Source organism: Streptomyces sp. NPDC005202 (genome assembly GCF_040608235.1).
Classification (GTDB): Bacteria; Actinomycetota; Actinomycetes; order Streptomycetales; family Streptomycetaceae; genus Streptomyces.
In genome coordinates, this window is sequence record NZ_JBEXHW010000014.1 from 4,705 (window position 1) to 62,375 (window position 57,671).

At 71.4% G+C, this 57,671-nt stretch carries 45 protein-coding genes, 1 tRNA gene and 2 pseudogenes (1 of these 48 running past the window's edge); 32 read left to right on the forward strand and 16 right to left on the reverse strand.

The features are described from left to right. The coding region (locus ABZV31_RS21000; protein WP_355895884.1) for a hypothetical protein at window positions 1–287 on the forward strand (287 nt) is incomplete at its 5' end. A gap of 18 nt (window positions 288–305) precedes the next feature. Here the strand turns inward: ABZV31_RS21000 and ABZV31_RS21005 are convergent. Continuing rightward, complete coding sequence (locus tag ABZV31_RS21005) at window positions 306–2,618, reverse strand: transglycosylase domain-containing protein (RefSeq protein ID WP_355895887.1); 2,313 nt, start codon at window positions 2,616–2,618, stop codon at window positions 306–308. 440 nt (window positions 2,619–3,058) lie between these two features. Between ABZV31_RS21005 and wblA the strand changes: the two genes are divergently transcribed. Then, window positions 3,059–3,397 (forward strand): transcriptional regulator WblA, encoded by a 339-nt coding sequence (gene wblA / locus ABZV31_RS21010; protein ID WP_030177205.1) that lies wholly within the window; start codon window positions 3,059–3,061, stop codon window positions 3,395–3,397. Window positions 3,398–3,578: 181 nt separating this feature from the next. Here wblA and ABZV31_RS21015 read toward each other — a convergent pair whose 3' ends face one another. Further along, window positions 3,579–5,012: an ArsA family ATPase gene (locus ABZV31_RS21015; RefSeq protein ID WP_355895891.1), complete on the reverse strand. Its 1,434-nt coding sequence runs from the start codon at window positions 5,010–5,012 to the stop codon at window positions 3,579–3,581. Further along, window positions 5,009–5,986: an ArsA-related P-loop ATPase gene (locus ABZV31_RS21020; protein ID WP_355895894.1), complete on the reverse strand. Its 978-nt coding sequence runs from the start codon at window positions 5,984–5,986 to the stop codon at window positions 5,009–5,011. The genes ABZV31_RS21015 and ABZV31_RS21020 overlap by 4 nt, the downstream gene beginning before the upstream one ends. A gap of 72 nt (window positions 5,987–6,058) precedes the next feature. Between ABZV31_RS21020 and ABZV31_RS21025 the strand changes: the two genes are divergently transcribed. The 4 genes from ABZV31_RS21025 to ABZV31_RS21040 all read left to right on the forward strand — a co-directional run bounded on the left by ABZV31_RS21025 (window position 6,059) and on the right by ABZV31_RS21040 (window position 8,547). Beyond that, window positions 6,059–6,217 (forward strand): DUF4177 domain-containing protein, encoded by a 159-nt coding sequence (locus tag ABZV31_RS21025; protein ID WP_003991873.1) that lies wholly within the window; start codon window positions 6,059–6,061, stop codon window positions 6,215–6,217. Next, window positions 6,217–6,681: a RidA family protein gene (locus ABZV31_RS21030; protein ID WP_355895897.1), complete on the forward strand. Its 465-nt coding sequence runs from the start codon at window positions 6,217–6,219 to the stop codon at window positions 6,679–6,681. The genes ABZV31_RS21025 and ABZV31_RS21030 overlap by 1 nt, the downstream gene beginning before the upstream one ends. 59 nt (window positions 6,682–6,740) lie before the next feature. Further along, a complete protein-coding gene (locus tag ABZV31_RS21035; RefSeq protein ID WP_355895900.1) occupies window positions 6,741–7,610 on the forward strand; it encodes an NUDIX hydrolase in 870 nt (289 codons plus the stop codon). 106 nt (window positions 7,611–7,716) lie between these two features. Then, the gene (locus tag ABZV31_RS21040) at window positions 7,717–8,547 is read left to right on the forward strand and encodes an MBL fold metallo-hydrolase (RefSeq protein ID WP_355895902.1); all 831 of its coding nucleotides are present in this window, start codon (window positions 7,717–7,719) and stop codon (window positions 8,545–8,547) included. Here the strand turns inward: ABZV31_RS21040 and ABZV31_RS21045 are convergent. Continuing rightward, a complete protein-coding gene (locus ABZV31_RS21045; protein WP_355895903.1) occupies window positions 8,540–9,367 on the reverse strand; it encodes a nucleotidyltransferase domain-containing protein in 828 nt (275 codons plus the stop codon). The two genes, ABZV31_RS21040 and ABZV31_RS21045, sit on opposite strands and share 8 nt — an antisense overlap. Before the next feature lie 103 nt (window positions 9,368–9,470). Next, window positions 9,471–10,145, reverse strand: a complete 675-nt coding sequence (locus ABZV31_RS21050; protein ID WP_355895905.1) for a Crp/Fnr family transcriptional regulator — start codon at window positions 10,143–10,145, stop codon at window positions 9,471–9,473. A gap of 335 nt (window positions 10,146–10,480) precedes the next feature. Between ABZV31_RS21050 and nth the strand changes: the two genes are divergently transcribed. The 3 genes from nth to ABZV31_RS21065 all read left to right on the forward strand — a co-directional run bounded on the left by nth (window position 10,481) and on the right by ABZV31_RS21065 (window position 14,003). Continuing rightward, window positions 10,481–11,533 (forward strand): endonuclease III, encoded by a 1,053-nt coding sequence (gene nth, locus ABZV31_RS21055; protein ID WP_355895908.1) that lies wholly within the window; start codon window positions 10,481–10,483, stop codon window positions 11,531–11,533. Window positions 11,534–11,987: 454 nt separating this feature from the next. Further along, on the forward strand, window positions 11,988–12,683 hold the full coding sequence (locus ABZV31_RS21060; protein WP_355895909.1) for a CoA pyrophosphatase: 696 nt from the start codon (window positions 11,988–11,990) through the stop codon (window positions 12,681–12,683). A 120-nt stretch (window positions 12,684–12,803) separates the two neighbouring features. Continuing rightward, window positions 12,804–14,003: a MarP family serine protease gene (locus ABZV31_RS21065; protein ID WP_355895912.1), complete on the forward strand. Its 1,200-nt coding sequence runs from the start codon at window positions 12,804–12,806 to the stop codon at window positions 14,001–14,003. Between the two features lie 24 nt (window positions 14,004–14,027). On the opposite strand, the gene ABZV31_RS21070 is transcribed toward ABZV31_RS21065, so the two are convergent. The 6 genes from ABZV31_RS21070 to ABZV31_RS21095 all read right to left on the reverse strand — a co-directional run bounded on the left by ABZV31_RS21070 (window position 14,028) and on the right by ABZV31_RS21095 (window position 22,554). Continuing rightward, entirely contained in the window at window positions 14,028–14,207 is a 180-nt protein-coding gene (locus ABZV31_RS21070; protein WP_355895915.1) for a hypothetical protein, read from the reverse strand. A 127-nt stretch (window positions 14,208–14,334) separates the two neighbouring features. Continuing rightward, complete coding sequence (locus ABZV31_RS21075) at window positions 14,335–15,273, reverse strand: alpha/beta hydrolase (protein ID WP_355895918.1); 939 nt, start codon at window positions 15,271–15,273, stop codon at window positions 14,335–14,337. Continuing rightward, window positions 15,270–15,764: a phage holin family protein gene (locus ABZV31_RS21080; protein WP_355895921.1), complete on the reverse strand. Its 495-nt coding sequence runs from the start codon at window positions 15,762–15,764 to the stop codon at window positions 15,270–15,272. Before ABZV31_RS21080 ends, ABZV31_RS21075 begins: the two co-directional genes overlap by 4 nt. Window positions 15,765–15,868: 104 nt before the next feature. Next, complete coding sequence (gene nhaA / locus ABZV31_RS21085; RefSeq protein ID WP_355895923.1) at window positions 15,869–17,314, reverse strand: Na+/H+ antiporter NhaA; 1,446 nt, start codon at window positions 17,312–17,314, stop codon at window positions 15,869–15,871. Window positions 17,315–17,667: 353 nt separating this feature from the next. Further along, window positions 17,668–19,623 carry an acetate--CoA ligase gene (gene acs / locus ABZV31_RS21090; RefSeq protein ID WP_355895926.1) on the reverse strand — a complete coding sequence of 652 codons (1,956 nt, stop codon included), beginning with the start codon at window positions 19,621–19,623 and terminating at the stop codon, window positions 17,668–17,670. 573 nt (window positions 19,624–20,196) lie between these two features. Further along, window positions 20,197–22,554, reverse strand: coding sequence for a SulP family inorganic anion transporter (locus ABZV31_RS21095; protein WP_355895929.1), 2,358 nt, complete (start codon window positions 22,552–22,554; stop codon window positions 20,197–20,199). Between the two features lie 342 nt (window positions 22,555–22,896). Here ABZV31_RS21095 and ABZV31_RS21100 point away from each other — a divergent pair, with 342 nt between their 5' ends. Beyond that, the gene (locus tag ABZV31_RS21100) at window positions 22,897–24,156 is read left to right on the forward strand and encodes a hypothetical protein (RefSeq protein WP_355895932.1); all 1,260 of its coding nucleotides are present in this window, start codon (window positions 22,897–22,899) and stop codon (window positions 24,154–24,156) included. Window positions 24,157–24,187: 31 nt separating this feature from the next. Here ABZV31_RS21100 and ABZV31_RS21105 read toward each other — a convergent pair whose 3' ends face one another. Beyond that, the gene (locus ABZV31_RS21105; protein ID WP_355895935.1) at window positions 24,188–25,168 is read right to left on the reverse strand and encodes an ATP-binding protein; all 981 of its coding nucleotides are present in this window, start codon (window positions 25,166–25,168) and stop codon (window positions 24,188–24,190) included. Window positions 25,169–25,267: 99 nt separating this feature from the next. On the opposite strand from ABZV31_RS21105, the gene ABZV31_RS21110 reads away from it, so the two are divergent. Beyond that, entirely contained in the window at window positions 25,268–26,092 is an 825-nt protein-coding gene (locus ABZV31_RS21110; RefSeq protein WP_355895938.1) for an oxidoreductase, read from the forward strand. 411 nt (window positions 26,093–26,503) lie between these two features. On the opposite strand, the gene ABZV31_RS21115 is transcribed toward ABZV31_RS21110, so the two are convergent. After that, window positions 26,504–27,337, reverse strand: coding sequence for an HAD-IB family hydrolase (locus ABZV31_RS21115; protein ID WP_355895941.1), 834 nt, complete (start codon window positions 27,335–27,337; stop codon window positions 26,504–26,506). Window positions 27,338–27,921: 584 nt separating this feature from the next. Here ABZV31_RS21115 and ssd point away from each other — a divergent pair. The 7 genes and pseudogenes from ssd to ABZV31_RS21150 all read left to right on the forward strand — a co-directional run. Then, a complete protein-coding gene (ssd, locus tag ABZV31_RS21120; RefSeq protein ID WP_355895943.1) occupies window positions 27,922–29,025 on the forward strand; it encodes a septum site-determining protein Ssd in 1,104 nt (367 codons plus the stop codon). Between the two features lie 89 nt (window positions 29,026–29,114). Further along, entirely contained in the window at window positions 29,115–30,293 is a 1,179-nt protein-coding gene (locus ABZV31_RS21125) for a TadA family conjugal transfer-associated ATPase (RefSeq protein ID WP_355895946.1), read from the forward strand. Further along, window positions 30,286–31,161: a type II secretion system F family protein gene (locus tag ABZV31_RS21130; protein ID WP_355895948.1), complete on the forward strand. Its 876-nt coding sequence runs from the start codon at window positions 30,286–30,288 to the stop codon at window positions 31,159–31,161. Before ABZV31_RS21125 ends, ABZV31_RS21130 begins: the two co-directional genes overlap by 8 nt. After that, window positions 31,158–31,952 carry a type II secretion system F family protein gene (locus ABZV31_RS21135; protein WP_355895951.1) on the forward strand — a complete coding sequence of 265 codons (795 nt, stop codon included), beginning with the start codon at window positions 31,158–31,160 and terminating at the stop codon, window positions 31,950–31,952. Before ABZV31_RS21130 ends, ABZV31_RS21135 begins: the two co-directional genes overlap by 4 nt. 72 nt (window positions 31,953–32,024) lie before the next feature. Then, on the forward strand, window positions 32,025–32,216 hold the full coding sequence (locus tag ABZV31_RS21140) for a DUF4244 domain-containing protein (protein ID WP_355895954.1): 192 nt from the start codon (window positions 32,025–32,027) through the stop codon (window positions 32,214–32,216). After that, entirely contained in the window at window positions 32,203–32,568 is a 366-nt protein-coding gene (locus ABZV31_RS21145) for a TadE family type IV pilus minor pilin (protein WP_355895957.1), read from the forward strand. Before ABZV31_RS21140 ends, ABZV31_RS21145 begins: the two co-directional genes overlap by 14 nt. A gap of 128 nt (window positions 32,569–32,696) precedes the next feature. Further along, window positions 32,697–33,035 (forward strand): annotated as a pseudogene (locus ABZV31_RS21150) (Rv3654c family TadE-like protein); the annotation flags it as partial. A 380-nt stretch (window positions 33,036–33,415) separates the two neighbouring features. On the opposite strand, the gene ABZV31_RS21155 reads toward ABZV31_RS21150, so the two are convergent. Then, a complete protein-coding gene (locus tag ABZV31_RS21155; RefSeq protein ID WP_355896200.1) occupies window positions 33,416–35,911 on the reverse strand; it encodes a DEAD/DEAH box helicase in 2,496 nt (831 codons plus the stop codon). A gap of 79 nt (window positions 35,912–35,990) precedes the next feature. On the opposite strand from ABZV31_RS21155, the gene bldG reads away from it, so the two are divergent. From bldG to ABZV31_RS21210, 11 genes are all read left to right on the forward strand, one after another. After that, on the forward strand, window positions 35,991–36,332 hold the full coding sequence (bldG, locus tag ABZV31_RS21160; RefSeq protein WP_010986038.1) for an anti-sigma factor antagonist BldG: 342 nt from the start codon (window positions 35,991–35,993) through the stop codon (window positions 36,330–36,332). 105 nt (window positions 36,333–36,437) lie between these two features. Then, window positions 36,438–36,869 (forward strand): ATP-binding protein, encoded by a 432-nt coding sequence (locus tag ABZV31_RS21165; RefSeq protein WP_355895960.1) that lies wholly within the window; start codon window positions 36,438–36,440, stop codon window positions 36,867–36,869. Between the two features lie 316 nt (window positions 36,870–37,185). Then, window positions 37,186–39,591, forward strand: coding sequence for a sodium-translocating pyrophosphatase (locus ABZV31_RS21170; protein WP_355895963.1), 2,406 nt, complete (start codon window positions 37,186–37,188; stop codon window positions 39,589–39,591). Window positions 39,592–39,781: 190 nt separating this feature from the next. Beyond that, window positions 39,782–40,381, forward strand: coding sequence for a small secreted protein (locus ABZV31_RS21175; RefSeq protein WP_355895964.1), 600 nt, complete (start codon window positions 39,782–39,784; stop codon window positions 40,379–40,381). 77 nt (window positions 40,382–40,458) lie between these two features. Next, entirely contained in the window at window positions 40,459–41,988 is a 1,530-nt protein-coding gene (locus tag ABZV31_RS21180) for a class I SAM-dependent methyltransferase (protein ID WP_355895967.1), read from the forward strand. Window positions 41,989–42,421: 433 nt separating this feature from the next. Beyond that, on the forward strand, window positions 42,422–42,619 hold the full coding sequence (locus tag ABZV31_RS21185; RefSeq protein WP_355895970.1) for a hypothetical protein: 198 nt from the start codon (window positions 42,422–42,424) through the stop codon (window positions 42,617–42,619). A gap of 246 nt (window positions 42,620–42,865) precedes the next feature. After that, the gene (gene topA / locus ABZV31_RS21190; protein WP_355895973.1) at window positions 42,866–45,712 is read left to right on the forward strand and encodes a type I DNA topoisomerase; all 2,847 of its coding nucleotides are present in this window, start codon (window positions 42,866–42,868) and stop codon (window positions 45,710–45,712) included. A gap of 208 nt (window positions 45,713–45,920) precedes the next feature. Beyond that, window positions 45,921–49,175 (forward strand): dTMP kinase, encoded by a 3,255-nt coding sequence (tmk, locus tag ABZV31_RS21195; RefSeq protein ID WP_355895976.1) that lies wholly within the window; start codon window positions 45,921–45,923, stop codon window positions 49,173–49,175. A gap of 166 nt (window positions 49,176–49,341) precedes the next feature. After that, window positions 49,342–50,547, forward strand: a complete 1,206-nt coding sequence (locus ABZV31_RS21200; protein WP_355895979.1) for a DNA polymerase III subunit delta' — start codon at window positions 49,342–49,344, stop codon at window positions 50,545–50,547. 230 nt (window positions 50,548–50,777) lie between these two features. Continuing rightward, the gene (locus ABZV31_RS21205; protein ID WP_355895982.1) at window positions 50,778–52,391 is read left to right on the forward strand and encodes an alpha/beta hydrolase; all 1,614 of its coding nucleotides are present in this window, start codon (window positions 50,778–50,780) and stop codon (window positions 52,389–52,391) included. A 118-nt stretch (window positions 52,392–52,509) separates the two neighbouring features. After that, window positions 52,510–52,586, forward strand: a tRNA-Thr gene (locus tag ABZV31_RS21210). Between the two features lie 136 nt (window positions 52,587–52,722). Here ABZV31_RS21210 and ABZV31_RS21215 read toward each other — a convergent pair. After that, window positions 52,723–53,682 (reverse strand): D-2-hydroxyacid dehydrogenase family protein, encoded by a 960-nt coding sequence (locus ABZV31_RS21215; protein ID WP_355895985.1) that lies wholly within the window; start codon window positions 53,680–53,682, stop codon window positions 52,723–52,725. A 210-nt stretch (window positions 53,683–53,892) separates the two neighbouring features. On the opposite strand from ABZV31_RS21215, the gene ABZV31_RS21220 reads away from it, so the two are divergent. The 3 genes and pseudogenes from ABZV31_RS21220 to ABZV31_RS21230 all read left to right on the forward strand — a co-directional run. Then, window positions 53,893–54,270 carry a hypothetical protein gene (locus tag ABZV31_RS21220; RefSeq protein ID WP_355895988.1) on the forward strand — a complete coding sequence of 126 codons (378 nt, stop codon included), beginning with the start codon at window positions 53,893–53,895 and terminating at the stop codon, window positions 54,268–54,270. Between the two features lie 77 nt (window positions 54,271–54,347). Continuing rightward, window positions 54,348–55,250, forward strand: a complete 903-nt coding sequence (locus ABZV31_RS21225; RefSeq protein ID WP_355895991.1) for a glycosyltransferase — start codon at window positions 54,348–54,350, stop codon at window positions 55,248–55,250. 513 nt (window positions 55,251–55,763) lie between these two features. Beyond that, window positions 55,764–56,420, forward strand: a pseudogene (locus ABZV31_RS21230) (AfsR/SARP family transcriptional regulator); the annotation flags it as partial. A gap of 46 nt (window positions 56,421–56,466) precedes the next feature. Here the strand turns inward: ABZV31_RS21230 and ABZV31_RS21235 are convergent. After that, a protein-coding gene (locus ABZV31_RS21235) for a bifunctional 3'-5' exonuclease/DNA polymerase (protein WP_355895994.1) crosses the window boundary here: on the reverse strand, window positions 56,467–57,671 show its 3' portion. The gene runs 493 nt beyond the window's last position; the window shows 1,205 of its 1,698 coding nt (coding positions 494–1,698); its start codon lies off the right edge, out of view; its stop codon occupies window positions 56,467–56,469.

Genomic DNA, 57,671 nt, shown 5'->3' on the forward strand with positions numbered 1-57,671 from the left:
GGCTGAAGCGCCGGTTCCTGCGCCCGGCTGTCGGCGGCTACAACCGGCTGAAGCGCCGGTTCCTGCGCCCGGCTGTCGGCGGCTACAACCGGCTGAAGCGCCGGTTCCTGCGCCCGGCTGTCGGCGGCTACAACCGGCTGACGTCCTGGCTGGCCGGTTGCCTGCGCCCGGATGTCGGCAGCCACAACCGGCTGAAGCCCTGGCTTCCGGCGCGCAGTTCGGTTCCGGCGCCCGCAAAACACCCGGCCCCTTCCTCTCCGTACGTCGGAAAGGAAGGGGCCGCTTGACCCGGTCGGGTACGGCCGTCAGCCGCGCCGCCCCCCGTTCCCGTTCCCGTTCCCGTTGGTCCCGGCGTTCTGGCCCTGGATGAAGCCCTCCGGGAAGGAGAAGGTGGGCGTCGGGAAGGGGCCGCCGTTCGTGGCGCCGCCGTTCGTGCCGCCGTTGGTCAGGCCGCCGATGATGCCGCCGATGTCGCCGGGGTTCCCACCGTTGTTGCCGTCGTCGCGGCCGTTACCGTTCCCGTGGCCTTTTCCCTTGCCCTTGTCGCCGCCGTCAGGGATGTCGACGAGGTGGAAGGACGGCGCGTCCTTGCCCGCGAGGGCGCCGGTCATCGCGTCCCGCCAGATCGGGCCGGGCACCTCGCCGCCGTAGACGAGCGAGTTGAACACACCGCCGATGCGGATGTTGATCATCTTGACCTTCTGGGTGGCGCTGCCCACCCACACCGCGCCGGACAGGTTCGGCGTGTAGCCGACGAACCAGGCGTTCTTGCGCTCGTCCGTCGTACCCGTCTTACCGGCGTTGTCGCGGTCGGAGAGGCCGGCCTGCTGACCCGTACCGGAGTCAACGACGCCCTGCAGCAGCGTGTTGACGGTGTCCGCGGTCTTCTCGGACATGGCCCGTGAGCAGGTCGACTTCGGCACCGCCAGCGACTTCTGCTGGCCGCCGATCTTCTGCGTGATCGACTCGATGGCGACCGGCGTGCAGTACGTGCCCCGGTTGGCGAAGGTGGCGTACGCGCTCGCCATCGTCAGCGGGGAGATGCCCACCGAACCCAGCGCGATGGCGGGCTTCTCGGGCAGCTTCTTGCCGTCGCCCTGCACCACGTGCAGCTTGTCGGTCATTTTGACCACCGGGCACAGGCCGATGTCGGAGATCATCTGGACGAAGTAGGTGTTGACCGACTTCGCCATCGCCTCCTTCATCCGGTACGGGCCGACCTCCGACTGGCTCTCGTTCTCCACCTTGTCGTGGTCGATGTTGACCCACGGCCTGCTGCCGCACGTCTGGACCGGGCTCGGGTATTCCATCTTGTACGGCGACGAGTACTCCTGCGTCGCCTGCTTGCCCTGCTCCAGCGCGGCCGCCGCCACGAACGGCTTGAACGTCGAACCGGTCGGGAAGCCGAAGTTCGAGCCGCCCATGTCGCTGCCGACCGAGAAATTGATCTCGGTCTCGTTCTTGCCGTAGCCGTACGGCTTGGACTGGCCCATCGCGACGACCTTGCCGGTGCCGGGCTCGACCAGCACGGCCGCCGCGGCGACCTGGTCCGACTTGTAGACGTGCTGCTTGAGCGAGGCCTGCACGGACTCCTGCGCCTGCGGGTCCAGCGTCGTACGGATGGTCAGGCCGCCCTGGTTCCAGACCTTGGCCCGCTGCTCGCGGGTCTTGCCGAAGACCGGGTCGTTGAGGAAGACCTGCTCGACGTACTTGCAGAAGAAGCTGGCGCCCTTGACCGCGGTGATGCACCCGTTGCGCGGCTGGGTGATCTTCAGACCAAGCGGCGCCTTCTTGGCCTTGTCGGCCTCCGCCTGGGAGATGTTGCCGACCTCGGCCATGCGCTGCAGCACGACGTTGCGCCGCTTGGTGGCCTCCGCCTCGTCGTTGACCGGGTCGTACCGGCTCGGCGACTGGACGATGCCGGCCAGCAGCGCCGCCTCCTGCAGGTTGAGGTCCTTGGCGTGCTTGGAGAAGTAGCGCTGGGAGGCGGCCTCGACGCCGTAGGACTGCTCGCCGAAGAACGTGATGTTCAGGTAGTTCTCGAGGATCTTCTTCTTGCCGAGTTCCTTCTCGACCTGGATCGCGTACTTCAGCTCCTTGATCTTGCGGCCCAGGGTCTGCTGGGTGGCCTGCGCGACCTTCGTCGGGTCGTCACCGGCCTCCTCGACGAAGACGTTCTTCACGTACTGCTGCGTGAGCGTGGACGCGCCCTGGGCGACCCCGCCACTCTGCGCGTTCTTGTTCAGCGCGCGCAGAACGCCCTTCAGGTCGATCGCGCCGTGCTGGTAGAAGCGCGAGTCCTCGATCGCGACGATCGCCTTCTGCATGTACGGCGAGATGTCCTTCAGGTCGACCACCGTACGGTCGCGGGAGTAGACCTGCGCGATCTGGTGGCCCTGGTTGTCCAGGATCGTGGTGCGCTGGCTGAGTGGCGGGCGCTTGAGGTTGGCCGGAATCTCGTCGAATCCCTCGACCGACCCCTTGGCTGCCAGGCCCAGCGCGCCGGCCGCGGGCAGCGCGATGCCGGCCAGGACCGCTCCCGCGAGCACACTGACACCGAGGAACTTGGCGGCCTGCTGCGTTGGCGACAGACCTCCGCCCGAGCGCTTCTTTGGCATGAGGGCAGCCTACGTTCTCAATCGCCGGACACGCGTATATGCCTTGGCCTAAGCTGCTCTCAACTGTCACAGCAGTGCGGCCACGTATCAATACGTCCGGCCACCCAGAAACGTTCGCGGATCTTCGCGACTTTTTTGTCACGGTGTGTCGGGAGCGAGGGTGAGGGCGTGTTGGGTCCGTGCCCGAATTCACCTTGTGTGTCATCTGGCGTCCGTTGTGGCGCAACAGAAATGCCCCGTTGTGCCGGGAATGTCGCGGATGTCGCCAATCACTCCCCCGGGTGATCTGCCGCTTACCCATAGTCCGTTCGGGCCATTCAAGATTGGGCCCGAAGGGGGTGTTGCGCCGTGCCCACCTTCCGTAACGTCCTCAACTGGCGGCGGTGAATATGCCGCTGCCGCCGTGGGGGAGCCTCGATTCGGGAGAGGACGGCGCCGGTATGGGCTGGGTAACCGACTGGAGTGCGCAGGCGGCCTGCCGCACTACCGATCCGGATGAACTGTTCGTTCAGGGAGCAGCGCAGAACAGGGCCAAGGCGGTGTGCACCGGATGCCCGGTACGCACCGAGTGCCTCGCCGACGCGCTCGACAACCGCGTCGAGTTCGGCGTGTGGGGAGGCATGACGGAGCGGGAGCGCCGCGCACTGCTGCGCCGGCGGCCGACCGTCACCTCGTGGCGCCGGCTGCTCGAGACGGCTCGTATGGAGTACGAGCGCGGGGCGGGCCTGGTGTCCCTCGACGACGACCAGGTGTACGAGAACTACGCGGCGGTGAGCTGAGGGCACCACCCTCAACCACCTGAGGGCACCCCCTCGGTCATCCGAGGATCATCTGAGGGTGTTCCCTCGGTCACTTGAGGGACCCTCCTCGGTCATTTGAGGAACCATCCTCGGTCACTTGAGGAACCCTCTCCGGCACCCGCCTCGGGTGAGGCAGGGTGTGCGCTTCGGGCGCCTCAGGTCAGGCAGTGGCCTCGGGCAGCTCCCGTCGGTTGTCCGCGAGCCGGTTTCCGATGTCCCGCAGCCCCGCGAGGTCGTGCACGTCGCCGGGCAGCGCGGCCACTTCGGCCACCGCCACCTCGGGGTGCAGCGCGGTGAAGCGGTCACGCGTGCGCTGCTCGCGGGAGAGCAGCTGCATGCGCTCGGCGTGCAGCCTCAGCAGGCCTGCGGTGAGCTGGTCGACGGACCGCTCCGGGTCCGTGGGTTCCGGGTCCGTTCGTTTCGCGTCGGCCCGTTTCGCGTCGGTCCGTTCCATGTCCGTGCGCTCCGAGTCCGTGGCGGCGGGGGAGCCTTCGTCGGAAGCTGGTGCCTCGGAAGCGGGAGAATCTGAACTTCCGTACGTGTCAGGAGAGTTACGAAGTCCAGCTTTCCCGTCCTCCTGATCCACAATGCGGGGCTCTTCAAGATTTTCCGCGGCGGCGAGCGCCCGCTCGGCCGACAGATGGTCGGCGCCGCTGCCGTGGACCCGGTTGAGCACCAGACCGGCGAGGGGCATCTTCTCGGCGGCCAGCCGCTCCACGAAGTACGCGGCCTCGCGCAGCGCGTCCCGCTCCGGGGCCGCGACCACCAGGAACGCCGTCCCCGGCGCCTGGAGCAGCTTGTACGTCGCGTCCGCGCGCGTACGGAAGCCCCCGAACGTCGTGTCCATCGCGGACACGAACGTCTGGACGTCCTTCAGCAGCTGACCGCCCAGCAGCTTGCCGAGGGTGCCGGTCATCATCGACATTCCGACGTTCAGGAACTTCATCCCCGCGCGCCCGCCGAGCTTCGCCGGGGCCGTCAGCAGGCGGATCAGCCGGCCGTCCAGGAAGGACCCGAGCCGCTTCGGCGCGTCCAGGAAGTCCAGGGCCGAGCGCGACGGCGGCGTGTCGACGACGATGAGGTCCCACTCGTCCTTGGCCCGCAGCTGCCCCAGCTTCTCCATCGCCATGTACTCCTGCGTGCCCGCGAAGCCCGCCGAGAGCGACTGGTAGAAGGGGTTGGCCAGGATCGCGGCCGCCCGCTCGGGGTCCGCGTGCGCCTCGACGATCTCGTCGAAGGTGCGCTTCATGTCGAGCATCATGGCGTGCAGCTCGCCGTCGCCCTCGGTGCCCTTTACCCGGCGCGGGACGTTGTCGAGCGAGTCGATGCCCATGGACTGGGCGAGCCGACGGGCCGGGTCGATGGTGAGGACCACCACCTTGCGGCCGCGCTCGGCGGCCCGCAGGCCGAGGGCCGCAGCCGTCGTCGTCTTGCCGACCCCGCCCGAGCCGCAGCACACCACGATCCGGGTCTTCGGATCGTCGAGCAGCGGATCGACGTCGAGCACGCGCGCGGGGGTCAGCCTGCGGGCGGAGTCGTGCCCGTGGGCCGAGGGGCGTGCGGTCTCGTGCGCGTAGGTCGGGTCCGGGCTCATGACATCCCCTGCTTCCGCAGCTCGGTCGCCAGTTCGTACAGGCCCGCCAGGTCCATGCCCTCGGCGAGCAGCGGCAGTTCGTGCAGCGGCAGGCCCAGCTCGCCGAGGACGGACCGCTGTTCCTGCTCCAGCGCGTACCGCTCGGCGTACTCCTCGGCCTGCTTCAGCAGCGGATCCACGAGCCGCTCGGCGTTCCCGCCGCGTCGCGCCCCGCCGAGCCCGGCGGAGGACAGTGACCGGGAGACGGCGGTACGCGGAACGGTGCGTACGAGTTCCAGATCTGCGCTGTCCAACACCTGCGGCCGCACCATGTTCACGATGATGCGCCCCACCGGCAACCGCGCGGCGCGCAGTTCGGCGATGCCGTCCACGGTCTCCTGGACGGGCATCTCCTCCAGCAGCGTCACCAGGTGCACAGCCGTCTCGGCCGACTTCAGCACCCGCATCACGGCCTGCGCCTGATTGTGTATCGGGCCGATCTTCGCGAGCCCGGCCACCTCGTCGTTGACGTTGAGGAATCGGGTGATGCGTCCGGTCGGCGGCGCGTCCATGACGACGTAGTCGTATACGAACCGTCCGCTTTTGTCCTTGCGCCGTACCGCCTCGCACGCCTTGCCGGTCAGCAGGACGTCCCTCAGGCCGGGCGCGATGGTGGTGGCGAAATCGATGGCGCCGAGCTTCTTCAGGGCCCGGCCGGCGCCGCCCAGCCTGTAGAACATCTGGAGGTAGTCCAGCAGGGCCCGTTCGGGGTCGATGGCCAGTGCGTACACCTCCCCGCCCCCGGGAGCTACGGCGATCTTCCGCTCCTCATAGGGCAACGCCTCCGTCTCGAAGAGCTGTGCGATGCCCTGCCGACCCTCGACCTCGACGAGGAGCGTCCGCTTCCCCTCCGTGGCCAGGGCCAGCGCGAGGGACGCGGCGACCGTCGTCTTTCCGGTCCCGCCCTTGCCGCTGACGACCTGGAGCCTGCTCACGTCTTCGAGCCTAACCAGTCCGCGCTCGGCCTACGCGGGAGGCTGTGGACAACAGGGGCTACAGTCGGCCACATGACCAAGTGGGAATACGCAACCGTGCCGCTGCTCGTCCATGCCACGAAGCAGATTCTGGACACCTGGGGCGAGGACGGCTGGGAGCTCGTCCAGGTCGTGCCCGGGCCGAACAACCCGGAGCAGCTGGTGGCCTACCTGAAGCGGGAGAAGCAGTGATGAGCGCGGTCGAGGCGAGGCTGGCCGAACTGGGGCTGACGCTGCCGGAGGTCGTGCCGCCGCTGGCCGCCTACCAGCCGGCCGTACAGTCCGGGCCGTACGTCTACACCGCCGGCCAGCTGCCGATGGTGGAGGGCAAGCTGCCGGTCACCGGCAAGGTGGGCCTGGAGGTCACGCCGGAGGAGGCCAAGGACCTGGCGCGCACCTGCGCGCTGAACGCCCTCGCGGCCGTCAAGTCCGTCGCGGGCGACCTGGACCGTATCGCGCGCGTGGTGAAGGTCGTGGGCTTCGTCGCCTCGGCCGCGGACTTCACGGGCCAGCCGGGCGTCGTCAACGGCGCGAGCGAGCTGCTGGGCGAGGTCCTCGGCGACAAGGGCGTGCACGCGCGGAGCGCGGTCGGCGTGGCGGTGCTGCCGCTGGACGCGCCCGTGGAGGTGGAGATCCAGGTCGAGCTGGTTCCCTAGTCGCCCCCTGACCTCGGGGACCTCTCGAACATTCGCTCACCACGGGATAGCCTCCGCCCATGGCGAATGGGCAGTGGTTTCCCCCGGACTGGCCGGACCGCATCCGCGCGCTCGCGGACGGCACCCTGACTCCGGTCGCTCCGAAGCGCGCGGCCACCGTCATGCTCCTGAAGGACACAGACACCGGGCCTGCCGTCCACATGCTGCGCAGACGCGCCTCCATGGCCTTCGCCGGAGGCGCGTACGCGTACCCGGGCGGCGGCGTCGACCCCCGCGACGACGACCACCAGGTCCGCTGGGCGGGCCCCACGCGCGCGTGGTGGGCCGATCGGCTCGGCGTCGACGACACGGCGGCCCAGGCGATCGTCTGCGCGGCCGTCCGGGAGACATACGAGGAGGCAGGCGTCCTGCTCGCCGGCCCCACCCCCGACTCCGTCGTCGGCGACACCACAGGCCCGGACTGGGAGGCGGACCGCGCCGCCCTGGTCGCCCGCGAGCTGTCCTTCGCCGAGTTCCTCGACCGCCGGGGGCTGGCCCTGCGCTCGGACCTGCTGGGCGCCTGGGCCCGCTGGATCACCCCCGAGTTCGAACCCCGCCGCTACGACACCTGGTTCTTCGTGGCCGCCCTTCCGGAGGGGCAGCGCACCCGGAACGCCTCCACGGAGGCCGACCGCACGGTATGGATCCGCCCCGAGCACGCGGCGGCCTCGTACGACAAGGGCGAGCTGCTGATGATGCCGCCCACCATCGCCACCCTGCGCCAGCTGACCCCGTGCGGCAGCGCCGCCGAGGCGCTCGCGGCGGCGCAGGCCCGCGATCTGACCCCCGTCCTCGCGCAGGCCCGTCTGGTGGACGGCGAGATCGTCCTGTCCTGGCCGGGCCACGACGAGTTCACCAAGCACATCCCGACCGGCACGGCTCCCGCATGACACGGCACGGCCCCGGCGTCCCGCACGACACGGCACGGCCCCGGTGCGACACCGCACGACCCCCGCACGACCCCCGCACGACACACGTCCAGGAAGGTCCCCTCGCATGACGGACGCAGCAGCGCTCCCCGGCCAGCCCCGGGGCGGCGTCCTCTCCGGCCCGGCCACCGCGCGGGCCGTCAACGTCCTCGCGCCCAACCCTTCCGCCATGACCCTGGACGGCACCAACACCTGGATCGTCTCGGAGCCCGACTCCGACCTGGCCGCGGTGGTCGACCCGGGCCCGCTGGACGAGGGCCACCTGCGCACCGTCGTCGACACCGCGGAGAAGGCCGGCAAGCGCGTCGCCCTGACCCTGCTCACGCACGGTCACCCCGACCACGCCGAAGGTGCCGCCCGCTTCGCCGAGCTGACCGGCACCAAGGTGCGGGCCCTGGACCCGGCGCTGCGACTGGGCGACGAGGGCCTGGGCAACGGGGACGTGATCAGGGTGGGCGGACTGGAGCTGAGGGTCGTACCGACCCCCGGCCACACCGCGGACTCCCTCTGCTTCCACCTCCCGGCCGACCAGGCGGTGCTCACAGGCGACACGATCCTGGGCCGCGGCACGACGGTCGTGGCACACCCCGACGGCCGTCTCGGCGACTACCTGGACTCCCTGCGGCGCCTGAGATCCCTCACGGTCGACGACGGCGTCCACACGGTCCTCCCCGGCCACGGCCCCGTCCTGGAGGACGCCCAGGGCGCCGTCGAGTACTACCTCGCCCACCGCGCCCACCGGCTCGCCCAGGTCGAGACGGCGGTCGAGGACGGCTACCGCACCCCGGCCGAGATCGTCGCCCACGTGTACGCCGACGTGGACCGCTCCCTGTGGCCGGCGGCGGAGCTCTCGGTGCGGGCGCAGCTGGACTACCTGGAGGAGCACGGGCTCATCTAACGCCGGGACGCGGCGCCTTGACGCCGTGCACGCGCGCGTACTCCTCGGCGAGCCAGGGCCCGAGGTCGTCGACGTACGTGTGCAGGACGGCGAGGTCACCGACCGGTTCGTAGCCGTGGACGGCCGCCGCGCGCATCCGTGCGGCCCGCGCGGGGTAGTAGGCGCCGAAGACGTCGGCCATCTCCCGGAGATCGCTGGTCCAGCCCTGCCAGCGCGGCATGACGAGGGTGAGCCCCGTCCGGACCAGATGCCGGGACATGAACCGTACGAGGGGCCTGCGGGCCTCGTCCGAGTCCTCGGCCGCGGCGATCCGCTCCCGCCACCGGGGAAGGTGGAGGAACAGATCGCCGTTGGTCTCCCGCGCGAGGAGCGAGTCGGGGCGGTAGCGGGGCAGGTGCTCGGCGAGATCGTCCCCGAGCAGCGGCGTGCAGAGGCAGGCGACGAACCAGCCCAGGTCGTACCGTTCCAGCTCGCTCAGCAGCCGCGCCCGGCTGAAGAGCAGCGTGCCGACCCCGTCGATCTGCGGGAACTCCTTGTCGACAGCCTCCCCGAACGCGCGGGCGTCCCGCCGGTCGGCATCGCTCGGCTCGTTTCGCAGCGCGACCAGGAGGTCCAGGTCACTGCGCCCCACGCGCGCGGTGCCGCGTGGGATGGACCCGTAGAGGTACGCGCTGTGCAGCCGCGCCCCGAAGACATCCAGCAGTTGCTCACGGGCGGCCGCGACGCCAGGGCGGAAGGCGTGGGGGACACGCGCGAGCGAGCCTTCGCGCTCGAGGTATCCCCCGGGGCCGAGGCCTTTGCGGGAGGCGGTTTCAGGCACGGGTCTTCCTGTGCAGCGCGGGTCGGCATCATCCGGCCACACAGCAACAAGGCCCCGCCTCACACGAGACGGGACCCCATCGACGTACGGGCAGAACCTGGTGTCAGCGCGAGCGCTTCGCGAGCCTCTCCACGTCCAGGAGGATGACCGCGCGCGCCTCCAGACGGAGCCAGCCGCGCTGGGCGAAGTCCGCCAGGGCCTTGTTCACGGTCTCGCGGGACGCGCCGACCAGCTGGGCCAGCTCCTCCTGCGTCAGGTCGTGCACGACGTGGATGCCCTCTTCCGACTGCACGCCGAAGCGGCGGGAGAGGTCCAGCAGGGCGCGGGCGACACGGCCCGGCACGTCCGAGAAGACCAGGTCGGACATCTGGTCGTTGGTCTTGCGCAGGCGCCGTGCGACGGCGCGCAGCAGCGCACCGGCCACCTCGGGCCGTGCGTTCAGCCAGGGCTGGAGGTCGCCGTGGCCCAGGCCGAGCAGCTTGACCTCGGTCAGGGCGGTCGCCGTCGCGGTGCGCGGGCCCGGGTCGAAGAGCGACAGTTCGCCGATGAGCTCGCCGGGGCCGACCACGGCCAGCATGTTCTCGCGGCCGTCGGGGGACGTGCGGTGCAGCTTGACCTTGCCCTCGGTGACCACGTAGAGACGGTCACCCGGGTCGCCCTCGTGGAACAGCGAGTCGCCGCGTGCGAGGGTCACCTCCGTCATGGAGGCGCGGAGCTCCGCGGCCTGCTCGTCGTCGAGCGCCGCGAAGAGCGGATTGCGCCGCAGAACGTCGTCCACGAGTTCTCTCCTTGTCGACCTGCTCAGGGGATCTTGCTCCCCGGTGTGCCAGGGGACCGTGTTCCCCATTTTGCCGGACGATCCAAACAGTGTGATCTGTCACAAGGATGCCGCACAGGTGTCCCGAGGTGAGCGGCAGGGGTCCAATCGGGGGCTGATCTCCGGGGTCCGGGGCGGATGTCGGCCCCGGGCTTTAGGCTGGCCGGGTGTCCAAATCGCCGGTGAGAGCACAGGCCGAGGGGGCTGGGCGGGTGGTTGTACGTCAGGGTTCCGCTGTGGGCGAACGGGAGTCCGACAGTGGAAAGAAAACGGAAAAAACAGCCCAAAAGTCGCCCGTGAAGAAGGCGACGCCGGTGAAGAAGGTTGCGGCGGAGAAGACCGCCGCGAAGAAGGCCCCGTCGAAGACGGCTGCGGCGGAGAAGACCGCGGCGAAGGAGACCGCCACGAAGAAGACCGCGGCGAAGACGACGACGGCGAAGAAGACGACGGCCAAGAAGACGACGGCCAAGAAGACCGCCGCGAAGGAGAAGAAGGTGACCGTCGCGCCCCAGAAGGCCTCGGTCGCCGTGAAGCAGGCCTCTCCCGTGAAGACCGTCGCCCCGAAGCCGCCGAAGAACGAGTCGCGCGCCGCCCTCGTCCGCCGCGCCCGCCGTATCAACCGTGAGCTCGCCAAGCTGTACCCGTACGCGCACCCCGAGCTGGATTTCGAGAACCCCTTCCAGCTGCTGATCGCCACGGTCCTGTCCGCCCAGACCACGGACCTCCGGGTCAACCAGACGACGCCCGCGCTGTTCGCCAAATACCCCACCCCCGAGGATCTCGCCGCCGCCAATCCGGAGGAGGTCGAGGAGATCCTCCGGCCCTGCGGCTTCTTCCGGGCCAAGACCAAAGCGGTCATGGGCCTGTCCAAGGCACTGGTGGAGGAGTTCGGCGGCGAGGTCCCGAGCCGTCTCGAGGACCTCGTCAAGCTGCCCGGCGTCGGCCGCAAGACCGCCTTCGTGGTCCTCGGCAACGCCTTTGGCCGCCCCGGCATCACCGTGGACACGCACTTCCAGCGGCTGGTGCGGCGTTGGAAGTGGACCGACGAGACCGACCCCGAGAAGATCGAGGCCGCCGTCGGGGCGCTCTTCCCGAAGAGCGAGTGGACGATGCTCTCGCACCGCGTGATCTTCCACGGCCGCCGCATCTGCCATGCCCGCAAGCCCGCCTGTGGCGCCTGTCCCATCGCCCCGCTCTGCCCGTCCTACGGCGAGGGCGAGACCGACCCGGAGAAGGCGAAGAAGCTGCTGAAGTACGAGAAGGGCGGCTTCCCGGGCCAGCGCCTCAAGCCCCCGAAGCCCTACCTGGACGCGGGCGGCAAGCCGGCGCCGCCTCTGGGGGCCGGATGACGGGACGATCGCATCGGCCGATGCCGACGCGTCGGCCCGCGACGACGGGCCCGCGGACGACGGCGGGTCGGCGGACGACGGCGGGTCGGCGGACGACGGCGGGCCCGCGGACGACGGAGGTTCGGCGGACGTCGGCGGGTCGGCGGACGTCGGCGGGTCGGCAGACGTCGGCGGGTCGGCGGACGACGGAGGTTCGGCGGACGTCGGCGGGTCGGCGGACGACGGAGGTTCGGCGGACGACGGCGGGTCGGCGGACGACGGAGGGTCGGCCCGCGACCGCGGATCGGCGGACGACAACCGATCGGCGGACGAAGGTGGGCCGGCCGGCGCCTGGGGCTCGGTCCACGCACGCTTCGGATCGGTTGCCGGGGGCGAAGCGCTCGCTGCCCGTGGAGCCGGTGGAACGATCTCGGTGCTGTGGGGCGTTGGACACGGCAGGACGACGGGGGTGGCGATGACGCGTGCGAGTGATACTCACGGCGGCCCGGTGGAGCTCAGCAAGGAGGGGCTGCCGGGTTGGCTGGATCCGGTCGTGCACGTCGTGGAGACGGTCCAGCCAGTCCAGCTGAGCCGCTTCCTGCCGCCGGAGAACGGGGACGGGCGCCAGTCCGCCGTCCTGATCCTCTTCGGCGAGGGTGAGCGCGGGCCCGAGCTGCTGCTGATGGAGCGGGCGAGCTCGCTGCGCTCCCACGCGGGCCAGCCGTCCTTCCCCGGCGGCGCCCTCGACCCCGAGGACGGCGACCCGAAGGCGGAGGGTCCGCTGCGCGCCGCCCTGCGCGAGGCCGAGGAGGAGACGGGTCTCGATCCGAGCGGCGTCCAGCTGTTCGGCGTGCTGCCAAGGCTCTACATCCCGGTCAGCGGCTTCGTCGTCACCCCCGTGCTCGGCTGGTGGCGCAAGCCCAGCCCCGTCGGCGTCGTCGATCCGGGCGAGACCGCCCGCGTCTTCACGGTCCCCGTGGCGGATCTCACGAACCCGGAGAACCGCGCCACGACCGTCCATCCCAGCGGCCACCGAGGCCCGGCGTTCCTGGTCGAATCGGCCCTCGTGTGGGGCTTCACGGCCGGAATCATCGACCGCCTGCTCCACTACGCGGGCTGGGAGCAGCCCTGGGACCGCACCAAGCAGGTCCCGCTCGACTGGCGGTCATGACAGGGTGGCCCTCGTGCTGTGTTTTCCCAAGGGACGCCGTGTCCGATTGCCGCTGCGCGGCGGGCCGGACCCCCGGCCGACCTTTGGTGAGCGAAAGATGATGAGGCGAGGCTTGACGCGGTGAACGTGCTGGACATCCTGCTGCTGGTCGCCGCCGTGTGGTTCGCCGTCGTGGGTTATCGCCAGGGATTCATCGTCGGCATCCTGTCGGTGATCGGTTTCCTGGGCGGCGGCCTCGTCGCCGTCTACACGCTTCCGGTCATCTGGGACGCCCTGACGGACAACACGGAGGTCAGCACCACCGCCGCCGTCGTCGCGGTGGTCGTCGTCATCGTCTGCGCCTCGGTCGGCCAGGCCCTGACCACCCACCTCGGCAACAAGCTGCGCCGGTACATCACCTGGTCCCCGGCCCGCGCCCTGGACGCGACCGGCGGCGCCCTGGTCAACGTCGTCGCCATGCTGCTCGTCGCCTGGCTGATCGGTTCGGCCCTCGCCGGTACGACGCTGCCGACGCTCGGCAGGGAGGTGCGCGACTCCAAGGTGCTGCTCTGGGTGTCCCGGGCGCTGCCCGCGCAGGCCGACACCTGGTTCGCGGACTTCTCCGCGGTCCTTGCGCAGAACGGCTTCCCGCAGGTCTTCAGCCCCTTCGCGAACGAGCCGATCAACAACGTCCGGCCCCCGGACCCGGCCCTGGCGCACAGCGCGGTCGCCACCCGCGCCAAGCGGTCCGTCGTCAAGGTCATGGGCACCGCCCAGAGCTGCGGCAAGGTCCTCGAGGGCAGCGGCTTCGTGTTCGGCAACCGACGCGTCATGACCAACGCGCATGTCGTCGGCGGTGTCGACGAGCCCACCGTCCAGATAGGCGGCGAGGGCAAGAAGTACGACGCGAAGGTCGTCCTCTACGACTGGCGGCGCGACATCGCCGTACTCGACGTACCGGACCTGAGGGCCCCGGCCCTGAAGTTCACGGCCACAGACGCGCGCAGCGGCGACAGCGCGATCGTCGCCGGCTTCCCGGAGAACGGGGCGTACGACGTCCGTGCCGCGCGTGTGCGCGGGCGCATCACGGCCAACGGCCCGGACATCTACCACCGCGGCACCGTCCGCCGCGACGTCTACTCGCTGTACGCGACCGTCCGCCAGGGCAACTCCGGCGGCCCGCTGCTCACGACAGACGGCAGGGTCTACGGCGTGGTGTTCGCGAAGTCCCTCGACGACGCCAATACCGGCTACGCGCTCACGGCGGACGAGATCCAGCAGGACATCGCCAAGGGGCGTACCGCGAACCAGCAGGTGGACAGCGACAGCTGCGCGCTCTGAGCCCTTGTCCGAAGGGCCGGGGCGTCAGCCGCGTGGGTGACGCAGGCGTACGGACACCCAGCGGGCCCGGCGGCGCAGGATGCGCGGGATCCCCACCCGGAGGTCCGTACCAGGCAGTTGCGGGGTGCCTCGCTGGTGGGAGCTCAGGCCACTGCCCGAGCGGCGGTTGCGTGCTGTGTCACTGTAGTCGTGCGTCCAGCCCATACCTCGACGTGTGCCCCCGCCCCAAGGTCGATAACCTCGCGTCGACACCCCAATTGGCCTATGCGCCGGGCAATTGGCCGTTCGTAGGACAAGCGTTCACGTTCGAATACCGGGCGCATCGGCTCGGTCACCGATCGGGTTCGGGGTCTTTCAGCCAGTTGACCAGTTCGGTGGAGAAAGCGACCGGATCCTCCTCGTGCGGGAAGTGGCCCAGCCCGTCGAACAGCCGCCAGCGGTACGGCGCCTCGACGTACTCGCCCGAGCCGGCCGCGCTGCGCGTGCGCTGCACGGGGTCGAGGGAGCCGTGCAGATGCAGCGTCGGCACGCGCACGGGCCGCTTCATACGGCGGTAGAACTGGATGCCGTCGGGGCGGGCCAGGGAGCGCACCATCCAGCGGTAGGGCTCGATCGCACAGTGCGCCGTGGACGGGATGCAGATGGCGCGGCGGTACATCTCCAGCGCCTCGTCGTCCGGCAGCCTGGGGCCCGACCAGTCCCGTACGAGACGGGCCACGAGCGCGCCGTCATCGGCGGTCAGCTGCCGCTCGGGGATCCAGGGCCGCTGGAATCCCCAGATGTAGGAACTCGCGGCCGTCTGCCGGACGTCCGCGAGCATCGCCGAGCGCCAGCGCCGGGGATGCGGCATCGAGACGACCGCGAGACGCCGTACCAGCTTGGGGCGCATCGCGGCCGCCGTCCACGCCAGATAGCCGCCCAGGTCGTGGCCCACCACCGCGGCGTCCGGCTCGCCGAGTGAGCGGATCACACCGGTGATGTCGAGCGCGAGGTTGGCGGGGTCGTAGCCCCGCGGCGTACGGTCGCTGCCGCCCACGCCCCGCAGGTCCATGGCGACGGCCCGGAAGCCCGCGTCGGCGAGCGCGACCAGCTGGTGCCGCCAGGCCCACCAGAACTGCGGGAAGCCGTGCAGCAACAGCACCAGCGGGCCGTCGCCGAGCTCCGCGATGTGGAAGCGGGCGCCGTTGGCGGCGACGTCCCGGTGGCTCCAGGGGCCGTCGATCCGTACGACCGAGGTGGGTTGCGCCGAAGGGGTGGCGGGATCCGTCATGACGACGAGCGTGCCACAGGCTCGATGGCCGCGGGGGCCCGGTCCTCCAGGGCCGGGGTCTCCGGGCGCGGGTGCGGCTTGGCCTTCTGCAGGACGCCCGCCGACTCCTTCATCGACGCGGCGACCTTCTGCGGGCCCTGGCTCTTCTTGGCCTTCTTCGCGAAGACCACGCCGATCAGCGCGAGGCCGCCGGCGACGAGGACGTTGGCCGCGAAGGACAGCAGGAAGCAGACCGCGAGGTTCCAGCCGCTCCAGGTCCGAATGCCGTACGCCAGCGCGAAGTTGAGCATCGGCAGGGAGAACACCAGGACCGCGCCGGCCACGGTGAACGCGCCGCCGCTCGCCGCGCCGCGCTTGACGTCCTGCTTCAGCTGGGCCTTGGCCAGCGCGATCTCGTCGTGCACCAGCGCCGACAATTCGGTCGTCGCCGAGGCGAACAGCTGGCCGATGCTGCGTTCGGCGCCGACCGGGCTGCCGTCGGGTGCGCTCATCGCGGTCTCCCTCTCCTGCCTGACTCTGCTTCCGTCCGGCTTCGACTGCTGCCTGACTTCTGCCTGACTGGGAACGGTCCTGTATTTTGTACCGTCCCGTCAGATCATGCCGGACTGTCGTTCTCCTCGCCTGCCCCGCCCGGTACTTCGGCAAGCCGCGCCTGCCGTTCGGCGGCCTTCGCCTCGGCGAGCCGGCGGTGCTCGGCGGCCTTCCGCTCGTGGATCTCGGCCATGCGCAGGTGGTACGCCGGGTCGTCCTGCTCGTAGACGTCCGGGATGCCGTCGAGGCCCTCGTCCCGCTCCTCGGCCTCGCACAGCCTGCGGTACCTGGTGTTCCGTATCTTCAGCAGCACCGTCGCCAGCGTCGCCGCGATGAGGGAGCCGCACAGGACGGCGGCCTTGACCTCGCCCGTCATCGCCGTGTCGCCCTCGAAGGCCAGCTCGCCGATGAGCAGCGAGACGGTGAAGCCGATCCCGGCGAGCGAGGCGACGGCGAACACGTCGGCCCAGGCCAGCTCCTCGCTGAGGGATGCGCGGGTGAAGCGGGCGGTGAGCCGGGCGCCGCCGAAGATGCCGACCGCCTTGCCGACGACGAGTCCGAGCACGACCCCGAGGGTCTCGGGTTTGGTGAACACGTCTCCGAGCGCGCCGCCCGAAATGGAGACACCGGCGCTGAACAGCGCGAACAGCGGCACGGCGAGGCCCGCCGACAGCGGCCGTACCAGGTGCTCGATGTGCTCGCCGGGGGAGTGCTCCTCGCCCTCGCGGGGGGTGCAGCGCAGCATCAGGCCCATCGCGACGCCCGCGATGGTGGCGTGGACGCCGCTGTTGTGCATCAGCACCCAGATGACCAGGGCGAGCGGGACGTACGCGTACCAGCCGCGCACGCCCTTTCTCAGCAGCAGCCAGAAGACGACGAGGCCGGCCACCGCCCCGCCGAGCGTGGCGAAGTTGAGGCGCTCGGTGAAGAAGACCGCGATGATCAGGATCGCGAACAGGTCGTCCACGACGGCGAGCGTCAGCAGGAAGGCGCGCAGGGCGCTGGGCAGCGAGGTGCCGATGACCGCGAGCACGGCGAGCGCGAAGGCGATGTCGGTCGCCGTAGGCACCGCCCAGCCGGCGAGTGAGCCGCCCCCGGTGGCGCTGGTGAGGGCATAGACGACCGCGGGGACCGCCATGCCGCACAGCGCGGCGACCACCGGCAGGATCGCGGCCCCGGGGTCCCGCAGGTCACCGGCGACGAGCTCGCGCTTGAGCTCGATCCCGGCGACGAAGAAGAAGACCGCGAGCAGCCCGTCGGCGGCCCAGTGCTGGACGGACAGGTCCAGGCCGAGGACGGCGGGGCCGAGGTGGAAGTGGCTGACGGTCTCGTAGCTCGCGTGCAGCGCGGGGATGTTCGCCCAGACCAGGGCGGCGACCGCGGCGAGGAGCAGCAGCACACCGCCGACGGTCTCGGTGCGCAGCGCGTCCGCGACGAAGGTCCGCTCGGGCAGGGACAGGCGTCCGAGTGCCTTGCGGGCGGGGGTGGTGCGGGTGCGGGACGCGGCCACGAGGAGACCTCCGGTCGGTGGGCAGGACGGATCACATGCCGACCAGACTTCCCGGCGCGCCTCGAGGATCATGCTTTTTGCTTAGTTTATCTAAGGTGCGGCGGGCGGGCTCGTTGATCTTTCACGGGGGGTGCGTCTCCGTATGGCGCGGGGGTGCGTCTCCGTATGGCGCGGGGGCGCGTCTCCGTATGGCGCGGGGGCGCGTCTCCGTAGGGCAGGGGGCGTATCTCCCTATGGCACGGGGATGCATCTCCTCATGACGTGCATGGCACCTTCACATGGGGCGCATGCGGCACATGGGGCATAAAAGGGCACCCGGCGCTTTTGTCGCCGGGTGCCCCTCGGAGCCGTACTCAGTCCTCGCTCGGCGCCGCCGGGAGCTTCGTCTGGATGAGGTCCATCACCGTGGAGTCCGTCAGCGTCGTGACGTCCCCGAGCTGCCGGTTCTCCGCAACGTCCCGCAGCAGACGGCGCATGATCTTCCCCGAGCGCGTCTTCGGCAGTTCCGCCACCGGCAGGATCCGCTTCGGCTTGGCAATCGGGCCGAGGGTGGTGCCGACGTGGTTGCGCAGCTCGGCCACCAGGTCCTCGGTCTCCGCCGCCGTACCGCGCAGGATCACGAAGGCGACGATCGCCTGCCCGGTCGTCTCGTCCGCCGCGCCGACCACAGCCGCCTCGGCGACCGCCGGGTGCGACACCAGCGCCGACTCGACCTCGGTCGTGGAGATGTTGTGGCCGGACACCAGCATCACGTCATCGACGCGCCCGAGGAGCCAGATGTCCCCGTCCTCGTCCTTCTTGGCGCCGTCACCGGCGAAGTACCGGCTCTCGAACCGCGACCAGTACGTATCGATGAACCGCTGGTCGTCACCCCAGATGGTGCGCAGCATTGACGGCCACGGCTCGGTGAGCACCAGGTAGCCACCACCGCCGTTCGGCACCTCGTTGCCCTCGTCGTCCACGACCGTGGCGGAGATGCCGGGCAGCGGCCGCTGGGCCGAGCCGGGCTTGGCCTCGGCCACGCCCGGCAGCGGCGAGATCATCATCGCGCCGGTCTCCGTCTGCCACCACGTGTCGACTACCGGGGTCCGGTCGGCGCCGATGTGCTTGCGGTACCAGATCCACGCCTCCGGGTTGATCGGTTCGCCGACCGAGCCGAGGACGCGGAGGGAGGACAGGTCGAATTTCGCGGGGATGTCGTCGCCCCACTTCATGAACGTACGGATCGCGGTCGGGGCCGTGTACAGGATCGTCACCCCGTACTTCTGCACGATCTCCCAGAAGCGGCCCTGGTGCGGGGTGTCGGGCGTGCCCTCGTACATCACCTGCGTCGCGCCGTTCGCCAGCGGCCCGTACACGATGTACGAGTGGCCGGTGACCCAGCCGACGTCGGCGGTGCACCAGTACACGTCCGTCTCCGGCTTGAGGTCGAAGACGGCCCAGTGCGTGTACGCCGTCTGCGTGAGGTAGCCGCCGGAGGTGTGCAGGATGCCCTTCGGCTTGCCCGTCGTGCCGGAGGTGTACAGGACGAACAGCGGGTGCTCCGCCTCGAACGCCTCCGGGGTGTGCTCGGCGGACTGCGGTTCGACGACCTCGTGCCACCACACGTCCCGGCCCTCGGTCCAGGCGACCTCCTGGCCGGTGCGGCGGACCACGAGCACGTGCTCGACGTTGTCCACGCGGTCGATGGCCTCGTCGACCGCCGGCTTGAGCGCGGACGGCTTGCCGCGCCGGTAGCCGCCGTCGGCCGTGATGACCACCTTGGCGTCGGCGTCCTGGATCCGGGTCGCGAGCGCGTCCGCGGAGAAACCGCCGAAGACGACGGAGTGCGCGGCGCCGATCCGGGCGCAGGCCAGCATCGCGACCGCCGTCTCCGGGATCATCGGCATGTAGATCGCGACTCGGTCGCCCTTCCGAACTCCGAGCTCCAGCAGGGCGTTCGCGGCCTTGGACACCTCGTCCTTGAGCTCGGCGTAGGTGATGGCGCGGCTGTCGCCGGGCTCGCCCTCGAAGTGGATGGCGACGCGGTCGCCGTGCCCGGCCTCGACGTGCCGGTCGACGCAGTTGTACGCCACATTGAGCGTGCCGTCCTTGAACCACTTGGCGAACGGTGGGTTCGACCAGTCGAGGGTCTCGGTCGGCTCCTTGGCCCAGGTCAGCCGGCGGGCCTGCTCGGCCCAGAAGCCGAGCCTGTCAGCCTTGGCCTGTTCATACGCCTCCGCGGTGACGTTGGCGTTGGCGGCCAGGTCGGCGGGGGGTGCGAACCTGCGCTCTTCCTTGAGCAGGTTGGCCAGGCTTTCGTTGCTCACGACATCTCCCTCTCGCAGGGTGTCCGTTGTGTCCCAGGCCACAGCTCATCAGACCCGGGGGGCCGATGACAAGGGTCGACGGGAAATTGGTTTAGACCTGTTGGTGGATCCTTTGCGCGGCAGCTCCCGAGTCGTACGGGCCCGTGAGCTGCGTACGCGTCGGCTTCGGTGGTCGGGGGTCATCCATTCTCACGGAAGCCGGGGCGCCCAAGTTCAGCATGGCTTCGGACGAGTCCGGCCGGCTTTGCGCGCGCGGGCGTGTCGCCCGGGCGGAGGCGGCGGCCGGCACGCTGCTTGTGCCCGGGCCCGAGCCAGTGTCTGTGCTCGTGCTCGTGCCCGTGTCCGTGCCCGAGTCCCGTGGTCGGCTCGCTGCTCGTGCCCGTGTCCGGGCCCGAGTCCCGTGGTCGGCACGCTGCTCGTGCCCGTGTCCGGGCCCGAGTCCCGTGGTCGGCACGCTGCTCGTGCCCGTGTCCGTGCCCGAGTCCCGTGGTCGGCACGCTGCCCGTGTCTGCGCTCGTGCCCGAGCCCCGCGGGTGCAGGGCTCGGCGGGGCGTCGGAGGCGCAGGAGGACGTTCAGGCTGGGCTGTGCAGGTCCTCCGTCGCTCCCACGTCGGTGAACACCTCGTCTCCGGCCGCCCCTGTGAGCAGGTACGCCTGTGCTTCGCCCACGTGGAAGTACATCCCGTGCAGCTCCAGCGTCCCCTCCCGCAGGGCTCGGGCCACCGAGCCGTGGGCGTGCAGGTGCTCCAGCTGCTGGACGACGTTGGTCAGGCAGAGCTGCTCGACCGTGTCGGCGGGCCGCCGCCCGGCCAACCGGGGCCAGGTGCGGCTGTCGCCGGCCATCCGCTCCAGGCTGGGACGCCCGTGCCGCAGCCACCGCTCGAGCGGCGTCCTGGTGCCCACGCTCCCGGAATTGAGCAGTGCCTGCATCGCCCCGCACCCGGAGTGCCCGCACACTGTCACGGACCGCACCTGGAGCACGTCCACCGCGTATTCGATGGCGGCTGCCACCGACTCGTCGCCATCCTCGCCGGGCGGCGGCACGAAGTTGCCCACGTTCCGCACGACGAAGAGGTCGCCGGGACCACTGGAGGTGATCATCGACGTGACCAACCGCGAGTCGGCGCAGGTGAGGAAGAGCTGGGACGGCTGCTGCCCCTCCCGCGCCAGCCGAGCGAGCTCGCCTCGCACGAGCGGTGCGGTGTTGCGCTGGAACGCGCTGATGCCGCGTGTCAGTTGCTGCCTGCTGGGACCGGAGTCGGTGGGCCCGCAGGTGTCCGGGTGGCCGCCGGGCGCCGGCGCCGTCCGTGGGCCCCCGCACTGGTGGTTGCGCCAGGGCGTCCAGGGCCGGCAGCGGCATCCGGCGGAACCGGCCGGTTCGGCGATGCGGACCCCGGCACGGCGGCCGGTCAGCTTTACGGAGCCGCCCTGCGCGGTGTGCGTCCGCTGCCAGTCCTGCAGTGACTCGTATGCCGCGTGGTCCATGAACGAGCCGTCCAACTCAACGACCGTGTCGGCACCTTGGGGTACGAGATGCAGGGCCCGGCTGAGCCGCGGCACCGCGAGGAACGTCAACTGTCCTCGTACATGTACGTGATGGACTCCTTCCTTCTCTTTGTGCGTGATGCGGGTGTGGGCAAGGCGGTTCAGAGCGACGGCGACTGCCACGGCGACCCCCAGCGCCACGCCCTCCAGGACGCCGAGCAACACCACGCCGAGGGTGGTGACGGCGTACACCAGCACCTCTCGGTGGCGCGTCACCGTGCGGATGTGGTGCAGGGACACCATCTGGATGCCGACGGCCATCACCAGGGCGGCGAGCGAGGCGAGCGGGATGAGCTCCAGGATCGGGACCATCAGCAGCGCGGCGACTACTACGAAAACGCCGTGCAGCATCGTGGAGTTCCGGCTGACGGCACCTGCGCGCACATTCGCGGAACTGCGTACGGCCACCCCCGCGACCGGCAGCCCGCCGAGTGCACCGGAGACGACGTTGGCGGCGCCCTGACCGAGCAGTTCGCGGTCCAGGTCGGAGCGTCCGGCGGGGGCGGCCGGTCCGGGGCGGTCGGCGGCCAGCCTGTCCATGGCGACGGCGCCGAGCAGCGACTGCACGCTGCAGACCAGCGTGGTGGTGAGAACGGCGGCGCCGATGCCCAGTACCGGACCCTCGGGCAGACCGGCCAAGGTGTGGCTGCGCCAGGACGGCAGATCGACCCGGGGCAGGGTGAGCCCGGCGAGCGAGGCGGTCGCGGTCGCCCCGGCGACGGCCACGAGTGGCGCCGGCACTCTGCGCAGGACACGGCCCGCCCGCCCGGGGAGTCGCGGCCAGAGCAGCAGCAGGGCCAGGGTCAGCGTGCTCACGGACACAGCGGCGGGGTGCAGTCCGGCCAACTGAGCAGGCAGCGCACGGAGGTTGCCGATGACGGAACTCTGCGGGCTGCCACCGAGGACGATGTGCAGCTGGGTGACGGCGATGGTGCCGCCGATGCCGGCCAGCACGCCGTGCACCACGGCGGGGCTGACGGCGAGCGCGGTGCGCGCCACGCGCAGGCAGCCCAGGCCGAGTTGGGCGAGTCCGGCGAGGACGGTGACGGCGCACGTCGTACGCCATCCGTAGCGGTGGATCAGGTCGGCGGTGACGACCGTGAGTCCGGCGGCCGGGCCGCTGACCTGGAGCGGGGAGCCGCCGAGCCGTCCGGCGACGAGTCCGCCCACGGCGGCGGCGACGAGGCCGGCCTGGAGCGGGGCGCCGGTGGCGAGCGCGATGCCGAGGGACAGGGGCAGGGCGATCAGGAAGACCGCGATCGAGGCCGACAGATCTGCACCCTCGATCCGGAAGCGGCGGTGCGGGGTCGGTGGCGGGCTGTGCGGCTGGTGGGGGTTCTTGCCTCGAGCAGAGTCGGCGGTGCGGGTGGGGACGCAGGCTGACATGTTTCCCGTCTCCTCCGGGGCGGCGCGGTCGCGGAACTGGTGGTCCCCGCAGAGTGCGGGGGTCGGGTCGCGGCCGTGGGGCACGGCGTGCAGCGGCGGGATGGATCAACTGGATCAACGCTCAGTAAAGCGATCGTAATGCGAAGTAAAGGCTATACACGAATTTTCGGAGCAAATGGGTCAGTAAATCACTCCGATGAGTGAAGTGAGCTTTTTATCGGCTTGTCGTATTAATTCCTCCTCGGCCCCGTGCGACCTTGGCGGCGCTGTCGGTATGTCCGGCACATCACCAGCACACGCCGTCTCGGCGTTGGACGAGAGAAGGAAGAAGGTGGGCGGAACATGGCCGCCAACCAGAGGATCGCCGCGGGCGCTGTGATCGCCGCGGCCTGTGCCTCGTCGCTCGCCGGTTGCGCGAGCGGCACCGACGGTTCCCAACAAGGGGCGCAGGGCCCGCAGAAGGGTGCGCAGGCGCCCGGGAGCGCGGTTCGCCTGATCGGCGACGGCTCCACCGCGTACACCGGAGCGCAGCCGCACCTGCCCAGACCTGAGCGGCTCAAGTCCGGTGAAAGGCCGCCGCAGTTCGTCGTGTTCTCCTGGGACGGCGCGGGCGAGGACAGCCAGAAGCTGTTCTCCCACTTCCGCAAGGTGTCCAAGGCCAACCACGCGACGATGACTTACTTCCTCAGCGGTGTGTACATGCTGCCGGAGGAGAAGCGCGGCCTGTACAGGCCGCCGCAGCACGCGCCGGGCAGCTCCGAAATCGGCTTCAACGACGAGAAGGGCATTGCCGACACCGTCAAGCAGATGCGCCTGGCGTGGCTGGAGGGCAACGAGATCGGCACCCACTTCAACGGCCACTTCTGCGGCAACGAGGGCGGGGTCGGTCAGTGGTCGGTGGAGGAGTGGAAGAGCGAGATCGCCCAGGCCAAGCAGTTCGTGAAGACCTGGAAGACCAACACCGGCATGACGAAGGCGGCTCCGCTGCCCTTCGACTACCAAAAGGAGCTCATCGGCGCGCGCACACCCTGCCTCGAGGGCCAGAAGAACTTCATGAAGGCCGCGAGTCAGCTGGGCTTCCGCTACGACACCAGCGGTGTCAACAACCAGGTGTGGCCCAGGAAGCGGTACGGCCTGTGGGACCTTTCGATGCAGCTGGTGCCCTTCCCGGGGCACACCTACGAGCAGCTCACCATGGACTACAACTTCATGGTCAACCAGTCCGGCACCCTGACCCAGGGCGACCCCGACAAGTACGACTACTGGGGCGACCAGATGCGGGACGGCCTGCTCAAGGGCTTCTACCGGGCCTACGACGGCAACCGCGCGCCTCTGGTCATCGGCAACCACTTCGAGTCCTGGAACGGTGGCACCTACATGCGTGCCATCGACGAGGTCGTGAAGGAGGTGTGCAACAAGCCCGAGGTGCGCTGCGTCTCCTTCCGGCAGCTGGCCGACTGGCTGGACGCCCAGGACCCGCAGACCCTCAAGAAGCTGCGCAGCCTGAAGGTCGGCGAGGCCCCGCGGCAGGGCTGGGCGTCCTTCCTGTCGGGCGGCCCCGCCCCGGCTCCCAAGGGCGTGCCCGGGGCGCCCGGGCAGTAGCGGTCGTCGGACGGGGGCGGCGACGCCCTCGTCAGGCGGGGGCCGTGACGCCCTCGCCGAGGACGAAGTCGGGGTCGATCTGCGCCGCCAGGTCGGCCCCGGTGCGCTCGTTCCCCCACGAACTCGCGTTCTTCAGGTGGAAGTGCACCATCTGGCGGGTGTAGCGCGCCCAGTCGCGCAGTTCGTAGGTCGCGTCGGCGGCGATCTGGAGCGTGCGCAGGGCGCTGCGGTTGACGTCCTCCAGGAGCTCGAACCGGGGCGGCCGGCCCTTCTCCATGGCGCGCACCCAGTCCGAGTGCCCGACGGTCACGAGCAGGTCCTCCCCGACCTCGGCGCGGAGGAAGTCGAGGTCGTCCTGGCCCTGCACCTTGTTGCCGACGACCCTCAGGACGACGCCGAAGTCGCGGGCGTACTCCTTGTACTGGCGATAGACGGAGACCCCCTTCCGGCTCGGCTCGGCCACGAGGAATGTGATGTCGAAGCGGGTGAACATGCCGGAGGCGAAGGAGTCCGAACCCGCCGTCATGTCGACCACGACGTACTCGCCGCGGCCGTCCACCAGGTGGTTCAGGAACAGCTCCACCGCTCCTGTTTTGGAGTGGTAACAGGCGACCCCCAGGTCGGCGTCCGTGAAGGGGCCGGTGACCATCAAACGGACGGCGCCGCCGTCGAGTTCCACCGGCCGCGCGCAGGCGTCGTACACCGGGTTGTCCTCGCGCACGCGCAGCAGCCGCGATCCCTCGCCGGGCGGGGTGGTCTTGATCATGGTCTCGGCGGATGTGATGCGCGGGTTGGTGCCGCGCAGACAGTTCTTGATCAGCGGCAGCCGGTCGCCCATCGCGGGCAGCGCTGCGGCCTCCGCCTCCTCGAGGCCGAGCGCGGCCCCCAGGTGCTGGTTGATGTCGGCGTCGACCGCGACGACGGGTGCACCGGCGGCCGCGAGATGGCGGACGAACAGGGAGGACAGAGTGGTCTTGCCGCTGCCGCCCTTCCCGACGAAAGCAATTTTCATGTTCACAAAGCGTAGTGCCGCCGTAGCGTTCTGTGACAGGCGCGTGAAGAAGACCACTCCATCGTGGGGTGGGGCGCCCGGGTGCGTAGGGTCGTACTCATGAGTACGACAGGCGCGACCGCCGATCCGCTCGCGGCCCTGGGCTCCCTGCCCGGTGTGGCCGAGTCCGTGGAGTCCGTGCGCAAGGCCGTGGACCGGGTCTACGGGCACCGGATCATGCGGCGCCGGAGCAACGAGATCACCTCCGAGGCGGCGCTGCGCGGTGCGCGCGGTTCCGCGGCGCTGTCCGGCGCGGACTGGGCCCTGGAGGAGGTGCGCCGACGCACCGACTTCAGCGGCGATGACGAGGCGCGCGTCATGGGCGCGGCCCTGAGGCTGACGGCCGAGGCCGGCCAACTGCTGTCCATCTGGCGGCAGTCGCCGCTTCGGGTCCTGGCCCGGCTGCACCTGGTGGCCGCCGCGAGCAAGAAGGACACGGTCGGGCGGCCGCGCCAGGAGGGGGAGGGCGTCGACGAGCCGCTGATCGAGCTGCCGCTGCCGAGCGCGGCCGAGGTCTCCGGGCGCCTGGAGGGCCTGTCGGAGCTGATCATCGCGGGCAGCTCCGCGCCCGCCCTGGTGACGGCGGCCGTCGTGCACGGCGAACTCCTGGCGCTGCGCCCGTTCGTCTCCCACAACGGTCTGGTCGCGCGCGCGGCCGAGCGCATCGTTCTGGTAGGCAGCGGCCTCGACCCGAAGTCGGTCTGCCCGGCCGAGGTCGGCCACGCCGAACTGGGCCGCGCGGCCTACCTGGCGGCCCTCGACGGCTACGTCTCCGGCACCCCGGAGGGCATGGCCGCCTGGATCGCCCACTGCGGCCGGGCGGTCGAACTGGGTGTGCGCGAGTCGACGGCCGTGTGCGAGGCGCTGCAGCGCGGGGCGGCGTAACGCACGCGCGCGTGGGGTGTCGCTGTATGCAGGCCCCACGTTGGGGCCCTGAAACAGGGTTGCGGCGGTACGAGTTCTCGTACCGCCGCTGGCATGTTCACCGGGTTACCATGCGTCCTCGATATTCACCCATCAGGTCGGGATCTTTGCCCGTCACCTGGTGCGGCTGGCCCGTAATCGACGGGTCGACGTCGCGTGGGTGCCCGGTGTTCATGCTCGGTCCGTGGGGCCAAATGCGTTTTAAAGGTGATCCTCTCGGATGTCCTTCGGTCGCGCGGGCCGTTGAGTCCTTTGTACTGCAAGCAGGGAGCAAGTGGAACCCTTAGCTGCGCTTCTTTACTTTTAGGTTCAAACAGGTGCTAAACGGGCGTCGGAATGCCGAACAAGGCTTACGGGCGGCGCAAGCGCACGTCAGGCGACCGTGGTCCGCCGCCGGCTCGCGTACCAGACGAGCCCCGCGGTGGCCGCGGCCGCCCCTATCGCCGCGGCCGCGACGAGGGCCGGACGGGGCGGTACGGAGAACGTGGGCAGCCGCTGCTTGAGCCGCACCGGCCGGTTGAAGTCGAGAATCGGCCACCCGCGCGCGAGTGCTTCCCGGCGCAGCGCGCGATCCGGGTTGACGGCATGCGGATGGCCGACCGACTCCAGCATCGGCAGATCGGTCACCGAGTCGCTGTAGGCGTAGCAGCGGGCGAGGTCGTACCCCTCGGACTCGGCCAGCTCCCTGATCGCCTCCGCCTTGGTCGGGCCGTAGGCGTAGTACTCCACCTCGCCGGTGAAGCAGCCGTCCTCGCCCACCACCATGCGGGTGGCCACCACCCGGTCGGCGCCGAGCAGTTCACCGATCGGCTCGACCACCTCGGCGCCCGACGTGGACACGATGACCACGTCGCGCCCGGTGGTGTGGTGCTCCTCGATGAGGGACGCGGCCTCGTCGTAGATGATCGGGTCGATCAGGTCGTGCAGCGTCTCGGCGACGATCTCCTTGACCTGCTGCACGTTCCAGCCGCGGCACAGTGCGGACAAGTACTCGCGCATGCGCTCCATCTGGTCGTGGTCGGCGCCGCCGGCGAGGAAGACGAACTGGGCGTATGCGGTACGCAAGACAGCCCTGCGGTTGATCAGCCCGCCTTGGTAGAACGACTTGCTGAAGGTGAGCGTGCTCGACTTCGCAATGACCGTCTTGTCCAGATCAAAGAAGGCCGCTGTGCGGGGCAAGGGGTGGTTTTCCACGACCCAGAGCATAGGGGCAGCCCATTCGGCGTAAGGTGGGCGCGTGGGTTTGCCTGAGAGGGCTCTCGGGTACACCATGGAAGTCACGGATCGTTCGCGACCGTGCTAACCCGGTCCGACTCCTCCCCCCCCGAGTCGGCCGTGGAGACGACCCCCGCTCTCCCCCCCGGCGGGGGTCGTCGCATGTCCGGGTGGGTTTCTCCCTTTGTGTACGCGGTTGCCGGGCCCGTGCAGTGGCGGCTGCAGGCCTGCCCGTGCCATGCCCGTGATCCGTCACGTTCTGTAGTCGTGAGACTGCTCTGCGGAAGTCGCACGGGAACCAGTACAGGGGTCACCGGTATGGGTGACGGTGATATTCACAACCGCTGAGTTGTCCACAGTTATCGACCAAGATCCACACGATTTCCCGGATCGCTGCACCGTGATTCCAGTGCGTCCCGCTCGCGGCGAGTTCATGGCCGGCTCCCGTTTGCCGGGCGCGTGTGGCCGGTTCGTATCGGCCGTCCATATGAAGACCGGTTGCCGGTTCTTCACATGTTTGGGATTCGCGGGGCCGCAGTGGCTGCGCGAGAGATGCAGCGAAGGGGGACGCCTCCATGGCCGGAACCGTCACGCACGATCCGCCGCCCGCCGCCTCAGGACGGCAGGGCAGACCGCTGATCGTCACGGAGGACGCCGAGCTCCTCGACGACCTGCTGCGCCTGTGCGCGGCGGCCGGCGCCACACCCGAGGTCCACCACGGGGTGCCCGAGCGCAGAGGCACCTGGGAGGCCGCGCCGCTCGTACTGGTCGGCGACGACGCCGCGCGGCGCGTACGCGGGGCCGCGCGCAGGCGGGGAGTGGTGCTGGTCGGCCGCGACCAGGACGACTCCGGAGTCTGGCGGCGCGCCGTCGAGATCGGCGCCGACCACGTGCTCGTGCTGCCCGACGGAGAGCAGTGGCTGGTCGACCGCATCGCCGACGTCGCCGAGGGCGTCGGCCGGCCCGCGCTCACCGTGGGCGTCATCGGCGGCCGCGGCGGGGCCGGGGCGTCCACGCTGGCCTGCGCGCTCGCGGTCACCTCCGCGCGCGAAGGCCTGCGCACCCTGCTGGTGGACGCCGATCCGCTCGGCGGCGGACTCGACGTGCTGCTCGGCGGGGAAGCTGCCGAGGGGCTGCGCTGGCCGGCGTTCGCGGCCTCGCGCGGGAGGGTCGGCGGCGGCGCCCTGGAGGAGTCTCTGCCCGAGCTGCACTCGCTGCGGGTACTCAGCTGGGACCGCGGCGACTGCGTCGCGATCCCGCCCCAGGCCGTCCGGGCGGTGCTGGCCGCCGCCCGACGGCGCGGCGGCGCCGTGGTGGTCGACCTGCCGCGCCGCATCGACGAAGGGGTCGCCGAGGCCCTCGCCCAGCTCGACCTCGGCCTCCTCGTGGTCCCCGCCGAGCTGCGCGCCGTCGCGGCCGCCGGGCGGGTGGCCTCCGCGGTCGGCATGGTCCTGCGCGACCTGCGGGTGGCGGTACGGGGGCCGTACGCGCCCGGGCTGGACGACCGCGAGGTGGCCCGGCTGCTCGGGCTGCCGCTGGCCGGCGAGGTGCCCGTGGAGTCGGCGCTGCTGCGCCCCGGTGAGGGCAGGACGCCGCCCGGTGCGTCCGCGCGCGGAGCGCTGGCCCGCTTCTGCACGGCTTTCTGGGAGCGTGCGCTGATCGAGGCGGGTGCCGCATGAAAACGGCTGCGGAACAGCGGACACCGGGTGCCGCGGTGAGCATGCCCTCGCAGGGGAGGGGCGCCGCTGCTCACCTCACGGGGCCCGGGATGTCCGCGGAGTTGCTGGACGGCGTGCGGCAACGGCTCGCCGAAAGCGGGGCCGAACCGACGCCCGCGCGGGTGGCGCAGGCACTGCGGGAGCAGGGCCGTGTCCTCGGGGACGCCGAAGTGCTCGGGGCGGCCGAGCAGTTGCGGTCCGAGCTGATCGGCAGCGGCCCGCTGGAGCCGCTGCTCGCCGACCCCTCGGTGACCGACGTCCTCGTGTCGGCCCCGGACCGGGTGTGGGTCGATCGCGGCGGCGGGCTGGAGCGGGCCGCCGTCGCCTTCCCCGACGCGGCGGCCGTACGGCGCCTCGCGCAGCGCCTGGCCGCGGTGGCCGGGCGCCGACTGGACGACGCGCGGCCGTGGGTCGACGCCCGCCTGCCCGACGGCACCCGGCTGCACGCGGTGCTGCCCCCGGTCGCCGTCGGCTGCACCTGCCTGTCCCTGCGGGTCGTACGGCCGCGCGCGTTCACCCTCGACGAACTGGTGGCGGCGGGCACGGTGCCGCCGGGCGGGGACCGCGTACTGCGGGCGCTGATGGAGGCGCGGCTGTCCTTCCTCATCAGCGGCGGAACCGGCAGCGGCAAGACCACGTTGCTCAGCGCACTGCTGGGGCTGGTGGGGCCGGGCGAGCGGATCGTGCTCGCCGAGGACTCCGCGGAGCTGCGGCCCGACCATCCGCACGTCGTTCGCCTGGAGACCAGACCCGCCAACCAGGAGGGCGCGGGCCTCGTCACGCTCGAAGACCTGGTGCGGCAGGCGCTGCGGATGCGGCCGGACCGGCTGGTCGTGGGCGAGGTGCGCGGCCCCGAAGTGGTCCATCTGCTGGCCGCGCTCAACACGGGCCACGAGGGCGGCTGCGGCACCGTGCACGCCAATGCGGCCGCGGACGTCCCGGCCCGCCTGGAGGCGCTCGGTACGGCCGCCGGGCTGGACCGGGCCGCCCTGCACAGCCAGCTGGCGGCCGCGCTGTCGGTGGTGCTGCACCTCGTGCGGGACCGTTCCGGGCGGCGGCGGATCGCCGAGGTGCGGGTGCTGGAGCGGGAGACGTCGGGGCTGGTGAGAACGGTGTCGGCGCTGCGGTGGGGCGCGGAGGCGTTCGTCGAGGAACGGGGGTGGGAGCGGCTGCGGGGGCTGCTCCACCCGGACTGCACTCGGACAGGGAGTGGTGAGCGGAATGGGTGAGATGCCCTTGGGCCGGCTGTCCATGGGGGCGGCCGTGGCGTGCGCCGGAGCGGCCGTGTGGCTGATGGGCGGGCGGCACACCGGGGCGCGGCGGGCGCGGCTGCTGCTTGCCGGCGGCGGGGTGGTGGCCACCGGGCCGCCCGCGTGGGACCGGGCCGTCGGTGCACTGCGGCGGGTCCGCGGGCGGTTGCGGGCCGAGTGGTGGGCGCTGGCCGCCGGGCTGGTGCTGGCGGTGCTGGGTGCCTCGGCGCTGCCGGTCGTCGCGGGGGCGGCCGGGGTGCCGCTGCTGCGCCGGACGCGGCTCGCCCGAGCTGCGCGCGGGGCGCGGGAGCGGCGGGCAGACGCGGTGATCGCCCTGTGCGGGGCGCTCGCCGGGGAGGTGCGCGCCGGGCGGCAGCCGGGCGAGGCGCTGCTGCGCGCCGCCCGCGACTTGGCCGGGGTCGGGGACGCGCAGGCGGCGGTGCTGGCGGCGGCGCGGTTCGGCGGAGACGTGCCCGGCGCGCTCGCCACGGCCGCACGGCAACCGGGCGCCGAGGGGCTGCTGGGTCTCGCGGCCTGCTGGCGGGTGGCCGTGGACCAGGGTGCGGGCCTGGCGGCCGGGCTCGACCGGCTCGAAGGGGCGTTGCGGGCGGAGCGGGACCAACGCGCTGATCTCCGCGCGCAGTTGGCGGGCGCTCGGGCCACGGCGGTGATGCTCGCGGGCCTGCCGGCCCTGGGCCTCCTCCTCGGTACGGCCATGGGCGCCGACCCCCTGCACGTGCTGCTGCACACCGGAGCGGGCCTGGGCTGCCTGGTCATCGGCGGGGTGCTGGAAGGCGTGGGCCTGTGGTGGGCCCTGCGGATCGTCCGACGGGCGGAGGCGGCATGAGCGCGGACGTTGTCCACAGGCTGGGGGTGGCCATGGGCGCGGCGCTGCTTCTGGGGCTGCTGGTGCGGTGGCTGGAGGCGGCGCGCCGGGAGCGGAGAGTGCGACGGCGGCTGGCCTCGCTGCTGGAAACGGAGTCGGTGCTGAAGGCGGGCTCCGGGCCACGGTTCCAGGCGCGGGACGCCGTGCGGCGGTGGCTGCCCGCGGTGGGGGTGGTGGGTGCCGGGTGGGTACTGGTCGGCGGGCTCGCCGGAGTCGCGGTCGGGCTCGTCGGCGCGGCCGGGCTGTGGCGGTGGCGTCGGCGGCCGACGGCAGGCGGTCCGGGAAAGGAGTTCGACGCGGGGGAGGCCGCCCGGCAACTTCCCCTTGCTGCCGACCTGTTGGCGGCCTGCATCGCCGCCGGTGCCGATCCGGTGATCGCCGCCCAGGCCGTCGGCGAGGCCCTCGCAGGGCCTGTCGGGGAAGGACTGGCGCGGGGAGCGGCGGAGGTGCGGCTCGGGGGTGAGCCGGCCGACGCCTGGCGGAGGCTCGCCTCGATACCGGGTGCCGGGGCCCTGGCGCGGCTGCTGGAGCGGGCCGACGAGTCCGGGCTGCCCGCGGCCGTGCCGGTCGCGCGGCTCGCGGCGGACGCCCGCGCCGACCGGGCGCGTAGCGCGACGGCCCGGGCCCGCCGGGCGGCTGTCCTGGTCACCGCACCGGTGGGGTTGTGCTTCCTGCCCGCCTTCGTCGCGGTCGGCGTCCTGCCCGTGGTCATCGGCCTCGCGGGTGGGGTGGTGCGAGGGGGTGGTGGCTGACGGGCAGGTGGGCGTGAAGGACGCAGTTCGAGCAGTGAGTGAGCAACAGACCGAGACCTTACGGGGGTTGAGATGTACGGGAAGGTACGGGCGCGGATGCGTGCCCTGGTGCGCCGCGACGCGGGGATGGTCACGTCCGAGTACGCGATGGGGATCATCGCGGCGGTGGCGTTCGCCGTGCTGCTGTACGAGGTGGTGACGAGCGGGCAGGTCAAGTCGGAACTGCAGGCCATCGTGAAGCGGGCCCTCAGTGCGCGGATGTGAACGAGGCGCCGACAGGGGGTTCGTGACGGCGGAGGCGGCCATGGCCCTGCCCGTGCTGGTGCTGGTCGTGGCGACGCTGGTCTGGGGACTGCTGGTCGTTGTCGCCCAGATCCAGTGCGTGGACGCGGCGCGGGCGGGCGCCCGGGCCGCCGCCCGCCAGGACGCGGACAGCGCGGTCACCGAGGTAGCCCGTGAGGCGGCCCCGCGCGGCGCAAAGGTCATGGTGACCCGGGACGCGGAACACGTCCGCGTGGTCGTCGTGGCCGACCCACCCGGCATGGGCGCGCTGCCCTTCCAACTGAGGGAGGAGGCCGTGGCGGACGCCGAGGAGACGGTGGGGGTGGGGTCATGACGTGCCGGTTCCCCGGGGGCCCCGGTGGGCACGGCGCCATGGGATGCCGCGTCTGCGGGCACGGGGCCCTGACACGCCGCGTCTGCGGGCACGGGGCCCTGACACGCCGCAGCTGGGTGGGCCGGGCCATGAGACACCGCTTCTCGGACCGTGGCTCCGCCACCGTCTGGAGCGTCGGGGCGATCGCCGTGCTGTGCGTGGTGTTCGGCGTCGGGCTGGCCCTCGGGCAGGCCGTGGTGACCCGGCATCGCGCCGCCGGGGCCGCCGACCTCGCGGCGCTCGCCGCGGCGGACCACTGGGCGGAGGGCGGGGCCGCGGCCTGCGCCCGGGCGGACCGGGTGGCACGGGCGCAGGGCACCCGACTGGTCCGGTGCGCGATCATGGGCGAGATCTCGGACGTCACGGCGGTGTCTGAGCGGGGGCCGTTCACGGCGGAGGTCAGGGCGAGGGCGGGCCCGCCGGGGCCGGCCGGACCAGGGGGGCCTGCGGGGCCTGCGGGTTCGGCGGGGCCGGGGACTGCGGGTTCGGCGGGGCCTGCGGGTTCGGCGGGGCCGGGGACTGCGGGTTCGGCGGGGCCTGCGGGTTCGGCGGGGCCGGGGACTGCGGGCTCGGCGGGGCCTGCGGGTTCGGCGGGGCCGGGGACTGCGGGTTCGGCGGGGACTGCGGGTTCGGCGGGGACTGCGGGTTCGGCGGGGCCTGCGGGTTCGGCGGGGCCGGGGACTGCGGGCTCGGCGGGGCCTGCGGGTTCGGCGGGGCCTGGTCGGTGGGGGGTGCCGGCGCCGACGGGGCCGGGACAGCCCGGTGCGCCGGCCCCACCCCGGGCGATGCCGGCCCTACCCTTCGACGGCTAACCCTCCGCCTTCGTCGACGCCTTCGACGCCTTTGACTCCTTCTCCTCCGGTGCCCCCTTCAGCAGCACGGTCAGCAGCCGGACGGCCCCTCTCTTGTGCAGCGGGTCGTTGCCGTTGCCGCACTTGGGGGACTGGATGCAGGACGGGCAGCCTGAGTCGCACTCGCAGGAGGCGATGGCTTGGAGGGTGGCGGTGAGCCAGGCGCGGGCGGTGTGGAAGGCGCGCTCCGCGAAGCCCGCGCCGCCCGGGTGGCCGTCATAGACGAAGACCGTCGGCAGGAGCGTATCGGGGTGGAGCGGGATGGACACACCGCCGATGTCCCAGCGGTCGCAGGTGGCGAACAGGGGCAGCATGCCGATCGACGCGTGCTCGGCGGCGTGCAGGGCGCCGCCGAGGATCTCCGGGTTGATCCGGGCCTCGTCCAACTGGTCCTCGGTGACCGTCCACCACACCGCGCGCGTCCGCAGCGTACGAGGAGGGAGGTCGAGTTTCGTCTCGCCCAGCACTTCACCGGTGATGACACGCCGACGCAGGAAGGAGACCACCTGGTTGGTGACCTCGACGGAGCCGTAGCACAAGCGGCCGTCGCCCCAGGGGACCTCGACGTCCGTCTCCAGGACGGAGATCGACGTCGTGTCGCGGGCGACCGTCGTGTACGGCGGGTTGGCCTCCTCGACCAGGGCGACCGAGTCGTCCAGGTCGAGGGAGCGCACCAGGTACGTCCGGCCCTGGTGCAGGTGGACCGCGCCCTCGTGCACCGTCGTGTGCGCGGCGCCCGCGTCGACCGTGCCGAGCAGCCGCCCGGTGCCGGCCTCGACGATCTGGACCGGCCGTCCGCCCTCGCCGCGGATGTCGGTCAGATCCGCGGCCCGCTCCCGGCGCGTCCAGTGCCAGGCCTTCGTACGACGTCGCAGCAGCTTGGCGGCCTCCAGTTGGGGGAGCAGTTCCTCGCACGCCGGGCCGAACAGCTCGACGTCCTCGTCGGTCAGTGGCAGCTCGGCGGCGGCCGCGCACAGGTGCGGGGCGAGGACGTACGGGTTGTCCGGGTCGAGGACCGTGGATTCCACCGGCTGGTCGAACAGGGCCTCCGGGTGGTGGACGAGGAAGGTGTCCAGCGGGTCGTCGCGGGCGACCAGCACCGCCAGGGCTCCCTGCCCTGCGCGGCCCGCCCGGCCTGCCTGCTGCCACAGGGACGCGCGCGTCCCCGGATAACCGGCGATCACCACGGCGTCCAGGCCCGACACGTCGACGCCGAGTTCGAGGGCGGTCGTCGCGGCGAGGCCCAGGAGCTCGCCGGAGTGCAGGGCGCGTTCCAGGGCACGGCGCTCCTCGGGGAGGTAGCCACCGCGGTAGGCCGCCACGCGGCGGGCCAGCGACCGGTCGAACTCCCCCAGGCGCTCCTGGGCGATCACCGAGATCAGTTCGGCGCCGCGCCGGGAGCGTACGAAGGCGACCGAGCGCACGCCCTGCAGGGTGAGGTCCGTCAGCAGGTCGGCCGTCTCGGCGGTGGCGGTGCGGCGGACCGGCGCGCCCTTCTCGCCCTGCAGCTCGGTGAGCGGCGGCTCCCAGAGAGCGAACACCAGTTCACCGCGGGGCGAGGCGTCGTCGGCGATCTCCACCACCGGCAGGCCGGTCAGTCGGCGGGCGGCCACCGAGGGCTCCGCCGCGGTCGCCGAGGCCAGCAGGAAGACGGGCGAGGCGCCGTAGCGCGCGCACAGGCGGCGCAGGCGGCGCAGGACCTGGGCGACGTGGGAACCGAAGACGCCCCGGTAGGTGTGACACTCGTCGATGACGACGTACTTCAGGGCACGCAGGAAGGAGGACCAGCGCGGGTGCGAGGGCAGGATGCCGCGATGCAGCATGTCGGGGTTGGTGAGGACGTAGTTGGCGTACTGGCGGATCCACTCGCGTTCCTCGACCGGGGTGTCGCCGTCGTACACCGCGGCGCGCACGGCGGTGCCGAGCGGTTGTGAAAGTTCCTTCACCGCGCGGCACTGATCGGCCGCGAGGGCCTTCGTGGGGGCCAGGTACAGGGCGGTCGCGCCGCGGCCGTTCGCTGCCTCGGCGCCGCCCAGCAGCGTCGACAGCACCGGGACGAGGTACGCCAGGGACTTGCCGGACGCCGTGCCCGTGGCGACGACCACCGAATCGCCGTCCAGGGCGTGCTCGGCCGCGCGCGCCTGGTGGGCCCAGGGGTGCTCGATGCCGCACGCCTGCACCGCGGCGATGACTTCGGAGCGAATCCGGTCTGGCCAGACGGCATGGCGACCGGCACGCGGGGGCAAGTGCTCCGTATGAGTGATGCGCGCAGCCCGGCTCGGCCCCGAGGCGAGCCGGTCCAGAACCGCGCCCGGCGCCAGGCGGGATGCGGGGTCCGTCGGGGATCGTTCGGATCGGTGATTCTTGGCCATCGGCACCGAGTGTGTCACTGGCGTGACGGACAATGGAGCCAAGGCGTCGTGCACGGCTGCCGGTAAGTGATTGAATGCCAGCGGCTGGCGAACCGTCCTGGGGGCTTCAAGCCGAGGTGCCCGAGGGGCGACCGCTCGATAGCAAGGTGCTGGAGGATCCGTGGACCTGTCCCTGTCGACCCGTACCGTCGGCGATCGTACGGTCGTCGAGGTCGGTGGCGAAATCGACGTATATACCGCGCCCAAGCTGCGCGAGCAGCTGGTCGAGCTGGTGAACGACGGGAATTTCCACCTCGTCGTCGACATGGAGGGCGTGGACTTCCTCGACTCCACCGGTCTCGGCGTGCTGGTCGGCGGTCTGAAGCGAGTGCGTGCCCACGAGGGCTCGCTGCGCCTGGTCTGTAACCAGGAGCGCATTCTCAAGATCTTCCGCATCACCGGTCTCACCAAGGTGTTCCCGATCCACACCTCGGTCGAAGAAGCGGTGGCGGCCACCGACTGACCGCCGCCCTGGGCCGGTGCCCGGGACGGAAGAAGTTCATGCGGGGGACCGGGCTTTCGGCGGCCCGGCCCCCCGACAGCACGCCCGTAGCTCCGAGGGGGATGCATGGCCACCGTCGAACTCCGCTTCAGCGCGCTGCCCGAGCACGTCCGGACCGCCCGACTGGTGGCGGCAGCGGTGGCGCGCAGGGCCGGAGTGGACGAGGCCGTCCTCGACGAGGTCAGACTCGCCGTCGGCGAGGCCTGTACCCGTGCCGTCGGACTGCACCAGAGCGGCGGTATCTCGGCACCGGTGAAGGTGATGCTGATCGAGGAGGAGAAGCAGTTCTCCATCGAGGTCGGTGACGAGGCCCCGCACGCGACTCACGGCGCCGGGGGTGCCTCGGGCACCCCGGACGACGTGGAGGCCGAGGAGGACGAGATGGGCCTCGCGGTCATCAGCGGCCTCGTCGACGACGTGGAGGTCTCGGCTGGGGAGCACGGCGGGTTGATCAAGATGACCTGGCCGACCACACCGCCGGCCGCGGCGCTTCCCTGACCCGGCTTCCCTCAACCGCAGTCCCGAAGGGCCCTACCGAGTAGGTAGGGCCCTTCGGCATGTCGGGGTGTCGGTGCCCGCGTCTACAGTGGAGCCGTGCAGCGCATTTCGTGAATTCGTTCACGATCAATGCGATAATGGATCAAGCGTCAATGCTTTTGGGGCATTACCTCTTTCGGGTTCCGTGGCCGCCCGGCGATCATTTGCTGAGGAGCAGGTGAAGGCCAATTCCGTTTGCCGCCCTCTGTTTTGATCAGGTTCCGGTACCTACAATCCGTCCACATCTTGAGCTCAGCCCAAGCGTCAAGGAGGACGAATGGCGGGGCTTTCTACCCCTCATCAGTTGGGCCATCCCACAACCTTCGCAGCCGCAGTGTTGACCGACGACAATCGGATCATCGTGGCGGTCATCGCGGCCGTCGCGCTGGCCGCGCTCGTGGTCGCCGGCGTCCTGGTGCGCCAGGTGCTCGCGGCAGGCGAAGGCACCGACAGCATGAAGCAGATCGCGGCGGCGGTCCAGGAAGGCGCAAAGGCCTACCTGGCCCGGCAACTGCGCACGCTCGGCGTATTCGCCGTCGTCGTGTTCTTCCTGCTCATGCTGCTGCCCGCGGACGACTGGAATCAGCGCGCCGGACGGTCGGTGTTCTTCCTGATCGGTGCGGCGTTCTCGGCGGCCACCGGCTATATCGGCATGTGGCTCGCCGTACGCAGCAATGTGCGCGTTGCCGCGGCGGCTCGGGAAGCGACTCCGGCGGAGGGTGAGCCGGAAAAGGATCTCACCACCGTCTCGCACAAAGCTATGAAGATCGCTTTCCGCACGGGCGGCGTCGTCGGCATGTTCACGGTGGGGCTCGGCCTGCTGGGCGCCTCCTGTGTGGTGCTGGTGTACGCGGCCGACGCGCCGAAGGTGCTCGAGGGCTTCGGCCTCGGCGCCGCGCTGATCGCGATGTTCATGCGTGTCGGCGGCGGCATCTTCACCAAGGCCGCCGACGTCGGCGCCGACCTTGTCGGCAAGGTCGAGCAGGGCATTCCGGAGGACGACCCGCGCAATGCCGCGACCATCGCCGACAACGTGGGCGACAACGTCGGCGACTGTGCCGGTATGGCGGCGGATCTCTTCGAGTCGTACGCCGTCACGCTCGTAGCCGCGCTGATCCTCGGCAAGGCGGCCTTCGGCAACGACGGGCTCGCCTTCCCGTTGCTCGTGCCCGCGATCGGCGTGATCACCGCGATGATCGGCATCTTCGCGGTGGCGCCGCGGCGCGCCGACCGCAGCGGCATGAGCGCGATCAACCGCGGCTTCTTCATCTCCGCGGTGATCTCGCTGGCGCTGGTCGCGGCCGCCGTCTACACCTATCTGCCGTCGTCGTACGCCGACCTCGACGGCCTCACCGACGCGGCGATCAAGGGCAAGGGCGGCGATCCGCGGATCGTCGCCCTGGTCGCGGTGGCGATCGGCATCCTGCTCGCCGCCGTGATCCAGCAGTTGACCGGCTACTTCACCGAGACCAACCGGCGTCCGGTACGGGACATCGGCAAGACCTCGCTCACCGGCCCGGCCACCGTCGTCCTGGCCGGTGTCTCCCTCGGTCTGGAATCGGCCGTCTACACCGCCCTGCTGATCGGCCTCGGCGTGTACGGGGCGTTCCTGCTCGGCGGTACGTCGATCATGCTGGCGCTGTTCGCGGTGGCGCTGGCCGGCACCGGCCTGCTCACCACGGTCGGCGTGATCGTCGCCATGGACACCTTCGGTCCGGTCTCCGACAACGCGCAGGGCATCGCCGAGATGTCCGGCGACGTCGAGGGCGCGGGCGCGCAGGTGCTCACCAACCTGGACGCCGTCGGCAACACCACCAAGGCCATCACCAAGGGCATCGCCATCGCCACCGCGGTCCTGGCGGCGTCGGCGCTCTTCGGCTCGTACCGCGACGCGATCACCACCGGTGCGCAGGACGTCGGGGAGAAGCTGTCCGGCGCGGGCGCGCCGATGACCCTGATCATGGACATCTCGCAGCCCAACAACCTCGTCGGCCTCATCGCGGGCGCGGCGGTCGTCTTTCTCTTCTCGGGGCTGGCGATCAACGCGGTGTCGCGGTCGGCGGGTGCCGTGGTCTTCGAGGTGCGGCGGCAGTTTCGCGAGCACCCCGGGATCATGGACTACACCGAGAAGCCCGAGTACGGGCGCGTCGTCGACATCTGCACCAAGGACGCGCTGCGCGAACTCGCCACGCCCGGTCTGCTCGCCGTCCTGGCGCCCATCTTCGTCGGGTTCACGCTCGGCGTCGGCGCGCTCGGCGCCTACCTCGCGGGCGCGATCGGCACGGGCACGCTGATGGCGGTGTTCCTCGCCAACTCCGGCGGCGCCTGGGACAACGCCAAGAAGCTCGTCGAGGACGGCCACCACGGCGGCAAGGGCAGCGAGGCCCACGCGGCCACGGTGATCGGCGACACGGTCGGCGACCCCTTCAAGGACACCGCCGGTCCCGCGATCAACCCGCTGCTGAAGGTGATGAACCTGGTGTCGCTGCTCATCGCGCCCGCGGTCATCAAGTTCAGCTACGGCGACGACAAGAGCATCGGCGTACGGATCACGATCGCGATCCTCGCGCTGATCGTCATCGTCGGCGCGGTGTACGTCTCCAAGCGGCGCGGAATCGCCGTGGGTGACGAAGACAACTCCGAACGGGTGTCGAAGTCGGCCGATCCTGCGGTGGTTTCGTAGGCGGCCCTCCGAGGCCCAGCTCATGAGGCGGGCGGGCGGCGCTTTCCATGCGCCGCCCGCCCGCTGCGTGCGTGTGCCCCCCGCTCGTGAGCCTTCTCTCGCTTGGTACAAATGACTGCAAGAGGGGTCTTAAGGGATGTTCGTCCCGTGGTTGTCGCCCACACCCCGTGTATGTTCCGGGCCGAGAGCCATGGAAGGGACCAATCCGGTGAACAAGAAGCTCGCGGCCGCACTGTCCGGCGGTGCGGTACTGGTACTGGCACTGACGGGATGCACCAGCAGCAGCGCAGATGACAAGAACGACGCGCTGAACACCTGGGCCAAGCAGGTCTGCGACGCGGTGCAGCCGCAGGCGAAGAAGATCGCGGCCGCCAACGCCGCGATCCAGAAGGAGACATCGGACAACAGCACGCCGGCAGAGGTCCAGAAGACCGACGCGCAGGCCTTCCAGGACATGTCCGACGCCTACAAGGCGATCGGCGCCGCCGTGAACAAGGCCGGGGCGCCCAACGTCGACAACGGCCAGAAGAAGCAGCAGGACGCGGTCAAGGAGCTCAACGACCTCGGCGCGTCGTACGCCTCCTTGAAGAAGCAGGTGGACGGGCTTGACACCAAGGACCAGGCGAAGTTCGCCGACGGGCTCAAGAACATCGCCACCCAGCTGGACAAGCTGAGCAAGACCGGAAACGACGCCCTGAAGAACCTCGAGGAGGGCGACGTCGGAAAGGCGATGGCCCAGCAGCCGAGCTGCAAGTCCGCAGCCGGGTCGGCTTCGGCGACGCAGGGCTGACCTGGAGAGGGCGGTCATTCGGCCGGCCGAAAAAGGGCACGGCACGCACGCGTGCGATGTCGGTGCGAGCCGACACAATGGGGGACGTGAGTGACTCCCGCCTGCCCGCACTGCCCGCCGCCGACCGCCCCGACGTTGCCGCCCGGCTCCGGGACGCCCTGCTCGGTGCCTCCTTCACCGCCGACGGACTGCTCGAACTGCTCGGCGCCCCCGCGTACGCGGCACTCGCGCGCAGCGAGACCGTGCCCGCGCTCAGGGCGACGCGCGGGGACACGCCGCTGGAGATGCTCGTACGGCTGTTCCTGCTGCAGCAGCCCGTGCCGCACGCGCGCGTGGCGGACGTCCTGCCCGTCGAGGCCTGCCTGGAGACCGGCTGGCTGGTGCGCGTCGGCGGCGACGAACTTGCCGCCACCGTGGACGTCCGGCCGTACGGCGGGCTCGACGGCGAGGACTGGTTCATCGTGTCCGACCTGGGCTGCGCGGTCGGCGGCGCCGGCGGGATCGGCAGCCGCGAGGAGGGCGTGGTCCTGGGCGTCGGCGGCGCGTCCACGACGCTCGCGGGCATCACCGTCCGGACGCCCGTCGCCTCCGCGCTCGACCTCGGCACCGGCTCCGGCATCCAGGCGCTGCACGCCGCTCAGCACGCCACGCGCGTGACCGCCACCGACGTCAATCCGCGCGCGCTGCACATCGCCGCGCTCACCCTCGCGCTGTCCGGCGCCCCGGCCGCCGATTTGCGCCAGGGCTCACTGTTCGAGCCGCTCCGGGACGACGAGACGTACGACCTGATCGTGTCGAACCCGCCCTTCGTGATCTCACCGCGCGCCCGGCTCACCTACCGCGACGGCGGGATGGGCGGGGACGATCTGTGCCGCACGCTCGTTCAACAGGCGGGGGAGCGGCTGAACGAGGGCGGGTTCGCGCAGTTCCTCGCCAACTGGCAGCACGTGGCAGGGGAGGACTGGCAGGACAGGCTCAGGTCATGGGTGCCCCGCGGGTGCGACGCCTGGATCGTGCAGCGCGAGGTGCAGGACGTCACGCAGTACGCGGAGCTGTGGCTCAGGGACGCCGGCGACCACCGCGGCGACCCGGCGGAGTACCAGGCGCGGTACGACGCCTGGCTGGAGGAGTTCGAGGCCCGCAAGGTGAAGGCCGTGGGCTTCGGCTGGATCACCCTGCGAAGGACGGGATCCGCCGTGCCCTTGGTCACCGTCGAGGAGTGGCCGCACCCGGTCGAGCAGCCGCTCGGCGACACGGTGCGGGCGCACTTCGCGCGGCTCGACTACCTGCGCAAACACGACGACGCGGCCCTGCTCGACGCGCACTTCCGGCTCGCCCCCGAGATCGTGCAGGAGCAGGTCGGGCTGCCCGGCGCCGAGGACCCGGAGCACGTCGTGCTGCGCCAGAACCGAGGGATGCGCCGGGCCACCACGGTGGACACGGTCGGCGCGGGCTTCGCCGGCGTCTGCGACGGCACGCTGAGCGCCGGCCGCATCCTGGACGCCATCGCCCAGCTGGTGGGCGAGGACCCCGTGCTGCTGCGCGACCGCACGCCCGCACAGATCCGGCTGCTGGTGGAGCAGGGGTTCCTCGAACCGGTGCGCTGAGGCCGACCGCGTCGGCGAGCGCCGGCGAGTGCCCACGGCGGGCTGACGAGTGCCGACGGGTGCCCGTGGGGTGTCGGCGAGTGCCCACGGGGTGCCGCAAGCGCACGGGGTGCTGACGCGCGCCGACGAGTGCCCCGGGGTCCCGGCGAGTGCCCACGAGGTGCTGACGGGCGCGGAAGGCGGCGCCGGGCCGGGCAACGAGTTCGCGTCGACTTCGGCTCGCGCATCCGACCCCGCCGGGTCCGACCATCTTTTCGGCCATCCGTCCGCCGAGAGGGACGGCCGAACGGAAAAAAAGTGGAAGCCGAGATTCTTGTCGTCCCGCGCGGGCGCCGCACCTCTGTCCGCCTCGTGTTCACCGCGGGTTGGCCCGGCCGTCGCCCGCAGGTGTCAGCCTCCCGGACCGGGGCATCCGGGACGAGAGGGAACGTACATGGAGATCGGGTCCGCGATTTTCACGGGGACGGTGTTCGCCCTGTTCGGAGCGGCATTGCTGGTGTGGACGGCGGTGCGGGTCCGGCACCGGGAACCCGTCGCCCTCGGTGTGAACCGGATCGCATCGGCGACCGTCGCGAGCCTGGCCGCCATGGCGGCCCTGACCCTCGGGGCGTGGTGCTTCACGCACTTGTGACAACCGCCGCAGCACTCCGGTTTCGGTAACTGAGGGATCACCCTCCGCATAAGTCCGAAAGGGCTGGTGGGCACTCCGGGCGGCAGGAAGGGCGGTAGTCGGGTTACCGTTCGAGTGGCCGTTGCGGGCTTTTCCCGTTTGACACGGGGGCGGGATGTACCGTCACACTCCGCAGCGTCAGCACGACCCCACCCCGGGAAACCAAGGCCTGGGGAGACCCAGCGTCGACCGGAGAGAAGAGCGAAGTTGTCCCCGACCAGCGAGACCGCACAGGGCGGCCGCCGACTCGTCATCGTCGAGTCGCCTGCCAAGGCGAAGACGATCAAGGGCTACCTCGGCCCCGGCTACGTCGTCGAAGCGAGCGTCGGGCACATCCGCGACCTCCCCAACGGCGCCGCTGAGGTGCCCGAGAAGTACACCGGCGAGGTCCGTCGCCTCGGCGTGGACGTCGAACACGACTTCCAGCCGATCTACGTGATCAACGCCGACAAGAAGGCCCAGGTCAAGAAGCTCAAGGACCTGCTGAAGGACTCGGACGAGCTCTTCCTCGCCACCGACGAGGACCGCGAGGGCGAGGCCATCGCCTGGCACCTGCAGGAGGTGCTCAAGCCGAAGATCCCCGTCAAGCGGATGGTCTTCCACGAGATCACCAAGGACGCGATCCGCGAGGCCGTCGCCAACCCGCGCCAGCTCAACCAGAGGCTGGTCGACGCCCAGGAGACCCGCCGCATCCTCGACCGTCTCTACGGCTACGAGGTCTCGCCGGTGCTGTGGAAGAAGGTCATGCCGCGCCTGTCGGCCGGCCGTGTCCAGTCGGTCGCGACCCGGCTCGTGGTGGAGCGGGAACGTGAGCGCATGGCGTTTCGTTCTGCTGAGTACTGGGACCTGACGGGCACCTTCACGACCGGCCGCGCGGGGGATCCGTCGGACCCGTCGTCGCTGGTCGCCCGCCTGCAGACCGTCGACGGCAGGCGCGTCGCACAGGGCCGCGACTTCGACTCCCTCGGACAACTCAAGAGCGCGAACACCCTCCACCTCGACGAGGCGAACGCCCGCGCCCTGGCCGCCGCCCTGGAGAACACCCGCTTCTCCGTGCGGTCCGTCGAGTCCAAGCCGTACCGCCGCTCGCCGTACGCCCCGTTCCGTACGACGACGCTGCAGCAGGAGGCCAGCCGCAAGCTCGGCTTCGGCGCGAAGGCGACCATGCAGATCGCGCAGAAGCTGTACGAGAACGGCTACATCACGTACATGCGTACGGACTCCACGACCCTGAGCGACACCGCCATCGCGGCCGCCCGCGCCCAGGTCACGCAGCTGTACGGCGCCGAGTACCTGCCCGACGCACCGCGCACGTACGCCGCGAAGGTCAAGAACGCCCAGGAGGCGCACGAGGCGATCCGTCCCTCGGGTGATCGTTTCCGCACCCCCGCCGAGACGGGCCTGACCGGCGACCAGTTCAAGCTCTACGAGCTGATCTGGAAGCGGACGGTCGCCTCCCAGATGAAGGACGCGACCGGGAACTCCGTCACGGTGAAGATCGGCGGCACGACGGCCGACGGCCGGGACGTCGAGTTCAGCGCGTCCGGCAAGACGATCACCTTCCACGGTTTCCTGAAGGCCTACGTCGAGGGCGCCGACGACCCGAACGCCGAGCTGGACGACCGCGAGCGCCGGCTGCCGCACGTGAGCGAGGGCGACGCGCTGACCGCCGAGGAGATCACGGTCGACGGCCACGCGACCAAGCCCCCAGCCCGCTACACCGAGGCCAGCCTGGTCAAGGAGCTGGAAGAGCGCGAGATCGGCCGCCCGTCGACGTACGCGTCGATCATCGGCACGATCCTCGACCGCGGCTACGTGTTCAAGAAGGGCACGGCCCTCGTGCCGTCCTTCCTGTCCTTCGCCGTGGTCAACCTCCTGGAGAAGCACTTCGGGCGGCTCGTCGACTACGACTTCACCGCCAAGATGGAGGACGACCTCGACCGGATCGCGCGCGGCGAGGCCCAGGCCGTGCCGTGGCTGAAGCGGTTCTACTTCGGCGAGGGCCCCACCAGCGGCAGCGGCAGCGCGGCCGAGGCCGGCAACGGCGACGGGGACCACCTCGGCGGCCTCAAGGAGCTGGTGACCGACCTGGGCGCGATCGACGCGCGCGAGGTGTCGTCGTTCCCCGTCGGCAACGACATCGTGCTGCGGGTCGGCCGCTACGGCCCGTACATCGAGCGTGGCGAGAAGGACTCCGAGAACCACCAGCGCGCCGACATCCCGGCCGACCTGGCACCGGACGAGCTGACCGTCGAGCTGGCCGAAGAGCTGCTCGCCAAGCCGAGCGGCGAGCGGGTGCTGGGCAACGACCCGGAGACGGGCCGCCAGATCGTCGCCAGGGACGGCCGCTACGGCCCGTACGTCACCGAGGTGCTCCCCGAGGGCACCCCGAAGACGGGCAAGAACGCCGTCAAGCCGCGTACGGCGTCGCTGTTCAAGTCGATGTCGCTGGACACGGTGACCCTGGAGGACGCGCTGAAGCTGATGTCGCTGCCGCGCGTCGTCGGCACCGACACCGACGGGCAGGAGATCACCGCGCAGAACGGCCGCTACGGCCCGTACCTGAAGAAGGGCACGGACTCGCGTTCGCTGCAGTCCGAGGACCAGATCTTCACGATCACGCTGGAGGAGGCGCAGGCGATCTACGCCCAGCCCAAGCAGCGCGGTCGCGCGGCGGCCAAGCCGCCGCTGAAGGAGCTGGGCGAGGACCCGGTCAGCGGCAAGCCCGTCGTCGTCAAGGACGGCCGCTTCGGTCCGTACGTCACCGACGGCGAGACCAATGCGACCCTCCGCTCAGGCGACAGCGTCGAGACGATCACCCCGGAGCGTGGCTTCGAGCTGCTCGCCGAGAAGCGCGCGAAGGGACCGGCCAAGAAGACCGCGAAGAAGGCGGCCGCCAAGAAGACGACGGCGAAGACGACGTCCACGACGACGGCTGCCAAGAAGACCGCGGCGACGAAGAAGACGGCCGCGAAGAAGACGACGGCGAAGAAGACGACTGCCAAGAAGACGGCCGCGAAGAAGGCGACGGCCTCGAAGGCGGCCGAGGACTGAGCCGGCCGAGGACTGAGCCCACGGCGGTGGAGGGCTGGTCCCCGGAGGTCGCGGCGGACTGAGTCGCCCTCGGGAAACGGTCCTGCGAGGACCCGGTTCCTCACACCGGGTTCGCGAAACGAACGCCCCGGCATCACTTTGGTGTCGGGGCGTGCGCACGTTCGGACGGTCGCCACTGCTTGTCGGTGCGTGCCGATAGGCTGAAAGCATGACGCGAGCCGAGCAGCCAACGGCCCACAACCCGGCCCCCGACGACGCCCTGGTAGCGGATTCCCGCGAGCGCGCCGTCCGCGCCCTGCTGCGCCAGCCGCAGTTGAAGCGGCTGTGGAGCGCGCAACTCGTGGGGGGCGTCGGAGACACCCTCGCACTCCTGGTGCTGGTCGTCCTCACCCTCCAGGCGGCGATCGCCGAGGGCTCGTTCGGAGGTGGCTACCGGGGCGTGGCGTTCGCGGTGGCGACCGTATTCGGGGCCCGCATCCTGGCGACGCTGCTCTTCGGCGCGGTCCTCCTCGGACCGCTCACCTCGCTCACCTCCAAGGAGGGCCCGCTCGACCGCCGCTGGACGATGGTCGGCGCGGACGGCGTGCGGGCCGCCCTGCTGATCGTCGCGCCGCTGTGGATCGACTGGACGCCGAACGACGCGTCGGCCTTCCTCCTGGTCACCGTCTTCGTGACCGGTGTCGCCGAGCGCTTCTGGACGGTGTGCCGGGAGAGCGCGGCGCCCGCGCTGCTGCCCGCCCCGCCCCCGGAGGGCGCCACGGTGCGCCCGCTGCCGGACCACATGGACGCCCTGCGCCGCCTGTCGCTGCGGACGAACTTCGTGGCGATCCCCCTCGCGGGCGCCGCCCTGGTCGTCGCGGCGCTGCTCAACAACCTCCTGGGCGCCGGGATCGACTGGTTTGCCCAGCACCAGGCGGCCCTCGGCTCGTACGTCGCGGCCGGGCTGTTCGCCGCGTCCCTGTCCGTGCTGACCTCGCTTGAGCTGCCCGACACGCGCACCCCGCGCGCGCGGTCACCGCTCGAGGGGCTGCGCCGCCCCAGGACGGGCACCGGCGTCGACAAGGGCCGTACGGGGGCCGTTCCGCTGCTCGTGCTCGCGTCCGCGGCCGTCGCCGGGGCGATCGCCTCCGCGGTCGCCGTGTGCGTACTGCACGCCAAGGACCTGGGCGGCGGCCCGGTGCTGTACGGGCTGGCGGTGCTCGCCCTGACCGGCGGAGCGGTCGTCGGCATCCGTACGGCACCGAAGGTGCTCGTGTCGCTGTCGCGGCGCCGGCTGCTGTCGCTGGCGATCGCGTTCACCGGCATCGCGCTTCTCGCCGCCGGGCTCGTCCCGGACGTCACCACCGTCCTGGTGATCCTCGCGGTGGCCGGTGTGGGCGCGGGCGTGGCCGCCAACACCGGGCACACGCTGCTCGAACAGGAGGCCGAGGACTACCGCCGGCCGCGCATGACGGAGCACCTCCACGCGGTGGTACGGGTCTTCGTGGCCCTCGGTGCCGTGATCGCCCCGGTCGTCGCGGCCGGGATCGGACCGCACCGGCTGGAGAACGGCAGGTTCGTGTTCGCGCACGGCGGCGCCGCCTTCACGCTGATGCTGGTCGGCGCGCTGCTGCTGCCGGTGGCCGCGCTGGTGCTGGCCAAGGTCGACGACCGCTCCGGCGTGCCGCTGCGCCACGACCTGCTGGACGCCCTGCGCGGCGGCGACGACCCGGCGCAGGTGCCCGCCGCGAGCGGTTTCTTCATCGCCCTGGAGGGCGGCGACGGGGCCGGCAAATCGACCCAGGCCGAGGCGCTCGCCGAGTGGATCAGGTCCAAGGGCCACGAGGTCGTCCTCACCCGCGAGCCGGGGGCCACGCCTGTGGGCAAGCGGCTGCGGTCGATCCTGCTGGACGTGTCGTCGCAGGGCCTGTCGCACCGGGCGGAGGCGCTTCTGTACGCGGCTGACCGCGCGGAACACGTCGACACGGTCGTACGACCCGCACTGGAGCGCGGCGCGGTAGTGATCTCCGACCGGTACATCGACTCCTCCGTCGCCTACCAGGGCGCGGGCCGCGACCTGTCCCCGACGGAGATCGCCCGGATCTCCCGCTGGGCGACGAACGGGCTGGTCCCGCATCTGACGGTCCTGCTGGACGTCTCGCCGGAGACCGCCCGCGAACGGTTCACGGAGGCGCCGGACCGGCTGGAGTCGGAGCCCGCCGAGTTCCACGCGCGCGTGCGGTCCGGTTTCCTGACGCTGGCCGCCGCCGACCCCGGGCGCTACCTCGTCGTCGACGCTGGTCAGGAGCCCGAGGCCGTCACGACCGTCATCCGGCACCGGCTCGACCAGATGCTGCCGCTGTCCGAGGCCGAGCTGAAGGCCCGGGAGGAGGCGCGCAGGAAGGCCGAGGAGGAGGCCCGCCGCAAGGCCGAGGAAGAAGCCGCCCGCAAGGCCGAGGAGGAGCGCCTGGAGCGCGAGCGCCAGGAGCAGCTCGCGCGGCTGCGCGCCGAGGAGGAGGAACGCAAGCGGCGCGAGCTGGAGGAGGCGCAGCGGCGCGAGGCCGAGCGGCAGGCCGAGGAGGCCCGGCAGCGGGCGGAAGAAGCGCGCCGGCGGGCCGAGGAGGAACGGGCGCGGCTTCTTGCGGAGGAGCAGGCGCGGGCCGAGGCCGAGGCGCGGCGGAAGGCCGAGGAGGAGCGGCGGCGCCAGCAGGCCGAGGAGGAGGCCCGGCTGCGCGCCGAGGCCGAGGCACGGCGCCTGGAGAAGCAGCAGAAGGCCGAGGAGGCCCTGCTGCGGGCCGAAGAAGCACGGCGGGCGGCGGAGCAGGCCGCGGCCGCCGCGCAGGCGGGCCCCCGGCAGCCGGCCTCTCCCGCGGCCCCGGCGGTTGGGCCGGATGCGGCGACGGTGCCGACACCGGTGGTGGCGCCGACGAACGCGTCGGGCGGGCCGGCGGAGGAGACGGCGGTGCTGCCGCCGGTGCGGGGGGAGCGGGCCGAGGACGGGCCCTCCCGCAGGACCCGGGAGGCCGAGTCCGAGGTGACGGCGAAACTCCCGCAGCCTCCGGTTCCGCCAGTGGCGACCGACCAGTCGGCTGTGTCGCCGCAGGCGGCTCCTGAGGGGGCGGCCGACGAGACGGCCGTGCTGCCGCCGGTGAGCCCTGACGGAGCGGCGGACGAGACCGCGGTGCTGCCTCCTGTCCGGGGTGAGGATCCCGCGGACCGGGTTCCGCCGGGGTTCTTCCGGGACGAGCGGTCGGCTGCTGCCCAGCCCGGCGGTTCGGACGACCGTACGCGCGAGCTGCCACAGGTCGAGGCCGAGGGCGGCTCGCGGCGGCGACCGCGACCGGACTGGGCCGAGGAGACGCCGCTCGACGATCTGCCGACGCTGGCGGACGAGCTGCTGGGCCCGCGCGAGGACGACGGGGAGTTCGACGACGGTCGGGGTGGCGGCCGCGACGGTGGCCGGGGACGGGGTCGGCGGCGCTGAGCTCGGCTGCTGAGCCGCGCCGAGCTGCGGTCGGCGTCCGGTGGGGGGCGCAATTCGGCGCAGGCCGTTGAGGCATGGGCAGCGCAAGCCGTCCACCCGCGTTGTCAGTGGTCCCCCGCACAATGGATCCCGCAACGCGAAGTACGACGAAAGGGCGGCGTGACCCATGAGCGTGTGGGATGACCTCGTCGGGCAGGAGAAGGTCGGCGAGCAGTTGGATGCCGCTGCCCGGGACGCCGATGCCCTGGTCACCGCGGCCGCCGCCGACGCCCCGCTGCCCGAGGCGTCGAAGATGACGCACGCCTGGCTGTTCACGGGGCCGCCCGGCGCGGGCATCACGCAGACGGCGCGGGCCTTCGCCGCCGCACTGCAGTGCGTGAGCCCCAACCGCGCCCTCGGCGGAGCCCCCGGCTGCGGCTTCTGCGACGGCTGCCACACGACGCTGGTCGGCACCCACGCCGACGTCACCACAGTCGCCGCCGTCGGCACCCAGATCCTCGCCGACGACATGCGGGACACCGTCCGCAAGTCGTTCACCTCCCCGGCGAACGGCCGCTGGCAGGTGATCCTCGTCGAGGACGCCGAGCGGCTGAACGAGAAGTCCGCCAACGCCGTTCTGAAGGCCGTCGAGGAACCCGCGCCTCGCACCGTCTGGCTGCTGTGCGCCCCCTCGATCGTGGACGTCCTGCCCACGATCCGCTCCCGCTGCCGCCACCTGAACCTGCGCACGCCCTCGGTGGACGCCGTCGCCGACATGCTCGTACGCCGGGAGGGCGTCGAGCCCGACGTGGCGGCCGCCGCGGCCCGCGCCACCCAGGGCCACGTCGACCGGGCCCGCCGCCTGGCCACCGACCCGGCCGCCCGCGAGCGCCGTGCCGCCGTCCTGAAGCTCCCCCTCCGCCTCGACGACATCGGCGGCTGCCTCAAGGCGGCCCAGGAGCTGGTCGACGCGGCAGCCGAGGACGCCAAGGCGCTCGCCGAGGAGGTGGACGCCAAGGAGACCGAGGAGCTGAAGGCGGCGCTGGGCGCGCCCCAGGGCGGCCGGCTGCCGCGGGGTACGGCGGGCGTAATGAAGGATCTGGAGGACAAGCAGAAGCGCCGCCGCACGCGCACGCAGCGCGACACCCTCGACCTCGCCCTGACCGACCTCACCGGCCTGTACCGCGACGTCCTCGCCCTCCAGCTCGGCTCCCGGGTGGCGATCGCCAACGCGGACGTCGAGGACACCCTGGGTCGCCTCGCCCGCGGCAGCTCCCCGGAGTCCACCCTGCGCCGTATCGAGGCGATCGCCGCCTGCCGCGACGCCCTCGACCGCAATGTGGCCCCGCTCCTCGCGGTGGAGGCGATGACGATGGCCCTCAGAGCCGGCTGACGGACACGGGGTCCGGCGAACCCGTGGCCACGCCTGGCGAACCCGTGGCCACGCCTGGCGAACCCGTGGCCACGCCTGGCGAACGTGGCCACGCCCGGCGGCCCGTGGCCATGCTCGGCGACCCCGTGGCCACGCTCCCCGGCGTCGGCAGCCGTTTGGCGGCGTCACTCGTACGAGGCACGAGATGCGCAAAGAGCATCCGAGCCGTCGCGCAGCGTTACGCTCGCTTGATGTACATCAGGCGCGCCTTTCGTCCGATCAACCGGAGTTCCCTGACCCGTACCGCCCGCACGGCCCATACCGGCGGCTCCCTGCTCGCAGCCGCCGCCCTGCTCGTCTCGGCCTGCTCCTCCGGGGGCGCGCCGAGCCACGCCACCCCCGCGGCGGAAGCGGTACTGGCCGCGCTGCCACGGTCCACGCCGTCCGGCCTGTCGCCGTACTACGGGCAGAAGCTGACCTGGCGCAACTGCGGTGTCCCCGGCTTCCAGTGCGCCACCATGAAGGCGCCGCTGGACTACAACCGGCCGGCCGCGGGCGACATCAAGCTGGCGGTCGCCCGCAAGAAGGCCACCGGCCCGGGCAAGCCCCTCGGCTCGCTCCTGGTGAATCCGGGCGGTCCGGGCGGCTCGGCGATCGGCTACCTGCAGCAGTACGCCGGCGTCGGCTACCCGGCCGAGGTCCGCGCCCGCTACAACTTGGTCGCGATGGACCCGCGCGGCGTCGCCCGCAGCGAGCCCGTCGAGTGCCTCGACGACCGGGACATGGACACCTTCACGCAGACCGACATCACGCCCGACGACCGCAAGGAGACCGACGCGCTCGCCGATGCGTACCGGAAGTTCGCGGAGGGCTGCGGCGGCCACGCGCCGAACCTGCTGCGCCACCTCTCCACCGTCGAGGCGGCGCGGGACATGGACATCCTGCGGGCCGTGCTGGGCGACCGGAGGCTGAACTACATCGGGGCGTCGTACGGGACGTTCCTGGGTGCCACGTACGCCGGGCTCTTCCCGAACCGGGTGGGCCGGCTCGTCCTGGACGGCGCGATGGACCCCTCGCTGTCCGCGCGCCGGATGAACCTGGACCAGACGGCGGGCTTTGAGACGGCGTTCCAGGTATTCGCGAAGGACTGCGTACGGCACAGCGACTGCCCGCTGGGCGGCCGGGGCACGACGCCCCAGCAGGCCGGCGAGAGACTGAAGGCGTTTTTCCGGAAGCTCGACGCGCACCCCATCCCCACCGGCGACGCGGACGGCCGCAGGCTCGGCGAGGCGCTCGCCACCACGGGGGTGATCGCGGCGATGTACGACCAGGAGGCGTGGCCGCAACTGCGCGCGGCGCTGACCTCGGCGATGCGCAAGAACGACGGCGCCGGGCTGCTCGTCCTCTCCGACAGCTACTACGAGCGGAACGCCGACGGCCGCTACAGCAACCTGATGTTCGCCAACGCCGCCGTGAACTGCCTGGACCTCCCGGCGGCGTTCTCCACCCCCGAGCAGGTGGAGAAGGCGCTCCCCGCCTTCGAGAAGGCGTCCCCGGTCTTCGGTGAGGGCCTCGCCTGGGCGTCCCTGAACTGTGCGTACTGGCCAGTGAAGCCCACCGGCGAGCCGCACCGAATCGAGGCGAAGGGCGCGGCCCCCATCGTGGTCGTCGGCACCACCCGCGACCCGGCGACCCCGTACCGCTGGGCCCAGGCCCTGTCCCGTCAGCTCTCCTCGGCCCGCCTGCTCACGTACGTGGGCGACGGCCACACCGCCTACGGCCGCGGCAGCGCCTGCATCGACTCCACGATCGACGCCTACCTGCTCCGCAGCACCCCGCCGACCCGGGGAAAACGCTGCTCGTAGCCACCGAGACCTGTCCCGGGGCCCCGGCCCCGGGGCGTCTCCGGGGCGTGTACGAAGCACCCCCGGAAACTGTGTAGACTTACCGACGTTGCTGATCGCACCATAGTGCGGGCAGCGCGCCGCTTTAGCTCAGATGGCCAGAGCAACGCACTCGTAATGCGTAGGTCTCGGGTTCGAATCCCGAAAGCGGCTCCACTGGAACCCCAGGTCAGATATCAGCTGGCCTGGGGTTTCTTGGTTTCCTGCCTTCCTGCCTGCCTTCCTGCTTGCCTTCCTGCCTGTCTTCCTTCCTGTCTGTCTGCCTGCCTGCCTGGCGCAGCGCGGTCGGGGCTCAGCCCAGGATTCGTACCGGCCTCCCCGCGAGGTACGCCTCGATGGCTTCCACCGCCTGGCCGTAGTACCGCCCGTAGTTCGCCCGGGAGACGTAACCCAGGTGCGGTGTGGCCAGCAGCCGGGGAGCGCTGCGCATCGGGTGGTCCGCGGGGAGTGGCTCGATGTCGAAGACGTCGACGCCCGCGCCGGCGATGCGGCCCTCGTGCAGGGCCGTAAGCAGGGCGTCCTGGTCGACGATCGCGGCGCGGGAGGTGTTGATCAGGTACGCGGTCGGCTTCAAGAGGGCGAGTTCGGGGGCGCCGATCAGGCCGCGGGTGCGGTCGCTCAGGGCCAGGTGGACGGAGACGAAGTCGGCGGACGCGAGCAGGTCCTCCTTGGAGGCGGCCAACTCGACGCCCACCGCGTCCGCGCGCTCCTTGGTGAGGTTCTGGCTCCACGCGGCGACCTCCATGCCGAAAGCGAGGCCGACCTGCGCCACCCTGCTGCCGATCTTGCCGAGCCCGAGCAGGCCGAGCCGGCGGCCGTGCAGGTCGGCGCCCACGGTGGACTGCCAGGGGCCGCCGGTGCGCAGGGCGTTGTTCTCCGTCACGATGCCCCGGGCGAGGCCGAGGAGGAGGGCCCAGGTGAGTTCCACCGGTGGGGTGGAGGAGCTCTCTGTGCCGCACACGGTCACGCCGTTCGCGCGCGCGGCGGCGTAGTCGATCACCGAGTTGCGCATGCCGGAGGCGATCAGGAGCTTCAGACGGGGGAGCCGGTCCAGCAGCGAGGCGGGGAAGGGGACCCGTTCCCGCAGGGTGACCACGATGTCGAAGTCGGCGAGCGCCGCGGCGAGTTCGTCCTCCGTGGCGAAGTGCTCCGTGAAGGGCACCACCTCCACCCGGTCGTTCACCGGCGACCAGTCGGCGACGGTGGTCGCGACGTTCTGGAAGTCGTCGAGCACGGCGCAGCGGAATCGCATGTCGGTTCTCCCCCCCCACGGGACTGTCGTCCCACTCGTCCACACTCCTGCGTGGATCTTCCGTCCACACTCCTGCGTGGATCTTCAGGGTTTACCGTAGGGCGATGAGCGGCTTCGGTGCCTCCCAGGGGGGTACTCCGGCACCCCGCCGGCCCGGAAGGCCGGGATCAGGGCCGGGCAGTGGGTACGGCTCCTGCATGCCCCGCAAGGGTGGGAGATCCCGGGCTCCCGGCCGGCTGCGACGTCGCCGACGGCGGGCCGCGCGGCGCGGACGTCGCCGTCGCCTTCTTCCGCGAGCGGAAGACACTCGACGCCGAGGCCCCCGCACTCGTCGCCGGCCTCGCCGACGCCGCCATGCTCTGGATCGCGTGGCCGCGCAAGGCCGTCGGGCACGTCAGTGACATCACCGAGAACGCCCTGCGGGACGTCTTCCTCCCGCTCGGTGTCGTCGACGTGAAGGTCGCCGCGCTCGACGAGGACTGGTCGGGGCTGAAGTTCGTCCGCGCAGGGACCGCGGGGAAAACCGGCAGTAAAACGGTGCAAAGAGGACGTAAAGTGATGCGACGTCAGGACAACCAGCGGATGTGAGGCAACATCTTGGTGAACGAGGAGCGCCGCGCGACGGGAGCGCGGTCGCCGTCGTCGTCGGATGGGGTGAGGGGACCGTGGTGGAACCGGTGGAGCCGAGGATCGCCGTCGCCGTGGTGACCATGGGGAACCGGCCCGCCGAGGTCGACGCCCTGCTGGAATCCGTGGCCAAGCAGGACCTCGCCCCTGCCCGTATCGTGATCGTCGGCAACGGCTGCCGGCTGCCCGAGTTCGCCCACCGGCTCTCCCTGCCCGGCGAGGTCACCACGATCGACGTCGAGGAGAACCTCGGGTGCCCCGGCGGGCGGAACGTGGCCCTGGCCCGGCTGCGGGAGTTCGGCGACATCGACGTCGTCGTCGAGTTGGACGACGACGGGCTGCTGGTCGACGCGGACGTGCTGCGCCGCGTACGGGACCTGTACGCCGCCGATCCCCGGCTCGGCATCGTCGGCTTCCGCATCGCCGACGAGCACGGCGAGACCCAGCAGCGGCACGTGCCCCGGGTCGGCGCGTCGGACCCGATGCGGGGCGGGTATGTGACCGGGTTCCTCGGCGGCGGGCACGCCCTGCGCATGGCGATGCTGGCGGAGACCGGGGACTGGCCCGCCGAGTTCTTCTTCGCGCACGAGGAGACCGACCTGGCCTGGCGGGCCGCCGACGCGGACTGGAAGATCCTCTACGCGCCCGAACTTCTCCTGCAGCACCCGAAGACCTCCCCTGCCCGGCACGCGATCTACTACCGGGTCACCGCCCGCAACCGGGTCTGGCTGGTCCGGCGGCGGCTGCCGCTCGCGCTCATCCCTGTGCACCTGGGGATCTGGACGCTGCTCACCCTCGTACGGACCCGGTCGTTCGCCGGGCTGCGGGCGTGGTTCGGAGGGTTCTTGGAGGGCCTGCGCGAACCTGCGGGCGAACGGCGGCCGATGCGCTGGCGGACGGTGTGGCGGCTCACCCGGCTGGGCCGGCCGCCGGTCATCTGAAGACCCTCCGAGACGCGGACGAGGGCCCCGGTCACTCACCTCCGCCGACCGGGACCCCTCGCGTCCCCGGATCCGGCCGGCGGCGACACTCCCCCGAGCTACGCGTCGTACGCGCGCACCGTCGGGCCAGATCCGATGAATCGATCGCATCAGGCCGCACCAACGGATCGCTAACATGTGGCCAACGGTTTTCCCGGTCGTCGTGGGCCAGTTGGCGCGAAGTCGCCGGGGGACACCGGGAGACGGCCCGAACCGTACTGGAATCCGGCCGGGCCCGTGGTGCTGAAGGTGGCGGGAAACCGCTGTGGCGAGGACGGAAATCCGCCAAGGACGGCGGGGGTCCGCCCTGGAACTCGGTCGGTCGTGACCGCTCGGGAAGGCAGTGGGCGGCGTGAAGCGGTGCGACCTGCGGTTCGGACTGCTGGGGCCGCCCGTCCTGTACGACCCCGTCGGTTACGGCGCGGAGAGCGGCGCCGGTGACCCGTCCGGCCTCGACCGCACGCCCCGAAGGACCTGTCCCGCCCCGCCGTCCGCTCCATCGGCAGCCCCAAGGTCCGCGCCCTGTTCGCCGCCCTGCTGCTCGAAGCCGGCCGCGTCGTCTCCGTCGAGTCGCTGAAGGACGCGCTGTGGGGCGGTGCTCCACCGGCCTCCGCGCAGGCCTCGCTGCACAACCACGTGGCCCGGCTGCGCCGGCTCCTCGACGATCCCGAGCGGCTGCGCGCCGTACCGCCCGGGTACCTGCTGCCGGTCGAGCAGGGCGAACTGGACCTCCACGTCTTCGAAGCCCGGCTCACCGAGGTGCGTGCCGCGCACGCCGACCAGGACTGGGCGCGGGTGGTGCGCGCCAGCATGGCGGCGCTCGCGCTGTGGCGGGGCACGCCGCTGAGCGGCCTGCCCGCCGACCTTGGCGGCTACGCCGTCGTCCAGCGCCTGGAGGAGGCACGGCTGCTGCTCCTGGAGTGGCGCTACGACGCCGAGCTGGCCGTCGGCGGTACCCGGCTGTCCGGTCTCGTCCCGGAGTTGACGGCGCTCGCCGCCGAGCATCCGTTGCGGGAGGCGTACCACCGCCAGCTGATGCTCGCCCTGCACCGCACGGGCCGCCAGGCCGAGGCGCTGGCCGTCCACCGCGATCTGCGCGCCCGCCTGGTCGAGGAACTCGGCGTGGAACCCCGGACGTACGGTGACCGGCCCACCCGGCATCCGCTTCCTCTCCGGCTCACTTGGCGTCCGCATAGCACTCCACCACCGCCGTCGTGAACGGAAACCGCACCGGCGTCTCTCCGAACGTCAGCCGTCCCGCCAGCTCCGCCGCCTCCCGGATGGCCTCGACGACCGTGTCGGCCTCCTCCTTCGGGCAGTGCACGATCACCTCGTCGTGCTGGAAGAAGACCAGCTCGGCCGCCATGTCCCGGCAGGTCCGCCGTTGTGCGGCGAGCAGCAGCAGGGCCCAGTCGGCGGCGCTGCCCTGGACGACGAAGTTGCGGGCGAAGCGGCCCCGGGCACGGGAGTCGGTCGAGGCGTATCCCGGCATCCACTGCTGCTCGGCGGGCTGCTCTCCGGTCGCGTCCTGCGCGACCGGAATCCCGGCCTCCTCGGAGGCGTCGTCGCCCGTCCCGGCCGCCGGCGGGCATGTGCGCCCCAGCCAGGTCCGTACGAGCCGCCCCTCCTCACCGGCCCGCGCCGCCTCGTCGACGTACGCGACCGCCTTGGGGAAGCGGCGTCTGAGCGCGGCGAGGTTCTTCAGCCCGTCTCCGGAGGTCTGGCCGTAGACCGCGCCGAGCACGGCGAGCTTGGCCTGGGCGCGGTCGCCGGAGAAGGCGCGGTCGGACACCGACTGGTACAGGTCGGTCTCCCGGCTCGCCACCTCCATCAGGCCGGGGTCCCGGGAGATCGCGGCGAGCACGCGCGGCTCCATCTGGTCGGCGTCGGCGACCACGAGCCGCCAGCCCGGGTCGGCGACCACGGCACGCCGGATGACCTTCGGGATCTGCAGCGCGCCCCCGCCCTTGGTCACCCAGCGCCCGGTGACGGTGCCGCCCGCGAGGAACTCCGGCCGGAACCGTCCGTCGCGCACCCAGTCCTGCAGCCAGGACCAGCCGTGGGCGACCCAGATCCGGTACAGCTTCTTGTACTCGAGCAGGGGTTTGACGGCCGGATGGTCGACGGCCTGGATCTCCCAGCGGCGGGTGGACCTGACCTTGATCCCGGCCTGGGCGAAGGCCTTGACGACGTCGGCGGGCAGATCGGGCCGCACCCGGCGGCCGAAGGCCGCGGACACCTCGTCGGCGAGCTCGGCCAGGCGGCGGGGCTCGCCGCCGCCCGCGTACCGCTCGCCGAGCAGCTCGTGCAGCACCTCGCGGTGCACGTCCGCTCTCCACGGCAGGCCCGCGTGGTTCATCTCGGCCGCCACCAGCATCCCCG

Bases quoted from the DNA above. Each gene is read 5' to 3' on its own strand.
- ABZV31_RS21005 (WP_355895887.1), bottom strand. From the start codon at position 2,618: ATGCCAAAGAAGCGCTCGGGCGGAGGTCTGTCGCCAACGCAGCAGGCC.
- wblA (WP_030177205.1), top strand. From the start codon at position 3,059: ATGGGCTGGGTAACCGACTGGAGTGCGCAGGCGGCCTGCCGCACTACC.
- ABZV31_RS21015 (WP_355895891.1), bottom strand. From the start codon at position 5,012: ATGAGCCCGGACCCGACCTACGCGCACGAGACCGCACGCCCCTCGGCC.
- ABZV31_RS21025 (WP_003991873.1), top strand. From the start codon at position 6,059: ATGACCAAGTGGGAATACGCAACCGTGCCGCTGCTCGTCCATGCCACG.
- ABZV31_RS21030 (WP_355895897.1), top strand. From the start codon at position 6,217: ATGAGCGCGGTCGAGGCGAGGCTGGCCGAACTGGGGCTGACGCTGCCG.
- ABZV31_RS21035 (WP_355895900.1), top strand. From the start codon at position 6,741: ATGGCGAATGGGCAGTGGTTTCCCCCGGACTGGCCGGACCGCATCCGC.
- ABZV31_RS21040 (WP_355895902.1), top strand. From the start codon at position 7,717: ATGACGGACGCAGCAGCGCTCCCCGGCCAGCCCCGGGGCGGCGTCCTC.
- ABZV31_RS21060 (WP_355895909.1), top strand. From the start codon at position 11,988: ATGACGCGTGCGAGTGATACTCACGGCGGCCCGGTGGAGCTCAGCAAG.
- ABZV31_RS21070 (WP_355895915.1), bottom strand. From the start codon at position 14,207: ATGGGCTGGACGCACGACTACAGTGACACAGCACGCAACCGCCGCTCG.
- ABZV31_RS21075 (WP_355895918.1), bottom strand. From the start codon at position 15,273: ATGACGGATCCCGCCACCCCTTCGGCGCAACCCACCTCGGTCGTACGG.
- ABZV31_RS21080 (WP_355895921.1), bottom strand. From the start codon at position 15,764: ATGAGCGCACCCGACGGCAGCCCGGTCGGCGCCGAACGCAGCATCGGC.
- ABZV31_RS21095 (WP_355895929.1), bottom strand. From the start codon at position 22,554: ATGTCAGCCTGCGTCCCCACCCGCACCGCCGACTCTGCTCGAGGCAAG.
- ABZV31_RS21100 (WP_355895932.1), top strand. From the start codon at position 22,897: ATGGCCGCCAACCAGAGGATCGCCGCGGGCGCTGTGATCGCCGCGGCC.
- ABZV31_RS21105 (WP_355895935.1), bottom strand. From the start codon at position 25,168: ATGAAAATTGCTTTCGTCGGGAAGGGCGGCAGCGGCAAGACCACTCTG.
- ABZV31_RS21110 (WP_355895938.1), top strand. From the start codon at position 25,268: ATGAGTACGACAGGCGCGACCGCCGATCCGCTCGCGGCCCTGGGCTCC.
- ABZV31_RS21115 (WP_355895941.1), bottom strand. From the start codon at position 27,337: ATGCTCTGGGTCGTGGAAAACCACCCCTTGCCCCGCACAGCGGCCTTC.
- ssd (WP_355895943.1), top strand. From the start codon at position 27,922: ATGGCCGGAACCGTCACGCACGATCCGCCGCCCGCCGCCTCAGGACGG.
- ABZV31_RS21125 (WP_355895946.1), top strand. From the start codon at position 29,115: ATGTCCGCGGAGTTGCTGGACGGCGTGCGGCAACGGCTCGCCGAAAGC.
- ABZV31_RS21130 (WP_355895948.1), top strand. From the start codon at position 30,286: ATGGGTGAGATGCCCTTGGGCCGGCTGTCCATGGGGGCGGCCGTGGCG.
- ABZV31_RS21135 (WP_355895951.1), top strand. From the start codon at position 31,158: ATGAGCGCGGACGTTGTCCACAGGCTGGGGGTGGCCATGGGCGCGGCG.
- ABZV31_RS21140 (WP_355895954.1), top strand. From the start codon at position 32,025: ATGTACGGGAAGGTACGGGCGCGGATGCGTGCCCTGGTGCGCCGCGAC.
- ABZV31_RS21165 (WP_355895960.1), top strand. From the start codon at position 36,438: ATGGCCACCGTCGAACTCCGCTTCAGCGCGCTGCCCGAGCACGTCCGG.
- ABZV31_RS21170 (WP_355895963.1), top strand. From the start codon at position 37,186: ATGGCGGGGCTTTCTACCCCTCATCAGTTGGGCCATCCCACAACCTTC.
- ABZV31_RS21175 (WP_355895964.1), top strand. From the start codon at position 39,782: ATGGAAGGGACCAATCCGGTGAACAAGAAGCTCGCGGCCGCACTGTCC.
- ABZV31_RS21180 (WP_355895967.1), top strand. From the start codon at position 40,459: ATGGGGGACGTGAGTGACTCCCGCCTGCCCGCACTGCCCGCCGCCGAC.
- ABZV31_RS21185 (WP_355895970.1), top strand. From the start codon at position 42,422: ATGGAGATCGGGTCCGCGATTTTCACGGGGACGGTGTTCGCCCTGTTC.
- tmk (WP_355895976.1), top strand. From the start codon at position 45,921: ATGACGCGAGCCGAGCAGCCAACGGCCCACAACCCGGCCCCCGACGAC.
- ABZV31_RS21200 (WP_355895979.1), top strand. From the start codon at position 49,342: ATGAGCGTGTGGGATGACCTCGTCGGGCAGGAGAAGGTCGGCGAGCAG.
- ABZV31_RS21205 (WP_355895982.1), top strand. From the start codon at position 50,778: ATGTACATCAGGCGCGCCTTTCGTCCGATCAACCGGAGTTCCCTGACC.
- ABZV31_RS21215 (WP_355895985.1), bottom strand. From the start codon at position 53,682: ATGCGATTCCGCTGCGCCGTGCTCGACGACTTCCAGAACGTCGCGACC.